The organism is Aquamicrobium sp. NLF2-7 (genome assembly GCF_022359935.1).
GTDB classification, from domain to species: domain Bacteria; phylum Pseudomonadota; class Alphaproteobacteria; order Rhizobiales; family Rhizobiaceae; genus Mesorhizobium; species Mesorhizobium lusatiense.
Genome location: NZ_JAKSED010000003.1, coordinates 173015 through 230685, shown reverse-complemented (window position 1 = coordinate 230685; position 57671 = coordinate 173015). Strand labels below are relative to the sequence as shown.

The window sequence follows — 57671 nt, the reverse complement described above, 5'->3', positions numbered from 1 at the left end:
GATCGGATAGGCGAGCACGACGGAGAAGACCGAAACCAGGCCTGATATGACGAGCGTGGTCTTCAGAGCCTTCATGTAGACGGCGCTGGCCAGAACCTTCTCGTAATTTTCAAAGGTGAAGGCCCCCTTCAGATTGGTAAGGCTGACCGAAAGAAGCTCCAGGACCGGGTAGCCGAAGAAGACGGCCAGAATGATCAGAGCCGGCCACAGGGGGTAGTGGTGGAGAAACCTTCTGAGATGGGTCATGATCCGGGCCTTCCCGCGGCAGGTTTCATTGCTGACGACACTTTGCTGCTTTTGGAAATCAGAGCGGAATGCAGGCGTCCGCCGGCCAGTGAATGGTGACGGAACTGCCGGCCCCGACCGCGGCGTCATGCTGGCGGCGCAGCATCTTGGCCGTGAGCGTCTGGCCGTCCGCGAGGCGCAGGAAGTATTTCACCGCCTCTCCAAGGAAGACCACTTCGCTGACAATGGCCGGAAGACTGCCGACAGCCGCCTCCTTCTGATGGCCGACGATGACGTCTTCGGGCCGCAGTGCCAGGGTCGCGGTTTCCTGCGCGCGTGCCGCCGCCTGCGCGGGAAAGGACAAGCTCATGCCCAGAAGATCGACGGTCAGAGCAGAGGCATCGGATCTGGTCACCCTGGCCTTAAGGAAGTTCGATTCACCGATAAAGTCGGCGACGAACTCGCTGGAAGGGCGCGCATAGATTTCCTCCGGCGTGCCGATCTGGGCGATGCGGCCCTCGCTCATCAGGCAGATGCGGTCGGACAGCAGGAGGGCCTCTTCCTGATCATGCGTGACCCAAAGCAGGGTGATCCCCGTTTCGCGATGAATGCGCTTGATTTCAAACTGCATCTGCTGGCGCAGTTTCTTGTCCAGCGCGCCCAGCGGCTCGTCCATCAGCACGATGGACGGTCGGTAGACGATCGCCCGCGCCAGCGCGATGCGCTGCTGCTGGCCGCCGGAGAGCTGGCCGGGCAACCGGTCGGCGACATGCGGAAGGCGTATCAGGTCGAGAACGCGGCTCACATCCTCGCGGATCTGTCTTTGCGACATCTTTCGCATGCGCAGCGGGAAAGCGATGTTCTCGAACACGCTCATATGAGGAAACAGAGCATAGCTCTGGAACATCATGCCGATATCGCGCAGGTGCGGCGGCATCTGCGTGGCATTCTTACCGCCGATCCAGATCTGCCCGCCATCGGGCATGGAAAGCCCCGCCACCATCATCAGCAGCGTGGTCTTGCCCGAGCCGGAGGGGCCGAGAAGGGTGACGCACTCCCCTTCCCGGACTTCGAGACTGGTCGGGTGCAGCGCCACGAAGTTGCCGAACTTCCTGGTGACGGACTCGATTTTCAGCTTGGCTGTATCAAGGGTCACGATGTCATCCCATCAGCCAGGCTTCAAACCGCTCGTGCGCCTCTTCCTTGTTTGCGGCCCACCATGCAGCGTCTCCCTTGTAGGTGAGATCGACGCGGCCGGGCTCGGTCGGCAGCTTCGCCGCGATCTCCGGCGAGATGAAATCATAGGCTTTCGGGTTGGTCGGGCCATAAGGCAGATAGTCGGTATAGGCGGCCTGACGGTCGGCCCTGGCGCAGAATTTGACGAACTGTCTGGCAAGTTCGGTCTTCGGCCCGCCCTTCGGCACCGACCAGCCATGCTCGATGAGGCTCGCCTGGTTCCAGACGATCCGGACAGGCGCTCCTTCGTCGATGGCCACCTGAGCGCGGCCGTTGTAGCAGCTGCACAGATCAAGCTCGCCGGTTACGAGGAACTGCGAGGTCTGCGCGCCGCTGGTCCACCATGTGGTGATGTGGGGCTTGATCTCGTCGAGCTTGCGCAGGGCGCGGTCCATGTCGAGCGGGAAAAGGTCCGCCGGCAGCACACCGTCGGCAAGCAGCGCCTGCTCCATGACCTCCGCCTCGCGCACGAGACCGCGACGGCCGGGGAATTTTTCCACGTTCCAGAAATCCGCCCATGACGATGGCGCCTCGTTCGGGAACGTATCGGTGCGATAAGCGAAAGCCTGACTGTAGATGTCGATCACCATCCAGCCCGGCATGCGGGTGGCAGAGGGGATCAGCTGGCCGACATCGGGGCCGGAATAGTCGAGCGGCTCGACCATGTCGAGGTCGTGGAGCAGGATGGCGTCCTGCTCGCTCAGCGACACCACGTCCCACTGATAGGTGCCGGCCCTGATCTGGGAGACGACCTGCATTCCGGGCAGATAGGGGTGAACGACCAGATTGACGGCGATGCCGGTTTCCTTCGAGAAGGGATCGGCGAACGCCACCTTGAAGGCCTGCTCATAGGGTCCGCCGGGATGGGCCACCACGATGCTTTCCGATGCCCGCGCCACGCCGGGCGCACCCAGTGCGGCATAGCCCAGCCCCATCAGCCCGCCCTTCAGAAGGTTTCGGCGGCTGACATCGATCGTCTGCAATTTCCCGAAAGTCATGACTTGGTTCTCCTCCCTGTTGACCGGAAAGCACCGGCTTGTTCTTGTCAGTCTTCGTTCTCTTTATCGCCGTCATCGACGAGCAGGCCGAGGGCGGTCTGTTCGAGCGCCTGAAATGCGGAGCGGCTGATCCGCATCCCATGGCGTTGTGCTGCAAAACGCAGAGCGGCCAGTCGTTCCGCGCCGAGAAACCGCGTCGAAGCGATGTCGCCCAGCGCTGAAACAAGTGCCGGGCGCAGGTTGAGATCGGATGAAATCACGGATGTCACCTGAAATCCCGTATTCGCCGAAGCACATGACAACGCAGACATGCCCGGTATGCATTCGGCAGCTTTGGTGAAGATCCGGTGTGCTTCTTCGGCCGATTGTGTTCCGCAGCCAAGAAGCCACGCCTGCCCCTCACCGTCAGGGCCGGCGATAGTCAGCCCATGGCGCCCGGCGCCGCAACCGCTGTCATCATGGGTCCAGGCATGTATGGTCACATGCCCGTTTCGCGCCGCATCCAGCGTCAGGTAATCCAGCATGGCAGCCCCCGATGCGCCCCGCAAAGTCAGCGAGCAGGTTCCCGACAAGGCCGCGGCCCTTGCCATGGTCAGGTCAGCAGCGTCGAGAGCCGGCCCGGCGAGCCAAATGCCGGACAGGTCGTGGCTGCAGCCGTTTCCGATGAAACGCAGACCTGCCGCCTGAACCGGAGGCGCGCGTCGCATGTCGCTGATGCAGGCATCGATGGCGTTGCCGTGCAGCGTTTCGCTGAACAGGACAGCGCTGGCGAGGCGCTCGGACTGTCCGAGAGAATAGCCTTTGGCAAGCAGTGCCTTCGACAAAAGCCTGTGCAGCTCGCGGGGCGAGCACAGGAGCATTTCGGTTTGCGTCGAAACGGGTGCCGGAGCCCCGGCTGTCCCGTCTGCTTCGGAAGCGGGCCGGCGGAGCGCCGGTGCCCCAACCGGAACCGGGGCTGCACCGTCATCTTCGGGAGCCAGCGGAAACGGCCAGTCGCCGGCATGGGTGCGCGCCGCGATTTCCGCCATGGTCGGTGCGCCCTGAAGGAAAGCGCCACGGGCCGATTTCGGCAGGCTGGGGTCGAGTTTCTCCATGCCGTAGAAGGCAAGGCTGAGGCGCATCGCGGCGAAAGGGCGAAAGCGCCAGTCGATGAGGTTGTCGCGAAACTCGGCATAGTCCAGTTCCGCGCAACTCTGCACCCGGGCCGCAATGTCGCGCAATTGCGGATGGTCGCTCACGAGATCGGCGGCCATCGCCCCCGCGTAGCCCGCCGTCATGTCGTAGAGCTGGCGGACTTTCCAGGCGATGTCCATGCGCGATTCCACTTCGGGCCACGGAGCGGTGGCGCGAACCGTGCGGCGGGGATCGAGCGGCGCGGCAACCGACCGGTACCACGCATAATGACTGGCGTCGGGATCGCTGAAATCGATCTCCAGCGCCCAGTCATATGCGGTTTCGATCGCCCTGCGCAGGTCCGCGATAGGCTGGGCCGGTCTGACATGAGGTTCGCCAAGGCAGGTCAGGTCATCGCTGAAGCGTGCGGCCTCATTCCCGGACAGAAGCTCGATGGCGATGGCATGGAAAACCTCGGCAGTTTCGGCGTTGCAGGCCGCCAGCGCCGTGTCGAGGGCGTCCGGAAGCCCGGCAACGGAGCCGGCATCCCTGATCAGCCCGCGCAGACCCGCCAGCTCCCGGGCCGTCTGCGAGGACGGGCAATAGATGCCGTTGCCGCTGCGCTGATCCGCGCTGAACCAGGCGATCGCCTTGTCGAGCAAAGGGGCGACGAATGTGCGCAACAGATGAGGCTCCGCCGCCAGCCGGTCACGCGCCAGAGCCAGCGCTTCCTCGAAGCTGCGGCACCAGCGGTCGATGATCACGGGGTTGTTGACGATAAAGGGCACAAGCCCCGCGCCGGCGGCATTGCCCACGCCGATGAAGCGCTTCAGCGCCGGCGCCAGCGACACAGCCTGCGGATTGCGATGCCGTGCCATGGTTTCCAGAAGATCGAATGTATATTCCCGCAAGAGCAGCGAGGAGACCATCTGCACTTCATAAGGCCGGGCGAAGGGATGGCCAGCCTCCAGTCCGGCGAAGGGGCGCATGCCAAGCGCGCCGTTCGCGATGACGCCGGTGGTGCGCAACGCATAGCCGACCTCTGAAATCAGCGCTGCCGAAGGCTGAGAGCCCTGCGCAAGGCTTTCCACGATGTGGCTGAACAGCCTTGCGCTGCGGTTGCCGCGCAGCGTGCACAACGTGTCATAGTCGAAGCGGCCATGCCTTTGTTTGGGTGTTTCACCCAACAGCATCTGCTCGCGGGCCGGCGACCAGTCGCCCTCGCACAGAACCGCGGAAGCGTCCCAGTTGCGGCCGGCACTGTGATCGGTCTTGGCGGAAGGGTCGAAATTTTCGGAGACCACCAGAAAATGGAACCGCTGGCCGTCGACCACCAGACGGTAGAGGCAGCTGCCGACGCCCTCTGCATCGAGGTCGATCCGCACGCGTTCAAACGAGCATTCCGATTTCAGCAGGCGTTCGACTGCGGTGCGCCCGAAGCTCAGGCGCGAAGGAAAGGCGGCAGCGGCGCGGGCCGGCGACATCACCAGTGCCGCAGGGCGCAACCTGCCGTGCGGGGTGATGCCGGGACGTGAAATCATGGCTGCCGGCCTTTCATCCATGGTCAGCGTCCGGCCACGGGGATCGAGGCGTCACGCACGAAGGTTTCGCGGTAAACCCGCATCCAGTTGCCGGACAGGATCTTGTCCGCTTCCTCCTGAGAGAAACCACGGGCTTTAAGCGCTGGCCCGATCTTTTTGAAGTCGCGGCTTTCGAGGAACCACTCGGGGTCGTCGACATTCCCGGGCTTCTGCGCCGATCCGGCCCCATAATTGACACCGCGCGTCCATCTGCCCCGGCGCATCCAGTCGAGGAATTCCGGGCCGGAGCCGTAACTGCGGTCGGTGCCGATGCCAACGTGATCGATTCCCACGATATCGACGGTTCGCGCCACCATCTCGGTCCATGCCTCGACCGTGCTGCAATAATAATCGCCGGTGATGTTGCGGTATGTGGCCAGACCGATGACGCCGCCATTTTCGGCAAGCGCCTTCAGGACATCATCCGTCTTGTTGCGCACATGGGGAAACAGCGAATGAGGGTTGGCGTGGCTTACCGCCACCGGCTTCATCGAATGTTCGATGGCATCGAGGCTGGTGCGGTTGCCGACATGCGACAGGTCGATGAGGATGCCGCAGCGGTTCATTTCGCGCACCACTTCCCGGCCGAAACGGGCGAGACCGGAATCGTGCTCCTCGTAGCAGCTGGCGCCGAGTTCGTTCTGGTTGTTGTAGGTCAGCTGAATCTGGCGCACGCCAAGATCGGCAAACAGATCGACCAGCCGGATGCGCCCTTCCAGAAGGTTGGAATTCTGAAATCCGAGCACCACGGCGATGCGGTTGCTCTCCTGCGCCGCGATCAGGTCTTCCGCGCAGGTGGCGACAAGCGCCACATCCGCGCTTTCATGCATGAGGTCGCGCCAGCGGCCAAGGGAATCGAGCGACTCCAGCGTTCCCTCCCAGAACCCGCAGGTCACGGTGACGCAGCCCAGTCCCCCATCGCGAAGATCGCGAAGAACTTCGGGCGTGAAGGTGCCGCATTGCAAGGCGTCGATGATCATCCGTTTCTCCTCCCCTCAAGGGGTCCCTGTTTCACTTGTCGCCGTAGGTCGCGCCACGCCATGCCTCCCCGAAGACAAGGGGCGCGTCCGTTATGGCCTGCAAGGCTTCGCACGACAGGCCCGGCAAGCTCTCGATGACCTGGAAACGATCGCCGCGTGGCTCCAGCAGGGCATGGCTGGTGTAGATGCGCGAAACGACGCCCGCCGCCGTGATCGGCATCGAGCAGGCGCGCGCCAGGCGGCTCGTGCCCTTGCGGGTGAGGTGCTCCATCGCAACCCAGATCCGTCGCGCTCCCGCGGCAAGATCCATGGCACCGCCAACGGCCGGCGCGGAACTGGCAAGCGATGTCGTCCAGTTTGCGATGTCGCCATTGGCAGCCACTTCGAAGGCCCCCAGAACGCACAGGTCCAGATGGCCGCCACGAACCACGACAAAACTGTCGGACTGACTGATGAACGCCCCGCCATCCAGCAGCGTGACGAATTCCTTGCCGGCATTGACCAGCCACGGATCGATGCTGTCCTGCGCCGGGGCAGGTCCCATGCCAAGGATGCCATTTTCGCTGTGCAGGACGATTTCGCGATCCTGCGGCAGAACGTTGGCGACGAGGGTGGGAATGCCGATGCCCAGATTGACGCACCACCCCTCCTCGATGTCGCATGCGATGCGGGCTGCGATGGCGGAGCGGGTCAGGGACTGAATGTGTGTGTGCAGGGTCATGATGCTGTCTCAGAAAGTCGGCGGATCGCCGTAGGGAACGTGGATCACGGCGTCGACGAACACCCCCGGCGTGACAATGGCTTCAGGGTCGAGCGCACCAAGCCCGACCATGTGCTGCGTCTGGACGATCGTCCTTTCGGCGGCGGTGGCCATGACTGGGTTGAAGTTGCGACCGCTGCGGCGGTAGGTCAGGTTTCCCCAGCGGTCCGCCTGCCAGGCTTCGACCAGTGCGATGTCGGCCTTCAGGGCATATTCCAGCACATGCTCGCGTCCATCGATGGTGCGCGTCTCCTTGCCCCCGGCAAGGGCGGTGCCCACTGCCGTTGGCGTAAAGAAGGCCGGTATTCCGGCGCCCGCTGCACGCATCCGCTCCGCAAGAGTGCCCTGAGGGACGATCTCCAGCTCCAGCAGACCGGCATTGTAGAGTTCTTCGAACACCACCGGATCTGAACTGCGCGGAAAGCTGCAGATAACCTTGCGGACCCTGCGCAGCTCCAGCAGCCGCGCCAGCCCCTCGCGTCCGACACCGGCATTGTTGGCCACGACGGTGAGGTCGCGGGCGCCGTTTTCGATAAGGCCGTCGATGAGGGCCAGCGGCTGGCCGACGGCCCCGAAACCGCCGATCAGCACGGTCGAACCGTCCTCGACATGGCCGAGCGCATCGGCGGCGGAAGTGTGAAATTTGTCGATCATGCTTTCGTTCAATGTTTGCCGGCCGGCCGGAAGTGGCGGCTGATGACCTCAGACTGAGGCGTGCAAATCCATTTGTCCAATTTGTTGAATTTTAGTTTTAACAATGTTTGTTTATCAATAAGCGGCACCTTTGGGGCCCGTGCGAGTGGAGGAAAGCGGGTATGGACGTGACCATCAGGCAGTTGCGGGTGTTCCAGAAAATCGCGATCTGCCGCAATTTCCGCATTGCTTCCGAGCAGCTGTCGATCTCGCAGCCTGCTCTTTCCATTGCCATAAAGCGGTTCGAGGACGGGCTCGGCGCCACCCTTCTGGACCGGACGACGCGTCGGGTCAGCCTGACGAAGGAGGGCGAGTGGGTCGCGGCGATCGCCGACCGCGTGCTGTCGGATTTCGACCGGACCATCGGGGAGCTGCGCCGGGGACTGAAGGATCGCGGACGGCAGGTGACGATTGCCGTCTCCGTCACCTCCATCATTCCCGTCTTCTTTCCGAGCCTTCTGAAAGAAGTGTCACGCACGCGCCCGGACCTGAAGGTCCGCGTCCTGTCCGGCCTGTCGAGCGAAGTGCGCAAGCGCGTGGAAATCGGCGAGGCGGATCTGGGGATCGTGTCGACATGCGAGCAGGAAGGGATTTTCACGCATCAGGAACTGATGCACGACCCGCTGGTGATGATCGGCCGCAACGACATGGCCATCATGGCTGAACGGAGCCCGGTATCGCCTTCACAAGTGCGCGGGCAATCCATCATTGCCTGGGCGGAGGGCGGCGGCATGCGCCAGATCATCGACCGCGATCCCGAACTGAAAGCCGCCATGCAGCAGGCCAGCTACGAACTCTCGGACTGGCAGGCGATCGAAGGCATGATATGCGAGGGCATGGGCATATCGATCGTGCCGCGGCTCGTGGCGGAACTCGTGCGCAAGGATTCCATCGGCTTCAGGGAAATCGAGGGGCACCGCATCGGCCGTGACGTTTTCCTGATCAGCAAACGCGACACAGCCCTGCCCGCCGCCGCCATAACCCTGAAGGCGCTGCTGGAGAAATATGTCTCGGAAACCAACCTGCGCTAAGCATCGGATAGGCCGCAGCCGGTGACGGGACTGGCTACCCCCGCGAGGACAGCTTCATCGCAGGAAAACATGTTTCCGTCATGCAGGACGGGAGCATGCAGACCTGATCAGATGGCGCAGGTTGGGGGAAACTCCGGAGCGGCGTCCCCAAGGCGGCAGGCGGCATCCCTGCCGCCCGTAAAACCTGCCGCCGGACCATAAAATCCGGCGGAATGGAGAGAGGCGGTTTCAGGCTGCCGCCCAGCAGGAGGCGGTGCGCTTGTGGTACATCTCGCGGAACTGCTCCGTGGATTTCGGCAGAAGCGTCCCCTTGTCCCAGTCGAGGATCACCGCATAGCGCCGCACCGCATCGAGCGCATTGATCTTTCCGGCCTGGAACAGGGCCGCCACCTCTTCAGGCGGGGTTGCGAGCCAGCCGTTGCGTTCCGCCCGGATGCGCTCGCGCTCTTTTTTCGTCGCCTCCGCATCGATCTCGTATTCGCAGATTTCGGGATCGACCGGGGTGATGACCACGCCATAATCCAGCGCGGCGCGCTCCACCGAGACATAATCGTCGATGACGTCCTGCAACACGCGCCGGGGGTCGCGCTCCAGCGGATCGCCGAAGCCGCCGCCGCCGGCGGTCGGGCGGCCGAACTCGTCGTTCTGCCCGATGGCGACGTTGGAGAACACCGATCCCAGCCATTCGGGCTTGTCCGAGCCGTGACGGCGCAGCGTCAGCCCGTGCGGCATGGATGGCAGGCCGCCTTCGATGCCCCACACCACGGCGCGCTCGCGGTCGCAGATGTAGGAGATCACCGTGTTCTCGGCCTCCAGCATGACGGAGGTTTTCTGCACGCCCGCACCGCCGCGCCATTTGCCGGGGCCGGCGGAATCCGTCAGCACCTCGAAGCGCGTGGTCATCATCGGGTTGGCACGCTCCTGGCCTTCCACCGGCTGCGCCATCAGCCCGGTGCCGAAGCAGGCGGTGGTGACGTTGCAGCCGTCGCGGCCATTGCGCCCGCCCCAGCCCCCCGGCAGCCAGTCGTAGAACATGAAGATCGGCTTTTCGGGGCTGCGCGCGTCGCGGCCGCCGGTCAGCAGATATTCGAGGTTGAAGGCGCAGGCGATGGCGCGTTCGGGCAGGATCTTGGACCACATCTCGTAGATGGCGTTCATGATCTTCTCGAACGGCATCAGGAAGCCCGTCACCGCCACCGGCCATCTGGCATCGACGATGGAGCCCTCGGGTGCCGTGATGTCGAACAGGCGGTAGAAGCCGCTGTTCAGCGGCAGGTCGGGGAAGAAGGTCTTCATGCCCGCCGCCACCGCCGAGAAGGTGGAGCCGAAGGCGGAATTGTAGATCGAGCCGATGGTGGCGTGAGAGCCGCTGAAGTCGTAGCTGACGCGGTCGCCTTTGATCGTCAGCTTCACCCTGATCGGGATCAGCCCCTCTTCGCCGGCCGGGTCCTGATCGATGAAGTCCTGTGTTTCCCACTCGCCGTCCGGCAGCGCTTCGATGCGCTGGCGCATGGCGCGCTCGACATAATCCTGCACGGCGGCCATGCCGAGCTTTATGGTGTCGACGCCATATTTGGCGACAAGGCGCAGGATTTCGCGCTCGCACACCTGCGTGGCCTGTGCCTGCGCGTGGATATCGCCGATGATCGAGGCCGGGTCACGGGTGTTGGAAGCGATCATCCGGGCGACGTCCTCGCAGAAGCGGCCCCCGGCGAACAGGCGCACCGGGGTGATGCGCATGCCTTCCCTGAACATGTCGGTGGCGCTGACGTCGAAGGAGCCCGGAACCGAACCGCCGAGGTCGGACCAGTGGCCGTTCGACTGCGAGAAGGCGATGACCTCGCCATCGTGGAAGATCGGCCGGATCAGGCGCACGTCGTTGAAGTGGGTGCCGCCGGCATAGGGGTCGTTGATGGCGTAGACGTCGCCTGGATGCATATCGCCGGCAAAGGCGCGGATCACCTCCTTGCAGGTGAAGTGGAGCGTGCCGACATGCACGGCGATGTCCTGGTTGCCCTGCGCCACGCAGTTGCCTTCCGCATCATGCAGCGCGCTGGAAAAATCGCGGTTGTAGATGACGAAGGAATAGCAGGTGCGCAGGATCTGCTCCGCCATCTGGTCGACGGTGGTGATGAAGGAGTTCTTCAGCACCTCGAAGGTGACGGGATCGAGAGTTGGCTTGGTCAGCATCTTGGTTCCTCTCAGACGCGGATGATGATGTTGAGATACTGGTCGACTTCCGCCTTGGTGCCGGGCGGCACCACCACGGTGGAGTCGAGCTGCTCGACGATGGCCGGTCCTTCGAAGCTGAAGCCCGCCGGCAGGTCGTCGCGGTCATAGACCGGCGTGTCATGCGGCTCGTCGGGCCCGAACCAGACCGGGCGGCGATGAAGCGGCGCGGGTGTGACGCCGGTCGGCTCATGCTTCGGCAGTTCGGCCTTCGGCACGATGCCCGTGGCCTTCAGGTTGAGGCGATAGAGGCTGACCGGGGTTTCGTCGCGGCGGAAATTGTACTCGCGCTTGTGCTCGCGGTGGAAAGCCTCGACCAGATCGGCGATGCTGGTGACAGGGGTCGGCGCATTTACCGCCAGCGAACGCCACTGGCCCTGATACATCATATCGACGCTGCGCTGGAGCACGATGTCGCCGGGCTCGACGCCCTCATGCACCAGCCGCTCCACCGCATCCTTTTCCATGCGGGCGAAATCGGCCTCGATGGTCGCGGCATCCGCTTCGGAAGCCGCCTTGATGTAGCTTTCGGAGAAGTCGTGCTGCATGTCGACGAGCAGGCAGCCGAGCGCCGAGGTGACGCCGGGATTGGGCGGCACGATCACGGCGGGGATCGACAGTTCCTTCGCAATCGCGGCGCCATGCAGCGCGCCCGCACCGCCGAAGGCGACCAGCGCGAAGTCGCGCGGATCATAGCCGCGGCTGATCGAGATCAGCCGCACGGCGTCCGACATATTGGCGTTGGCGACCTTGATGACGGCGTCGGCGGCCGCATGAATGGACAGGCCGAAAGGTTCGGCGACGCCTTCCGTCACCGCCTGCGCGGCCAGTGCCGGATCGAGCGTGATCTTGCCGCCGGCAAGGCTGGTGCCGAGACGGCCGAGCACCACATTGGCGTCGGTGTTGGTCGGCTGCCTGTTGCCGTTGCCGTAGCAGGCCGGTCCCGGATTGGCGCCCGCCGATTGCGGACCGTTGCGCAGCGAGCCGGCCTCGTCGCGCCAGGCCAGCGAGCCGCCACCGGCGCCGATGGTCAGCACCTCGATGGAGGAAAAGCGGATCGGATAGCCATATTCGATGAACCAGTCTTTGGTGACGCGAGACTGCCCGTCATAGGCCAGCGACACGTCGGTGGAGGTGCCGCCCATGTCGAGGCCGATGGAGTTGCGGAAGCCGCACAGCATGGCGATCTGGCGGCTGGCGATGGCGCCCGCCGCAATGCCCGACCCGGCGAGGCGGGCGGCGAAATCCTCGACGCTCTTCGGCGTCATCACGCCGCCGCCGGTGTGCAGCAGAAGCAGGTCGCGGGTGTAGCCGTCCTCCTGCAGGCGCTGGCCGAGCCGTCTGGTGTAGTCCACCACCACAGGGGTCAGGACGGCATTGGCGACGGTGGTGGAAAAGCGCTCATGCTCGAAGATTTCCGGCAGCACTTCGGACGAGGTGGAGACCGGAACGTCCGGCATCGCCTCCTGCAGGATTTCCTTCATGCGCTTTTCATTGGCGCCGTTGACGAAGGCGTTCATGAAGCACACCGCCACGGCGGCAACGTTGCGGCGTTTCAGGATGCGGGCGACTTCGCGGGCCGCCGCCTCATCGAGCGCTTTCACCACCTTGCCTGCGGCATCGACGCGTTCGGGCACCGTCAGCCGGTCGCGGCGCGGAATGTAAGGCGGCACCACGTCCTTGTAGGTGTCCCAAAGGTCTTCCTTGTTGGCGCGGCGGATCTCGATGACGTCGCGAAAGCCTTCGGTGCAGACCATCGCCGCGCGCGGCAGGCGGCGGGTGATCAGCGCGTTGGTGGCAACCGTGGTGCCGTGCGAGAACAGCGCCACATCGGCCATGTCCACGCCCGCCTTGGCCACACCGCCGAGGATGCCGTCGATCGGGTCGGGGGTCGAGGCGGTCTTCTCGATCCGGATGCTTCCGGATTTCTCGTCCATGATACAGACATCGGTGAACGTACCTCCGACGTCGACCGCCACACGCAAGCTGGGCATCGTGTTCTCCTTTTTGGCAATGTAATGGGAAGGGCGCGCCGGCAGCGCTCTCAGCTGGTTATGCCGGCGCTGTCAGTCAGGGCGATGTCATGCGGCTTCGCTCTCTCGTCCCGCTTGGCGTTTCGCCGAACTCGGCGCGATAGAGCCGGCTGAACTGGGCCTGATCGCTGAAGCCCCATTCATAGGCGATCTCCGAAACCTTCTTCCGGCAGGCGGGATCGCACAGCATGTGCCTGCACATCAACAGCCGCTGCAACTTCACCCATTCGCTCACCGAACGGCCAAAGCCGGTGAAAAGCTGGTGCAGATAGCGCACGGAAATGCCGCAGGCGTCGGCAATGGTTTGAGGGCTGAGCGAGGGCGAAGCCAGATTGAGACGGATGAAGTTCTCCACGCGATACAGATGCGCCATCTGCACGGAGGACGCATTGGCGTTGAGCATCTTTTCGTCGGCGGAAACCGCCATGGCCAGCATGTCGACCAGATGGCGGCCGGACATGGTGCGCGCCTGATCGTCCATCTCCTCCAGCCGCGCGGCGACCAGACGCATCATGTCGACGAACAATGCGCCCGCCCCGCAGGTCGCGTCGAAGCTCAGGGACGCCAGCCGCTCCGGCAGCACGACGCGCGAGCGCAGCACGCTGCCCGGCACCTTCAGCACCCACAGCGCATTGGCCTCGGCATAGGAGAAATCATAGGGAAGATGGCTGCGCTCGACCAGGATCTGGCCGGGCTTGCAATGCGCCTCGCGGCCATCCTGCAGGAAATGCACGTCGGCGCGTTCCGGCACGGTGATCAGGTAGCTTTCGTCGCGCTCGTGCAGCAGATGGTGCTTGTGGCGGCGATAGAGCAGGCCGTCCGATGCCAGCCGCGACAGCGACAGCGTACCGAGGTTCCAGTTGTTGAGGGAACCGTCGAAGCGGGGCTCGTTCCTGAAGGTCAGGTCGAGCGAGAAATAGGTCTGCGATACGGCTTCATTCCAGTAACGCTTGCGCGCGGCAGGACTGGCATCGGCGGTGGAATATCTGATGTCCATTCGAACCTCCCATTCCGTGGTCAGGCGCAATATCGCGCCGCCGTCGAACACATTTCCCCGGAACCCCGAGCTATCGTCTCCTGCAATAGTCTCGTCATAGGAATACGCTAGTTTCGCCATGCTGCCGAGTCTTGCATCTGAGTGCACCCAGTCTTGCTTTGGAACGCACCCGCCGGCCTGAACCGGCAGGTGCGGACCATGGTTATCCGGCCGCAAAGAACCAGGAGCGCTTTGCGCTGCGCAGACCCGCCGCGTAGATCGCGAACGCGACGACAGCCGTGGCTGGAGCGGAAAAATCCGCGTAGCTTCCGCCCGAGACATAGAGCAGGATGCCGATGGCGGCCGCCCCGAACCATGCGGTGAGGCCAAGCGGATTGAAGGCCGGCACCTGTTCGGATCGGTATTCCACCGTACCGCCGGAAAGCCGGTCGTAGCGATCGCTGAGAATATGGGCCATGGCGACCGCCACCCATGCGACGACGAATATGCCCTGATAGGCCAGCGCCTGAAGCAGATAGGCGAAGACATCGGCCAGCATCAGCACATAGACGATGGCGCCGACGGCAATCGCCCAGCCGATCCGGCCGAAGGGCATTTTGCCGAAGGCCGCGACCAGCGCCTCCATGTTCACCGCCGCCAAATAATAATTGGCGGTGTTGATGCGGGTCTGGGTGATCCACACGAACGCCAGCCCCCAGATGCCCATCAGCTTGAGAAGCGCCAGCAGCACCGAAACTTCCGTCGCGCCGACATCGGGCACCGTGGCGACCATGAACATGCCGAACAGCCCGCTCACCACGAAGACCATCAGGTAGAAGGGCGTGCCGAAGTTGAACCAGGCGTGATAGTCCGCATCCTCCTGCCGGCCGAAACGGGCATAGTCGAAGGTGAACATCATCAGCACCCACACGCCCATATAGGCGACGAAGCAGGACCACCAGCCGGAAGCGGGCGCGCCACCCTCCGGGCCGAGATTGAGCCATTTGTCGCTGTAGCCATATTCGCCGATGGCGAGCGCCACCGCCACGATCAGGCCAAGAATGTAGAAGGGCAGCAGCACGCCGTTGAACTTGTCGAGCCAGCTCTGGATGCTGCCGAAGATCAGCGGCACGCTGTAGAGCACCACGATCAGCGCCGCCACCGGGTAGGCGACGGACGGAAACACCGTGTTGATGCCGACCGCGATCACCGAGCCCTCGAACACCGCATAGTAGATGGCCGTGGCGCAGAAGATGAGCGTGGCGATGCCCGCGCCGACATTGCCGAACAGCACGCGCGAGAACAGGGCGACCGACAGGCCGGTCCTGATCGCATAGCGGCTCAGCACCGCGTTGACCGCGGAATAGGCGATCACCGACAGCACCATGCCGATGATGGCATTTTTGCTGCCGAAGCCAAGCGCCAGCGCCGCGCCGACGACAATATAGAACAGGGCGCTGCACACGGCCCACCAGGCCATGGTCAGGCCGAATTTCGGCATGCGCGCATTCGGCGGCACAGCCGTCGTCGAGAAGTCGAGCGTGTCGACCTCTTCCATCGAAATCTTTCCGGACATGGGTTTTTCCCCTCGCAGCGCGAAGCCTCGTCGCGATATGTGCGCTTCCGAGACGTTCCCGAGCCTCGTTGACACGGCCCGCTCCTTCTTGCGGAGCGGACTGCCGGTGTCTTTTGCACCGTGCAGCCGGAAAGCTAGGCCCTGCGTAAAAGCTTGTCTTTGCCGGCAGGGAACGATTGTTTGCACGACAGCGCATATGCGGGTTGCCGAAGCCGTCCGCCACGGACCATTGAAATCCAGAAATTCTGACGCTATATTGCGTCATAATAATTGGTATTCCCGAATGGAGGCAAGCAGATGGGTCTGGCTCAATATGCCGATGACGGGCTGTTCTCGCCACGCAAGATCGCCAGCGCCTTGCGCACGACGAGCGAGGAGATCGCGCGCACGGCGGGGCTCGGAAAGGATGCGATCCAGCGCAAGGACCGCATTCGTTCGGACAAGACGCAGCGGCGCCTGCGCGAGATGACCGAGATCGTCAACAAGGTCGAGCCCCGGTTCGGCTCGGCGCTGATGGCCTATGCGTGGTACAGGTCAGAACCGCTGCCGGGCTTCTCCGGCCTCACGGCCATGCAGCTGGTGCGCGACGGTCGGGCCGACGAGGTGCTCGACTATATCGACGCGGTCGACGCCGGCGTGCACGCATAAAGCGCCGATGGAGTATCGCGGATCACTCTACCGGGCGCTGAACCCGATCTATGCGCGCGCGCCGCTGTCGGGCCGCGGCGCCGAGCTTTATGGCGGCCGTTTCAACCGCAAGGGAACGCCGGCCCTCTATGCGTCGCTGTCGATCATGACGGCCTTGCGCGAGGCCAATCAGGTCGGCTCGCTGCAACCGACCACCCTTGTCGCTTATGAGGCCGACATCGGGCGTGTCTTCGACAGCCGGGACGCCACCGCCCTGCGGGCCGAAGGCATGACCCGCGAAGCCCTTGCCGACGCCACCTGGCGCGACCGGATGAAAGCCACCGGCGAAGCCCCGACGCAGGCCTTCGCCGCAAGGCTTCTGGCCGCCGGCTACCATGGATTGCTGGTGCGCAGCTTCGCCCATGGCGCGAGCGATGACGACCTCAATCTGGTCCTCTGGCGCTGGGGCGACGCCGCACCCTGCCGGCTCACCCTGATCGACGACGAAGGCCGCCTGGCGCGGTAGGGGCATTCCTGCAAAATGCGAAGCGGTTCAGCGTCCGCAATTGCGCAAACATCCGTCGGCTCAGCCGCGCAATACGTCGAGAAAGTCCGAGCACCAGCGGGAAATGTCGTGTTCGCTCAACTGCTGCATCATCGGCGTGAAGCGTGCGCGCCGTTCCTCCAGCGGCATCGACAGCGCCTTCGCCACGGCATTGCCGACCGCCTCGATGTCGTAGGGATTGACGAGGATGGCGCCATCAAGTTCCTGCGCGGCGCCGGCGAAGCGTGACAGCACCAGCACGCCGGGATCTTCCGGGTCCTGTGCGGCGACGAACTCCTTGGCCACGAGGTTCATGCCGTCCCGGAGCGGCGTGACCATGCCCACGCGCGCCACCCGGTAGAGCCCGGCCAGCACCTTCTGGTCGATGGCGCGGTTGACGTAGCGGATCGGCACCCAGTCGAGCCGCCCGATCGCCCCGTTCACCCGCCCCGCGCTTTCGGCGACCTCGCGCTGCATGGCGGCATAGCCCGGCACCTCGGTGCGCGATTTCGGCGTCACCTGCAGCATGGTCGTGCGGCCGTGCCAGGCCGGATTGGCGGCGAGGAATTTCTCGTAGCCGTCGATGCGCTGGGTCAGGCCCTTCGAATAGTCGAGGCGGTCGACGCCGATGATCAGGTCGCGCCCTTCGAGGCTGTCGGCGAAGCGGCGCACGGCGGCCGTGCGCACGGCCCGGCGCGCCAGCTCGGCGAATTCGCGCGTGGCGATGCTGATCGGAAAGGTGCCGGCGCGGAAGCGGCGGCCATAGGCCTCCATCCAGCCATCGCCGGCATCGCCGCCGATGCCCTCGCGCTCCAGCCCTGACGCGAAATTTGTCGCGTCGTGCTTCGTCTGGAAGCCCACCACGTCATAGGCGGTCAGCCCTCCGATGATCGCCTCGTGAACGGGCAGCGTGAGGAACACATCGGGCGACGGCCATGGAATGTGCATGAAGAAGCCCATGCGGTTTTCCACGCCGAGCCGGCGCAGCTCCGAGGCCAGCGGGATCAGGTGGTAGTCATGTACCCAGATGATGTCGTCCGGCCGGATCAGCGGCCGCAGCCGTTCCGCGAAGAAGCGGTTGACGCGGAAATAGCCGGCCATGTCCTTGCGGGCATAGTCGGTGAGGTCGAGCCTGTAATGGCACAGCGGCCACAGCACGCTGTTGGCGAAGCCCGCATAATATTCGGACAGGTCGCGCCGCGACAGGTCCGAAAGCGCGAAGGTGATGCCGTCCCGATCCTCCACATGCAGCGGGCCGGGCTCCTTCGATCCGCTCGACTTGCCCGACCAGCCCATCCAGATGCCGCCGCGCTTTTCGAGCGCGGCCTTGAGCGCGACGGCCAGCCCGCCCGGAGGCGGGCCCTTGCCGATGTCGGGCACGCGGTTCGATACGACGATCAGCCGGCTCACAATACATCCTCCCAGCGGCGCGACAGGTGCATCGCCGCATTGATGAGGCCCACCATGGAATAGGTCTGCGGGAAGTTGCCCCACAGTTCCCCGCTCTCGACATGCAGCCCTTCCGAGAGCAGGCCGAGATGGTTCCTGTGCTTCAGCACATCGGCGAAGATGGCGCGCGCGTCCTCCTTGCGCCCGACGCGCGTCAACGCATCGATCAGCCAGAAGGTGCAGGCGGTGAATGCCGTTTCCGGCTCGCCGAAATCGTCCGGCGCGCGATAGCGGTAGAGATGGTTGCCGAAGCGCAGATGCGCCTCGCAGGCGGCGAGCGTGGACAGAAAGCGCGGATCCTGCGCCGGCATGAAACCGATCTCCGGCATCAGCAGCAGGCTGGCGTCGAGGTCGGCGCCGCCGAAGGAGGAGACGAAGCTCTTCATGCCCTCGTTCCAGGCGCGCTCCAGTATGCCGGCGCGGATGATGTCGGCGCGCTGGCGCCAGTGCGCGGCGCGGCTGTCGAGGCCAAGCTTCACGGCGATGCGCGCCAGCCGGTCGCAGGCCGCCCAGCACATCATGGCCGAATGGGTGTGAACACCGTTGCGGGTGCGGAACTCCCAGATGCCGGCGTCCGACTGGTCCCAGCGGGCGAAGGCCTGATCGCCGAGCGGCTCCAGCCGGCCGAACAGCGCTTCGCCGCCCATCACCGGCAGGCGCTCGTCGAAGAAGCACTGCATGATCGACAGGATCACCGAGCCATAACCGTCGTTCTGCACCTGCGTGTAGGCGGCATTGCCGCTGCGCACCGGGCCGTAGCCGCGATAGCCGGGCAGGTCGCCCACGATCCTCTCGTCGAGAAGACGCTCCAGACCGAGGCCGAAAAGCGGCTGCAGATAGCCGTCGGGCGAGTCGGCGGCGATGTTCGACACATAGCCGAGATAGTCCTCCATCGTCTTTGTTGCCCCCAGAAGGTTGAGCGCCTTGACGGTGAAGTAGGAGTCGCGCAGCCAGCAGAAGCGGTAGTCCCATGTGCGCCCGCTCTGGCCGTATTCGGGAATGGAGGTGGTCAGCGCGGCTACGATGCCGCCGGTCTCCTCATGCGAGCACAGCTTGAGGGTGATAGCGGAACGGATCACCACGTCCTGAAAGTCGATCGGCAGCGAGAGATAGCGCACCCACTCACACCAGTAATTTTCCGTCTCTTCAAGAAAAGCGCGGGCGGTATGCAGGGGTGCCTGCGTCAGCCGCTCGTCCGGGCCGAGGATGAAGGCGCAGGGCCGGTCGAGCAGAAACGGCGTTCGGCGCTCGACGAATTCCACCGGCGCGTCCGTGGTCATCCGCAGCACCTGCCCGCCGAGCAGGAAGCGGATATGATTGGTGCCGCGCGTCGTTTCCGGCTCCTGCGCGCCGTAGCCGTGGCGCGGGCGCAGATCCACCTGAATGCGCGGCGCGCCCTCCACCGGCTCCACCAGCCGCACGATCGTCTGCGGGCGGAAGATACGCCCGTTCGCCTTGAAGCGCGGCGCGAAATCGGTGATGCGCAGCCGGTTGCCGTCATGGTCGGTCAGCACCGTTTCCAGAATGGCCGTGTTGCGCAGATAGCGCTGCTCGCTGGTGGCCACGTTCCTCAGGCTTATCGACCAGCGCCCGCCATCGCCGGGGGTCTTGTCCGGCCCCTCCCCCAGCAGGCTGCAGAAGACGGGATCGCCATCCATGCGCGGCACGCACATCCACACGATGGAACCGTTGCGGTCGATGAGCGCGGCGCTGCTCGAATTGCCGATCACGCCGAGATCGAGGGAGGGCGCAAACAGGGGCTGGTTCATGCCGATATCCTCGCAAGCCAGTCGCGGACGTCAGAGGGTGCGCGCACGCGACCCCGCGCGAGGCTTGGCCTGCCGTCGAGGCCCACGCGCACGGACAGGCCGTCCAGCCGGTTGGCGGCGGCAAACATCGCCTCGTCGGTCACGTCGTCGCCGATGGCCACGGGCCGGCGGCCGCGAAAGGGAGTTTCACGCATGAAGGAAACCAGCGCATCGCCCTTGTCGCGCCCGCGGGGGCGCAGCTCAACGACCTGCTTTCCCTCCTGAAGCTCCCATCCATCGGAGATGGGACCGGCAATGGCTTCCATCATCTCGCGCACCTGCGCTTCCCGCTCCGGGGCAAGGCGATAATGGGCGGCGATTGCAGCGCCCTTGTCCTCGAAGATGACGCCGGGCATGTCGGCCGTCTGCCGACGCAGATGCTGACGCGCAAGCTCGAAAGCTTCGGTTGTCGCGATGGTCGCGGTGCGCCCGTCCGCGCCGCGCCATTCGGCGCCATGAAGCCCGCTGACCGCCGTGGCGGGAAGCCTGAAAAGCGCGTCGACGGTGCCGATCGACCTGCCGGTGATCAGCGCCAGCGCACCCTCCAGCCGCTCCGCCAGCCGCTTCAGGCTGTCGGGCAGACCGGGAGGCACCACGACCGCTTCCGGCGTCTGCGCGATGTCGAGAAGCGTGCCGTCTATGTCCAGAAAGAGCGCGAGGCCAGAGGCATCTTCCGGAAGGGAGCAGGACAACCGGCCATGCCCGTGCAACGATAAGGTCTCATCATGCATGGCCTCAAGGATAGGCCCCCCGACGCGATCGGCAACCCCCCGAGCCGGATCGTTGTGCCGAACCCATACGCCGCGAACCGCCATTGGCGGCGGTTCCGCTCTGCACCAGCGGCCCCACTTTCGGCCAGCAGGCGGCACCGGTCTGTCGGGAATCCACGAAGGCGGCGTCGCCCGGCGGCCGGCGGCCGGCGCAAGGCACCTGACACCACGCCAGCCCCATCCCCACGCCCTGCGACGCGATCGGCACCTCCGAGCCGGATTGTTGTGCCGAACCCATGCGCCGCGAACCGCCATTGGCGGTGGTTCCGCCTTGCACCAGCGGCCTGCTCCCGGCCAGCGGGCAGGACCGGCCTGTCGGGGATCCGCGAAAGCCACCATGGCTGCGGCGCCCCCGCTGCCGGCGTAAGGCACCTCACATCACGCCGGCCCTAATCTCCACGCCCGCCAGCGCGACAAGCATCCCGAGGACCGGGGCCGGAAGGGTAGTTTGACCAATCCATGTCCACGCCTGCCGGCGCGGCAAGAACCGTCAGCTCATTTGCCGCGCCGGGCTGCCGATCCGAAACGCCCGGCGCGCCACCTTGGCCATTCAGGCCCCGGCGACATGTTGAAAGTGTCGGCAACAACCTGCCGGAACCGGCCCGCATCGTGTCTTTCCGGCATGAAGACCGCCGTCAGCTGGGAATGCTCGCCTTCATTCCCGCAGCGGATTTCGAGGCGACAGACGCAAATTGCTACCCACCTCACGACGGCAAGGTTCTGATGGCGGGCGCGAACCCGGCAGGCCCGCCTTTCTCCATCAGCGATGGTTTCAGGCAAGATACCGCCCGTCGCGCAAACGGTTTCATGAGTTTATATCGTCATAAACGCACAGCACGTATTTTCTTTATGAAGTCCGATAATGTTGCCTTATCGTTCCTTATACTGCACAGTGCAAAATTGGCGTTCCCGGCTGGCAGAAGCGCGGAAATGCGAGCTTGCCAGCCGCAGCGCGACGCAGGAAACACTGTTGGCGGGACGGATTCGCCTTTTCGCCACGTCATGGAGCTCAAATCGCAATGCCTGACACCGATCTGCCCGACATCGTCGATCTGGTCCGCACCATGGGGTCCAGCGCGGAAAACGCGGCTGAAGAGGGTGCGGCCGCCGAACAGGAGCAGGATATGGCGCGGACTTCTGCTGCCCTGCATGACGACGACGCGGCAGACGGCGTTTCCGGGGAGCACGCGAGCACGGCAGCGGAAAACCGGCAACAGAAGCAGGCGGGCGGCCATTCAGGGGAGGATCGGGCCCGTCCGGGTGGGGACAGTCCAGGCATGGCCAGTCCGGGGCGCGCCGGTCTGGGTGGGCCCGGTCTGGGCGGGGCCGGTCTGGATCACGCCGATCTGGAGCATGATAGCCCCGATCAAGGCGGGCAGGAGCACGCCGGCACGCCTTCCGTGCCGGAAATGCAGGGTGCCGGGACCGCGCTGCCCGCGCATCTGCAAAACCTTGCCGAGCGTGCGCGTCATTATGTCGATGCCGCCGCCTCGCCCAATACGCGCCGGGCGTATGCCGCCGACTGGGCGCATTTTACCAGCTGGTGCCGGCGTCAGGGGCTTGCCTCCATGCCGCCCGATCCGCAGATCGTCGGGCTCTACGTCACCGCCCTCGCCGCCGGAACCGCAGATGACGCGCCCGGCCGTCCGGCCAGACGCACCGCGGCCAAAAAGCCGCATGCCGTTTCCACCATCGAGCGGCGCCTGTCGGCGCTGGCATGGAACTATGCGCAGCGCGGCCTGATCCTCGACCGCAAGGACCGCCACATCGCCACAGTCATGGCCGGCATCCGCAACCGCCACGCCGCCCCTCCCCGCCAGAAGGAAGCGATCCTGCCGGAGGATCTGATCGCCATGCTGGAAACGCTCGATCGCGGCACCCTGCGCGGCCTGCGCGACCGGGCCATGCTGCTGCTTGGTTTTGCGGGCGCCCTGCGCCGTTCCGAAATCGTCGGGCTCGACTGCGGCCGCGACCAGACCGAGGACGGACGCGGCTGGATCGAGGTGTTGGACGGCGGACTGCTCATCACCCTGCGCGGCAAGACCGGCTGGCGCGAGGTCGAGATCGGGCGCGGTTCCGCCGATGCCACCTGCCCCGTCGTTGCCCTGCAGACCTGGCTGAACCTCGCCCGCATCGCCCACGGCCCCCTGTTTCGCCGGGTCACCGGACAGGGCAAGAAGGTCGGCCCCGGCCGTCTCAACGATCAGGAGGTGGCCCGTCTGGTCAAGCGCGCCGCACTTGCCGCCGGGGTCCGCGGCGATCTCTCCGAAAAGGACCGCCCTGCCCTGTTCGCCGGACACTCCCTCCGAGCAGGCCTCGCCTCATCGGCCGAGGCCGAAGAGCGGCATCTGCAAAAGCAGCTCGGCCACGCCTCCGCCGAGATGACCCGCAAATATCAGCGCCGCCGCGACCGTTTCCGCATCAACCTCACCAAAGCCGCGGGGCTTTAAGGCGGTTTCGGCAGAACTTCTTCGCCATTTGCACCGGCAACTGGAAGCACCCGCCGCCATTTGGCAATCCCCGCACAGGCGCGAATGGTGTGGACGGATTTGCAGACTGATGGTTCGCATCCCGCACGGGGATGCCGTTGGCGTCAACGCAGGCGCAGACGAAACCACCTTCCTGAAAGCCCGGTCCTGCAATCAACGGGTTTCCCGCAGGCCCCTCCCCCAGCCGAAGGAGAAAACGCCCTCTTGTCCCGTCGCGACAGATATCCGGCTTCCCGGATGCAAATGCAGTTCCCAGAAACCACGCGGAAAATTCTCACCGCCAGCCGCAGGCACCCTTATGCGGGAACAAGCCGGCACCCGATATGGCGGGCGAACTGCGGGCCGTGAAGCGGCCCTTTTTTGGGGTGGCCTATGCAACGACGGCCGCCGCCTATATGGGCGCGTTCGGCGATAAGCATGTTCCAGTCAGGCGGGATCGCCTGACCGCATGAAGGTGGACCGGAAAACAGCTCCAATAGCTGCGGCAACGCGCGTCAGAGCGCCTGCTGCTCCATGTCGGAGCCGGAAAATTCAGCTCAGCCCGCCGGCGACCTGCGTCAGCAGCCATTCCTGAAACAGCTGGCCCCATGTGCTGTTGCGCTTGCCGTCGGGCAGAACGACATAATAGCTGTTGTCGGTCGGCATCGGGGCGTCGTCCAAAAGCCGCAGCGTGCCGCTCGCAAGCTCGCCCTCGATCAGATATTTCGGCAGCAGCGCAACCCCCATGCCTGCCAGCGCGCCTTCGATGATCATGCTGAACTGATCGAAGCGGCTGCCCCTGTAGGCCATTTCGTCGCTCAACCCGTTGCGCTGGCACCATTCCGACCACAGTTTCGGGCGTGTGGCCAGGTGCAGGAGCGGCTGGCCGATGATATCCCCGACATCGGCAAGGCCGGCCTTGCCGATCAGCGCCGGGCTCGCCACGGGATAGATCATTTCGCTGCACAGATAGGTGCAGCTCGCATGCGCCCAGATCGGCTGGCCGTAATGGATCGCCAGATCGAAACTTTCCGCGGTGAGGTCGAAGGGCTGCGAGCGCGAGGCCACGTCCACGATCACACCGGGGTTCCTGTCCATGAAATCGGGCAGGCGCGGCATCAGCCAGCGGCTTCCGAAGGTGGGCAGGGTGGCGACCGTCAGCACCTTTCCGGCAGAAGCTGCTCTGGCGCGCAGCATCATGTGCTCGGCCTGCTGCAGCAGCTGGCGCACTTCCGGCTGCAACTGGTGGCCCGCCGCCGTCAGCACCACCCGCTTGCGGATCCGCTCGAACAGGGCAACGCCGAGCTGATCTTCCAGCAGCTTGATCTGCCGGCTCACCGCGCTCTGCGTCAGGCTCAGCTCCGCCGCCGCCTTGGTGAAATTTCCATGGCGTGCGGCGGCCTCGAACGACTGCAGCACGATCAGGTCCGGCATCAGTGTACGGCTGGCGTTCATTCCGCTATCGCATCAAAACAGTTCAAACAGTCATTGGAACGGTTGGTTCGGCTGCAATATGATCTGAAAACTGCATGATTGATAGTCTCAGCCTGGATTTTGCACCGCCATGAACGCGCATCTGGTCTCCCCCGACGACATCCGCTCCGCCTTCTCAGCCGCCATGTCGGCCATGTATCGCGACGAGGTGCCGGCCTATGGCACGCTGATGACGCTGGTGGGCAAGGTCAATGAGGAGACGCTTCTCCACGATGCGCAGCTGAAACAGCGGCTGGCGGCGACGGATTCGCTGGAGCGCATTTCCGAAGAGCGCCATGGCGCGATCCGTCTCGGCACTCGCCATGAGCTTGCCATGATGCGCCGCGCCTTCGCGGTCATGGGCATGGTTCCGGTCGGCTATTATGATCTGTCGACGGCGGGCGTTCCGGTGCATTCCACCGCCTTCCGTCCGGTCGAGGATGCCAGCCTGAAGCGCAATCCCTTCCGCGTCTTCACCTCGCTGCTGCGGCTCGATCTCATCGCCGACGAGACGCTGCGCGCCGAGGCGGCCAGGGTGCTCGCCGGCCGCAACATCTTCACCGAGGGCGCGGTGGCGCTGATCGGGAAGGCCGAGCGCAATGGCGGGCTCGACCGCGAGGACGCCGCACGTTTCGTCGCGGAAGTGCTGGAAACCTTCCGCTGGCACGACAAGGCCATCGTCGATGCCGGCATGTACAGGCGCCTGCATGACGCCCACCGGCTTATCGCCGACGTGGTCTCGTTCCGTGGCCCGCACATCAACCACCTCACGCCGCGCACGCTCGACATCGACAGGGTGCAGAAGCTGATGCCCGAGCATGGCATCGCGCCGAAAGCCGTGGTCGAAGGCCCCCCTACCCGCGCCTGCCCGATCCTGCTGCGCCAGACTTCGTTCAAGGCGCTTGAGGAGGCGGTTTCCTTCAGGGGCGCGGATGGCACATGGCAGGCCGGTTCCCACACCGCCCGCTTCGGCGAGATCGAGCAGCGCGGCGTGGCGCTGACGCCAAAAGGCCGCGCGCTCTACGACAAGCTGCTGGGCGACACACGCGCGCGGGTTCGCCCTGCCGCCGATGGCTCCAACGCGGCAGAGTACGAAGCCGCACTTGCCGATGTGTTTACGGCTTTCCCCGACGACTGGGACGGCATCCGCAAGGCCGGGCTCGGCTATTTCCGCTACAGCCTGACCGAAACCGGCAAGGCTGCCGTCATGCGTGTCGATCTGGAAACGGCGATCGCGCAAGGCCTGGTGCAGTTCGATCCCATCGTCTACGAGGATTTCCTGCCCGTCAGCGCGGCCGGCATTTTCCAGTCCAATCTGGGTGACGACGCCGCGCAGGAGTTTACCGCCAGCCCCAACCAGATCATGTTCGAGCGCGATCTCGGTGCTTCCGTGCTGGACGAATTCGCCCATTATGCTGAAATCGAGCGGGCTTCCATCCAAAACTGCCTTGCCGTGGTCACTCCGGCGCAGGCAGCGGAATAAGGTTTTTCATGATCAGTGAAGATCATATCAGCGCACTGCGGAAGATCCTTGGGCCAAAGGGGCTTCTCAGCGGTTGCGATGACATGTCGGCTTATGAGACCGGGGCGCGCTACGATCAGGGGCGCGCCGCTTTCGTTGCCCGCCCGGCCACGACGCAGGAGGTTTCGGCGGTCGTTTCCCATTGCGTGCGCCATGGCCTGCCGCTGATTGCGCAATCGGGCAATACCGGCCTCGTTTCCGGCTCGACGCCCGACGGCAGCGGCACGCAGGGTATTCTCAGCCTCGACCGGCTGACCGGCATCTGTGAGCTCGACCGGGTGAACCGCACCGTTCATGCCGGCGCGGGCCTTCGCCTGTCCGATCTCAACGGCAGGCTGGAAGGCGAGGGGCTGTTCTTTCCCATCGATCTCGGCGCCGATCCGCGCCTTGGCGGCATGATCGCCACCAATACCGGCGGCTCGCGCTTCCTGCGCTATGGCGATGTGCGCCGCAACACGCTGGGCCTCAAGGTGGTGCTGGCCGATGAACAGGGCACGGTGCTCGATCTGTGCAGCGGCCTGCGCAAGAACAACACCGGCATCGACTGGAAGCAGCTTTTCATCGGCACCTCCGGCAGTTTCGGCGTGATCACCGAATGCGTGCTGAACGTGGAGCCGCTGCCGCGCCAGTCGGCAACCGCGCTGCTGGTGCCCGCCTCGCCCGCCCATGTTCCGGCCCTGCTGCTCGCCATGGAAGATGCGCTGGGCTCCAGTCTTTCCGCATTCGAGGGCATGTCGGGCCATGCGGTCGCTGCCGCGCTCGACCATGTGCCGTCGCTGCGCAATCCGTTTCAGGCCGGCGTCGTTCCCGGTTTCGTCATTCTTGCCGAAATCTCACGCAGCAATGCGCCGCGCGAGGGCGAACAGGCGCTCCAATCGGTTCTTGAGGATGTGCTGGGTCTGATCTGGGAAGGCGAAGACGGCTTGCTGGAAGACGCTTTCGTCGGCCCCACCCATGAAATGTGGGCGCTGCGCCATGCGCTTTCGGAAGGCGTGCGCCACGCGGGGCGGTTGATAGCCTTCGATCTGTCGTTCCGCCGCGGTGACGTAATGCGCTTCCTCGCCTATATGAAGCAGGAACTGCCGCAGCACTTTACCGGCATCACCATCTGCGATTTCGGCCATATCGGCGATGGCGGCGTGCATTTCAATCTGGTGGTGGCAAAGGACGATCCGCGCCTTGCCGACCCCGCTTTCGAGCCGGCGCTGCGGGAATTCGTGTTCCGCGTCGCCGTGGAGGAGTTTGACGGCAGTTTCAGCGCCGAACATGCGCTCGGGCGCAAGAACCAGGCGGTTTACGACCGCTATACGCCGGCCGGAGTGCGCAGGCTTGCCGCCGCGCTCAAGGCCAACATTTCGCCGGGTCCCCTCGGGGCCGCAACTTTCTGACCAGTCACGACAACGGAGATCGCATCATGACAGTCGACGTCAAACAGGAAACCGCAACCATTCTCGACAAGCTGGGCGTTGCCCGCGCGGCATGGGAAGGCGGCGACATGGCTTCCTTCAGCCCGGTCAGCGGCGAGCAGATCGGCGCGCTGAAGACCGTTTCGGCCGCTGAAGCAGCCGCTGCCATCGATGCCGCGCATGAAGCCTTCAGGGCATGGCGTCTGGTGCCGGCGCCGCGCCGCGGTGAGCTGGTTCGTCTGCTCGGCGAAGAGCTGCGCGCCGCCAAGGCCGATCTCGGCCGTCTCGTTTCGATCGAGGCCGGCAAGATCACCTCCGAAGGCCTCGGCGAAGTACAGGAAATGATCGACATCTGCGATTTCGCCGTCGGTCTGTCACGCCAGCTCTACGGCCTGACCATCGCCACCGAGCGCCCCGGCCACCGCATGATGGAAACCTGGCACCCGCTGGGCGTCGTCGGCATCATCTCGGCCTTCAACTTCCCCGTCGCCGTGTGGTCATGGAATGCAGCCCTTGCGCTCGTCGCCGGCGATTCCATCGTCTGGAAGCCTTCCGAAAAGACCCCGCTGACCGCACTTGCCTGTCAGGCGATCCTTGAGCGCGCGCTGGCCCGCTTCGGCGATGCCCCCGCTAATCTCAGCACCGTGCTGATCGGCGACCGCACCATCGGCGAAGCGCTGGTCGACAATGCAAAAGTGGCGCTGGTATCGGCCACCGGCTCGACCCGCATGGGCCGTGAAGTCGGCCCGCGCCTTGCCAAGCGTTTCGCCCGCTCGATCCTCGAACTCGGCGGCAACAATGCCGGCATCGTCTGCCCTTCGGCCGATCTCGACATGGCGTTGCGCGCGATTGCCTTCGGCGCCATGGGCACCGCCGGCCAGCGCTGCACCACGCTGCGCCGCCTGTTCGTGCATGAAAGCGTCTATGATCAGCTCGTGCCGCGCCTGAAGAAGGCCTACACCAGCGTTTCCGTCGGCAATCCGCTGGAAACCTCGGCCCTCGTCGGCCCGCTGGTCGACAAGCAGGCCTTTGACGCCATGGAAAAGGCGCTGGCAGCTGCCAAAGCCGAGGGCGGCACCGTCACCGGCGGCGAACGCGTTCCCGAAGCCGGCAAGGACACCGCCTATTACGTGAAGCCCGCAATCGTCGAAATGCCGAAGCAGGCCGGCCCGGTTCTGGAAGAAACTTTCGTGCCGATCCTCTACGTCATGAAATATTCCGACTTCGACGCCGTGCTGGACGATCACAACGCGGTTGCTGCCGGTCTGTCCTCGTCGATCTTCACGCTCAACGTGCAGGAAGCCGAGCGCTTCCTTGCAGCCGATGGCTCCGACTGCGGCATCGCCAACGTCAATATCGGCACCTCCGGCGCTGAAATCGGCGGCGCGTTCGGCGGCGAGAAGGAAACCGGCGGCGGACGCGAAAGCGGTTCCGACGCCTGGAAGGCCTATATGCGCCGCGCCACCAACACGGTGAACTACTCCAAGGCTCTGCCGCTGGCGCAGGGCGTGTCCTTCGACATCGAGTAAGCCACCATGAACGCAAGGTCTGACATTGGGGAGGCGGGCTTCCGGCCCGCCTCGCGGATCGCCTCCGTCGGCGTTTCCAAAATCCTGCAGATCGGCGCCCGCGCCGCTGCCATGAAGCGTGAAGGCCTGCCCGTCATCATTCTGGGTGCCGGCGAGCCCGATTTCGACACGCCAGATAACGTAAAGCAGGCCGCGAAGGCGGCCATCGACCGCGGCGACACGAAATATACCGGCCTTGACGGCACGCCGGAGCTGAAAAAGGCCGTGGCGGAGAAATTCCGCCGCGAAAACGGCGTCGACTACGCGCTCGACGAGGTCACGGTGGCGACGGGGGCCAAGCAGATCCTGTTCAACGCCTTCATGGCCACCATCGATGCCGGCGATGAGGTGATCATCCCGACACCCTACTGGACCTCCTATTCCGACATCGTGGAGATCTGCGGCGGCGTGCCGGTGCTGATCCCCTGCGACGAGGAAAACGGGTTCCGCCTGCGCGCGGACCAGCTCGAACAGGCCATTACCGCCAAAACCCGCTGGGTGCTGCTCAATTCGCCGTCGAACCCCTCGGGCGCGGCCTACAGCGAAGCGGACTATCGCCCGCTGCTCGACGTGCTGCTGAAGCATCGCCATGTGTGGCTGATGGTCGACGACATGTATGAGCACATCGTCTATGACGGTTTTCGTTTCGTCACGCCGGCAGCACTGGAACCGCGCCTGAAGGACCGCACGCTCACCATCAACGGCGTGTCCAAGGCCTATGCCATGACCGGCTGGCGCATCGGCTATGCCGGAGGCCCCAAGGCCCTGATCAAGGCGATGGCGGTGATCCAGAGCCAGGCCACCTCCTGCCCCTCCTCCATCGGGCAGGCCGCGGCGGTCGAGGCGCTGAACGGGCCGCAGGATTTTCTGGCCGGCCGGCAGGAAAGCTTCCGCAAGCGTCGTGACATGGTGGTCGCCGGGCTCAACGCCATCAATGGCCTCACCTGCCGCACGCCCGAAGGCGCATTCTACACCTTCGCCAGCTGCGCCGGCATCCTCGGCAAGCGCACGCCGGCCGGGAAAGCGATCGAAACCGACGCCGACTTCACCGATTACCTGCTCGAACAGGCGCATGTGGCGGTGGTGCCGGGCTCGGCCTTCGGTCTTTCGCCCTATTTCCGCATTTCCTACGCCACCGGCGAGCAGGAACTGGTCACAGCCCTGCAACGCATCGCGGACGCCTGCGGAAAGTTGACCGCCTGACAGGGAAGCGGAGCCTGCAAGGGCTCTGCCCCCGACCCATCTCCCATGACAAGGGCCGTGCATCATGCGCGGCCCTTTTTTTGGCCCGCACCAGACAATGGCCCTGAAACGCCCGCCATTGCCGGGAAGTTGAGCAAGAACAGGCAAAGCCACGTTCCAACAGCCACCTTTCGTCCCTGCCCGCATCACTCTGCTCCTGCATCGGCCCGACGGTTCCCCCAGAGAAGCAAGATCCGGCAATCATCCGCATGATGGCCATGCTGCCTGCCTGCCGCACCCAAATCGGCCTTGCAGGCAGTTGCCAGCTGTCAATTCAGCCCGTCGGCGGCCTTTTCCCCTGCCCTTTCCAGAGCTGTGAGCATCGGCAGCAGCGAGAAACGTCCGCTTTCGGCGCGTTCGGTCAGGGCCCGCAGATAGCCTCCCGGCGAGCGGATCGCTTCGGATCGCTCCAGAATGGCCGCAATGACCACCGCAGCGGTCAGTTTGCCCATCGCCGCGCATGCCTTGTTCCAGGCATCGGGCGAAATGCCCAGCATGGAGCGCACCAGTTGCGCCGTTGCCAGCACATCCCCCCAGTCTCCGATGCCGTCGCGGGCATAGCTGGCCAGCGTCGGGCAGGTTTTCAGCAGATAGTCGAGCGGAACCGGCTGGCTCTTGGTTTCAGGCGCCCGGCCCGCCTCCGATAGCCCTCCTGCTTCCTCTTCCCGCCAAACCTCCCCATCGGGCAGATGCTTGCGGTCTGGCTCGGTTTTCGGCTTCAGCTCTTTTTCTGAGCGATATTCAAATGGATGATCTATATTTGAATTCTGATATTGCCGCTCAGAACCAGCGTCAGTGCCGCTCATATTCTGATTATCGAGAGCATTCAGATAGGCTGTTTCTACCTCGGCCCGAAGCCTGACCAGAGCATCGCGTCGCTCCTCCAGGACATAGCTGGAGACGTTGCGGCCAGGGCGACGGCACAAAGGCATCAGATCCATGGCAAAGCGCTCCCACTGGCTGCCTGCCCCCTCTTCCCGGCCTGCCTCGATGATCTTGGCGACATCGCGCTGGTGGATGGTGATCTCGCCGCGCAGGCGCCTGCACAGCCGCTCATGGGCCCGTGCCGCTTCCGCGGCCTCGTGGATGGCGGGCGCTGCCAGCGCCAGCGGCGACAGATCGAAGCCGAAGGCGCTCTCCACCTCGCCATAGCCGTCACGGCGGCAGTAGCGCTTTCCATTGGGGCTGTCGCGGCGCAGGATCAGCCCCGCCTCGACCAGCGCCGCCAGATGACGGCGCAGCGTCGCATCGGCCATGCCCCGGCTGCGCAGCGAAAGCTCCGCATTGGAAGGAAAGACGATGACCGGCTGCGATCCGTCCAGTTCCCGCTCGGGATGGAAGCTCAGCAGCGCATCAAGCACCACGATGGTGCGATCGGACAGGCCGAACGCGGCGCGCGCCTCGGTCAGCGCCCGGATGAGCTGCCACTTTTCGGTGCGGCCGGTATCGTTGCCGCCTTCGTTCAATTCAGCCCTGCGCCGGTCCACCGCCTCGCGATGCCGGAATTGGGCCGCACTTATCCGAGCGCCGCCGAAAGGCGTCGTCGCAAAACGCTCCGTCATGAGAATCACCTCATCTCCGAGGCATAAAAACACCCGGCCAGGACGCACCACGGCTTGACAATAATGTGCGGAAGTGATTCTTTCAGATTGCTACATCGAAAGGGGCTTCCGGGATGGTGACGTTCTGGGGGCCTTTTTTCTTGCCTGCTTCTCCGCTTCTGGTTTCCGTTTTCGGCTCACATGCCGGGAAGGATGCAACCCTGCCGGCAAATCCCTTTTTCTAAGCGCCTTGCGTCCGTTCGGATCGCTTCCTGCGCCTGCAATTCCCGTCCTGCATGTGCCGCCCGAAACCGGATCCCGTTTCCGGACGACATGCTCTAGTCCGCCTTGCCTTCGCTCTGCGCCGCCAGAAACGCGGCATGCAGGCGCGGCAGCTCGTCGGCGACGAAATCGGCAAAACCGCTGCCGGCGCTGGCCGGAATGGTCAGGCGGGCGGCCTTGCCAGCCACCGCGACCTCGCCCAGCACCCTGCCCTGCGCATCCGCGATCCGGCGGGCCCCGCCCGTTGCACCACCCGCGGCACGCCGCTTCGCGGACGCCTGAAGGCGATCGAACAGCCGCTGGAAGCGCGTGTCGCTGTCCGCCTCACGGAAAGCGCTGAGGGCGATCTCGTCATGCGCCAGCCCGCCCCGGTCAGCGGCCAGCAACTCGCCGAGTTCCATCCAGCGCGGGCGCCCGGCCTTCGGCGCGGGGCCGATCGCCTGGACGATATCCAGCGGCACGTTTTCGGTTACCTGCAGCAGGCGCGTCATCTCCGATTTGTGGACGGAAAGCGCCACCTGCGCCGTCGCCCGGTCAAAGCCATGATCGAGCAGCGCCTTGGCGAAGAACGCCCGCTCGATGAAGGACAGCGCCCGGCGCTCGGCATTTTCCTTGCCCTGCGCCAGCGCCAGCGCGGCATCGTCCAGCGTGCGCACCACGGCGCGCACTGGCAGGCCAAGCTCGCGGGCCGCCTGCGCGCGGCGATGGCCATAGGCGATCTGATAGAGGCCGCGTGCCGCTTTCTCCGGGTCGGGATGCGGGCGCACCAGAACCGGCACCTGCTGGCCGTGCTCGGCCATGCTGGCCTTGAGTGCCGCGAAATCTTCGTCATTGCGCGCACCATCACTCAGGCGGTCGAGGAAGGGCGAGCGCTCCAGCAATTGTGGATCGATCTCGACGACGCGCTCGCCGGCGGCGAGCATTTCGCGCAGCCGGCCGGCCTCCTGCGCCTCCTGCGACAGCGAGCCGAGCGTCAGCCCCATGGCCTTGACGGCGGCCGACGTCGCCCGCTTCGGCGCGGCAGCCGGCTCGGACGCCGGCACCGGCGAAGCGGTTGCACTGGCATCGTCGACCGAAGCGGCGGGCGCTTCCCCGGACAGCAGCGAGCGCAGTCTGTTCTTGCGTGTATTCATGAGCCCTCACCTCCCTGCTGCGCATCATCGCGGAGATTCGCCAGGTGTGGATAGATCGCGGCCGAATTTGAACGGCGCGAGGCTCCGATTCGCACCGCGCGGGACAAGTTGACAGCTGTCAACCGGCTCATGGCTTGCGTCCCCATGATTGGATGAGCAGTGCCTCGATCTCGGCATTCACCGCCGTCAGCGCCTCATAGGCACGATCATAGGTGGCGCGGTTGAAGTTCTCGCGGCCCACTTCGTAAAGCGTCTGCTTGGAAAGCCCCGCATCCGACACCGCCGTCGATTTGAGCATCGGCGCGGTCAGCACCCTGTCCCCGAACTGGGTGCGCAGGAATCCGGAAATCTGCGTCTGCGGCCCGTCATTGGGCTCATAGCGGGTGATGAGATAGCGCAGGAAATCGAAATTCAGCTCCCCACCCGCCTCGCGCACCACGGCCAGAAGATCGGAGGTCATGAACAGGAACTGGCTCATCGAGGCCACGTCGAGCATCTGCGGATGCACGGTGACGATGACTGACGTGGCCGCACACAGCGCGCTCAGCGTCAGATAGCCAAGCTGCGGCGGGCAGTCGATGACCACCACGTCATAGTTGGCCTCGACGGTCGAGATCGCCTGCTGGACGCGGGCGAAGAACAGCTCCTGTCCCGCACCCTGCCCGCGCGCCGCCAGATGCTGCGGCGTGGTGTGCTCGAATTCCTGCAGCTCGAGATTGCCGGGGACCAGATCGAGTCCGTCGAAATAGGTGGGGCGGATGATGCTGGAGAGCTCCACCCGCTCATCATCATAGCGGATCGCGCCATAGAGCGTGTCGTTGCCGCTGAGATCGAGTTCGGGCTGATAGCCGAACAGGGCCGAGAGCGAAGCTTGAGGATCCAGATCGATGGCCAGCGTGCGATAGCCCTGCAAGGCCAGATACTGCGCCAGATGGGCCGAGGTCGTTGTCTTGCCCGAGCCGCCCTTGAAGTTGGTGATCGCCACCACCTGCAAATGCTCGCCCGGCTGGCGGCGGCGCAGATAATGGCGCGCCTTGGCGCCGCCCTGTCCGGCCAGATGGGCGCGCAGCGCGTTCACATCGGCCAGCGAATAGAGCCGGCGCCCGCCGGCGCCGACTTCGGGGGAGGGGCCCTCGCCTGAAATCGACAATTGCCGCAGATAGCCGTCGGTCACGCCGATCAGCCGCGCCGCCTCGCCGCTGGTGAAGGGGCGCAGCGTCTTCATGGCGCTCGGCGGAAACAGCCGGCCGCGCAGCTTGGCAAGCTCGGCCGACAGCCGCTCGGCATCGGCGGCGATCTGGCGATCGGCCGGCCCCTGCACGACAGCGTGCTGCGCGGTCTGCACCTCGAGTGTCATATCTGAACCTGCCTGCACAAAAACACACCCGTCCCCCCTGTCGGGAAACGGCCTTCTCCGACTCACCGGATGGACACAAGTCTACGCGATTACGCTTGAGTTTACAGTGGCCGCCGCAAGTTACGGATAATACCGATATTTACCTGCAATTGCCGTAGATGAGGCTGGGTGAAATACCGATTCCTGTCAAGCAAAAGAGGGTTAACGGAAATTAACCTTTCTGCAACCAATTCCGCATTCCGAATCGGCAAGAGTTGCCAGCTGTCAACTCGATAAAACGCATGTTTTCCGGATGGTTGCGGATTTTCAGGTCTCACAGAAGGCTTTCACGAGACATAAGACGGTCGATGAAAGCGATCCGGGAGGATGTCGGATCGCAATATCAGGCTCGGATCGAGCCGCGAGCAACATGCCTCTTCGAATCGCAAAAGTGTCGGCCCACGATGGAGCGGGCCGTCCCGCGCACCAAGCGGGCGTGCCGAATCTCCAAGGCGGAGCCAGATCGCTTCGGCTTCCGGCCAAGCGGAGAGGGCATTCGGCGTGCCGATCCGGACAAGCCTTCCAGCGATCCGAAATCAGGCACAAGATAACGCCCAAAGCTCCATGACCTTTCCCGGCCAGTTGTCGGCAAAATTCTTTGAAGAGAAAACCGATCGGCGGCGGCGATCGGTGGCGTTGTGGTTACTTCAACAGGGAAGGAGGGACGCCCACGAAAGAAGGGCATAACGGTTCCGGTGTGTTCCCAGACCAGTTTCATCTTATAGAGGCCGAGTTGACACGATGGATGGCCGCGGGGAACCAAAGCATATCGCTCGCAAGTGGGAACCGGTTTCGAGCGACATGCGATAATAGAAAGTCAAAGCGCGGGGTGAAACCGAAAGAATCGCGACACGCTCTAATCGGCAAAAGCCGCCACATCGTAGACAAGCCGGAAGCTGGCATTGCTGGTGGAGGAGTCGATGGTCAGCGCGGAGCGCGCGGCGATGCGATAGCGGTGGCAGTAGGAGGCGTGGCAGAGGAAGGAGCCGCCCTTCAGCACCTTCTCCTGCTCCAGCGCGGCATGCCGGTTGCGGGCCTTCGCCGCTTTGGAGAGGGAACGGACGCGATAGGCGTCCTGCGTCCACTCCCACACATTGCCGGCCATGCCATGGAGCCCGGCCCGGTTGGGCAGGAAGGCGCGGACGGGGCTGGTGCCGAAATAGCCGTCGGCCAGCGTGTTCCGGTGCGGAAAGACGCCCTGCCAGATGTTGCAGAAGATGGTGGTGTCGTCGGGCTCGTCGTCGCCCCACGGATAGCGCACGTCGCCGAGACCGGCGCGGGCCGCATGTTCCCACTCGGCCTCCGTCGGCAGCCGCCCGCCGCTCCATGCCGCGAAGGCGCTTGCATCGTTCCACGACACCTGCACGACCGGATGGTCGCCGCGCCCGGCCAGATCGCTGGCGGGGCCTTCCGGCGTCTTCCACGAGGCGCCTTCCACGCGCACCCACCAGGGCGTTTCGCCCTCATTGGCATAATAGCCGGCCCCATCCGGCAGCAGGCCGATGAACACCGGCGACCAGCCGAAGCGCTCGGCCTCGGTGACATAGCCGGTCGCGGCAACGAAAGCGGCGAAGCGGTCGTTGGTGACGGTCTCCGTCTCGATCTCGAAGGCATCGAGCCGCACCGGGCGGGCAGGGCCCTCGCCATCTGCCGCGATCAGCGGCCTGTCGGTGCCGATGAAGGAGCGGGCGGCCTCGAAGCGGGCGCGGGAAGGGGCGTCCGCATCGTTCCCCGGAGCAGGGGAGGAAGAATTTATCGGAGAGCTGGCCGCAGCGGGCTCTTCCTGCGGCCGCTGCTGCGGGGTGCGGGAGTTCGCGCAGCAGCTCATTCCGGTTCAGCCGCGCCCGAGCTGTCCCCGCACGACGGCGCTGTCATGCTCGGGGCTATCACCGATCTCCGCCATTTTCGCATCGAGCTTTTCAAGCATCGTCACGAAGACATCACGGAAAGTCGGGTCCGCCGCGCGGTTGTGCAACTCGAACGGATCGGCCTCGCAATCGAACAGCTCCCATTCGGGCGGCTCGTCGCCGGGATTGGCGCCGGTCTCGCCCAGAGGATCATTGTACCAGTAGATCAGCTTGTAGCGTTCATCGCGCACGCCGTAATGGGCGAAGGCGTTGTGAAAATCGTCCTTGTGCATCCAGTAGCGATGATAGGCGACGTCCTGCCAGTCCGCATCCGCGCGCTGTTCCAGAAGAGGCCGCAGGCTGGTGCCCTGCATGTAGGAAGGGGTCCGCGCGCCGGCATAGTCGAGGAAGGTGGGGGCGAAATCGACATTCATGGCGATCTGCCGTGACACCGCACCCGGCGCTATGCCCAGCGGATAGCGGATGAGGAACGGCATCTGCAGCGATTCCTCATACATGAAGCGCTTGTCGAACCAGCCATGCTCGCCGAGGAAAAATCCCTGATCGGAGGTGTAGATGACGATGGTGTCGTCGGTCAGCCCTTCCGCGTCGAGATAGTCGAGAAGCCGGCCGACATTCTCGTCGATCGCCGCCACCGTCTGCAGATAGCGCATCATGTAGCGCTGGTATTTGAACAGGGCCAGTTGCTGCGGGTCGGTGAAGACAAAATTCTTCCCCGTCGCGGCATCGATGAGGCGGATTTCCTGACCGGGAGCGATGTCCGGAACCTTGCGGTCCTTGCGGCCTGCAATCAGCAGCTCGCCGGCCTCGGCGCCCGCTTCGGGCTGCACCAGGCCAAGGTCCTTGTAGGTCATGTCGGCGCGGATGCGCATTTTGGCGGCGGCGGCAGCGGCGGCGCGGTTGGCGTAATCGTCGTCGAAGGTTTCAGGCACCGGCAGATCGCCGTCGGCGTAGAGATGACGATGGCGCGGATGCGGCTCGAAGGGGCGGTGAGGGGCCTTGTGATGGCACATCATGAAGAATGGCCGCTCAGGGTCGCGCCGCTCCAGAAAATCGAGGCACTTGTCGGTCAGCACATCGCTGGCGTAGCCCGGCACCGTTTCCGCGCCATTGGGGCCGATCATCACCGGATCGAAATACTCGCCCTGTCCGGGAAACACCGACCATTCGTCGAAGCCGGTCGGCTGGTGCGCCCTGCCTTCGCCGAGATGCCACTTGCCGAACATGCCGGTCTGGTAGCCGGCCTGGCGCAGATGCTTTGCGACATGCGGCAGGCGGTTGTCGATATGGGTGTCGAGCGTGGTGACGCGGTTCACATGATTGTACGTGCCGGTCAGGATCGAGGCGCGGCTCGGCGTGCAGATCGAATTGGTGACGTAGCAGCGGTCGAGGCGCATGCCGTCGCGGGCGATGCGGTCGATATTGGGCGTGCTGTTGAGCCCGGCCCCATAGCAGGAGATCGCGCGCGCGGCATGATCATCCGACATGATGAAAAGGATATTGGGTCGCGTGGTCATGTCACTCTCATATGCGGGCGGCAATGCAGGTGCAAAAGGCGATCAGCGCGATTCGTCGACGCCCCGGACGCGGGTGGAAGCCGGGCCGCTGCCGCGCATGTAGTGCAGCTCGGGGCGGTAGCCATCGGCGCGGATGCCGACCAGCGAAAGCACGCGCGCCGCCGCACTGCCGAGCCCCGCCCGGGCGCGCGCGCCGGGTTCCTGTCCGGCTTTGCGCCCATGCGGAGAACTGCCGCGCCCGGTGCCCGGTTTTTCGGGGGAGGGGAGGCCAGGGGAGGGGAGGGAACCGGAGGGGAGGGAAGCGGAGGGCAGCCCGGAAGAAGCCGGCGCGCCGAGCCGCTGGCCCGTCTTCTCGTCGAAGAAATGCAGCCGGGCCGGGTCGGGCCTGATGCGCACCTTGTCGCCGGGGCCGATGGCGACGCGCTCGCGGCCGAGATAGTTGATGCGCTGGCCATCGATATCGAGGAGCAGATAGGTTTCCGATCCGGTCTGCTCGACCACCGTGACGGTTGCCTCGACACCGGCCGGATCGAGCAGCAGGTGCTCGGGGCGGATGCCCAGCACCACGCCGTCCAGCATGGTGTCGACACCGGCATCCTTAGCCGGCGCAATGATGTTGCCGGGGCCGTGAAACTGTCCGTCCTCGATCCAGCCCTTGATGAAGTTCATGGCCGGCGAGCCGATGAAGCCGGCGACGAACATGTTCTGCGGATGGTCGTAGAGATCGAGCGGGGCGCCGATCTGCTCGACATGCCCGTCGCGCATCACGACGATCTTGTCAGCCATGGTCATGGCCTCGACCTGATCGTGCGTCACATAGACCGTGGTGGTGCGCAGGCGCTGGTGCAGCGCCTTGATCTCAGCGCGCATCTGCACCCGGAGCTTGGCGTCGAGATTGGAAAGCGGCTCGTCGAACAGGAACACCTGCGGGTCGCGCACGATGGCGCGGCCCATGGCCACGCGCTGGCGCTGGCCGCCGGAAAGCTGGCGCGGATAGCGGTCGAGCAGGGCCGACAGGTCGAGGATCGCGGCTGCCGCCGCCACGCGCTCGTCGATCTCCTTCTGCGGCCTGCCGGCCAGCTTCAGCGAAAAGCCCATGTTGCGGGCCACCGTCATGTGCGGATACAGCGCATAGTTCTGGAACACCATGGCCACGTCGCGCTGCTTGGGCGGCACGTTGTTGACCAGCCGGTCATCGATGCGGATCTCGCCCTGCGCGATGTCCTCCAGCCCGGCGATCATGCGCAAAAGCGTGGACTTGCCGCAGCCGGACGGGCCGACCAGCGCCACGAACTCGCCATCGGCGACATCGACATCGATGCCGCGCAGCACCTGCACCGTACCGTAGGCTTTGCGCACGTCGCGCAGATTGACCTCAGCCATGATCGTTTTCCCTGTTCATATGGCGCCAGCCGTTCCAACTTCGACCGACACGGAAAAAGCAGACGTTTCACCGGGCGCCAGCAGCGGCGCATCGGCATTCGAGCCATCCTCGTTGCGCCCCACATTGCAGGGCTCCACCGACAGCACGCCGCTGCGCGGCATCAGGTTGCGCCACAATTGCAGGCAGGGCAGGCGCGCGGCATCCCAGCCAAAGCGCAGTTGCGGGCTGCCCGCGCCGGCATCGACGCTGCACACGGCATGCCCCGCGCCGCGAAGAGGGTGCAGGCTGGCAGGAACGGGGCCTTCCTCCGGCATGGCCAGCGGCCCGATCAGGCGTTCGCCATCCAGCTCGACCACACTTCCCGGCGCGACGGCCGGATAGCCCAGATTGAAATGATAGAGCAGATAAAGCGGCAGCGGCCGGGGGCCGATATTTTCGATGCGGTCGATGATGCGCAGCTTTGTGCCGCCGATCGGCGCTTCGATGCGTCGCTTCAGGCGATAGGCGTCGGCGCCATTGCGCCACTGCACCACCTCGCCCTCGCAAAACAGCACCGGCTCATCCGCCTGCCAGTCCTCGCCATAGGTGGTAAGGCGCGCGGGCGAATAGGGCAGGCGCCCATGCAGCGGGTTTCCGTTGGCCGGCTGGCGGATATGCTCCAGCCCGCAGGTGACGAGAAAACCGCCGAAGGCACGGTCAAACCCGCGGCCGCCATCGGCTTCCGGGCCGGGCGGCGGGCCGAAGCCGGCCGGGCTCTGCCAGCCGAGCTGAACGCCGCGGAAGGAGAACGTGGCGATGTCGAGCGAGCGGTCCACCGCCACCCAGAAATCGAGCCCGCCGCCGGTGGAGAAGGCCAGCATGCGCCCGCCGCGCCCCGGCCCGTCGTCGAGCACGATGCGGCGCACGGAGGCGATCTGCGACAGATCCGCAGTCAGGCTGCGCAGGGAGGCCGCGTCGCCGAATTTGCCGTCCCGGCCGGTCATGTCACACCCGCCGGTATGTCGAGGCCGAGTCGGGTGAAGGCTTCGGGCGGCGCGCCATTGGCCTGCATCAGCCCGCTCATCAGTTCCGTCATCGCCGTTTCCAGCTTCGGATCGTCCAGCGGCGCATCCTGCCCCGGATCGGTGGCGAGATCGTAGAGCCGCGTTTCCGATTCCAGCAGGCTGCCCGGCCCGTAATTGTTGTACATGGGCGAGCGGTCGATCACCGGCACTTTCAGCAGCGATGCGCCCTTGGTGAAGGACAGCGGCGGCGACAGCTCGATGTCGGCCAGCTCGGCCGGCGTGAACGGCGAGAAGATGTGCGTCGGCACCAGCGTGTACTGATAGAGCGCCTGCTTCGACAGGTCCTCGGGAAAGCGGTGATAGGTGTGCTGGCCATCCGTGACGTTCACCGCGCCGCCGAAATAGCCGAACAGCGCGCCCTTGCGCCGCTCGGTGCCATCGGCCATGCCGGACAGCGAAAATCCCTCGTTTTCCGGCGGCGGCTCGGCCCCGAAGAGGTCGAGGAAGGTGGCGGCGATGTCGATCGACTGGGTGAGCGCGCCTGAGCGCGTGCCGGCGCGCTCGGGGAAGCGCGGGTCGTGCAGGAACAGCGGGATATGCGCGACCTCCTCATAGAGGTTCATGCGGTTCTTGGCCCAGAAATCATGCTCGCCGAGCAGGAAGCCGTGGTCGGAGGTGACGACGAGTGCTGTATCCTTCCACAGATCGTGCTCGTCGAAATAATCGAGCAGCTGACCGAGCAGATGATCGCACATGGAAACCACGGCGTAATAATTGGCGCGCAATTCCTCGCATTCCTCCGGCAGCTCATCGACGCGGCCATAGCGCGGCCAGTCGCGGACCGGGCCTTTCCAGCCGGTGTCGAACGGGGCCTTGAAGCGCTCGGGCGCGGTGAAGGGTTCGTGCGGATCAAAAGTTTCGATCTGGAGGAACCAGTTGTCGGCATCGCGGTTGCGGTCGAGGAACTCGAAGCCTTCCGCGAAGCAGCGCACCGAGGGGAAATCCTTTTCCTCGCGGATGAATTCGCGGTTGACCATGTTCTGGCGAAAATAGGAGCGCGGTTCCTCGCTGAACTGGCGCGCATGATAGGTCTCGCGCAGCCGCTCCCAGTGCGGCTGGACCATCGCCTTCCAGCGGTCGCCTTCCTGCCCGCGCACGAATTCGTAGGAATCGTAGCGGTTGTGGTAGGTCGCCCCGCCATCTTCCCAGTAGTGGAAATGGTCAGTGATCAGGTGGCTGTAGGTTTTCTTCTGCCGGCTCAGTATCTCGGGAAAGGCGTTGTCGAAGGGCTCCAGCGGCCCCCAGCTGCGGTGCAGGAAGGTCAGGCGCCCGGTCAGCATGTCCCGCCGTGCCGGCATGCAGGGCAGGGAGCCGACATAATGCCGGTCGAAGGTTGTGGAGCGCGCCGCCAGCCGGTCAAAATTCGGCGTCGGAATGCGCGTGCCGCCATAGGCCCCCAGCATGTGGCGGTTGAGCGAATCGAGCAGGACGAAGACGGCCTTCATGGCAGCTTTCCTATTTCACCGCACCCTGCGTCAGGCCACGCACGATATAGCGCTGGGCGATCAGCAGCACGACAAGGGCAGGCAGCATGGCAAGGGCAGCGCTTGCCGCCATCTGCGTGTACTGGATTTCATAATCCTGGGCGAATTTGGCGATGGCGACCGGCACCGTCGCCGTTTGCTTCATGGTCATGGTGAGCGCCACGGCGAACTCGTTCCACGACGAGATGAAGGTGAGGATCGAGGTGGCGGCAAGGCCGGGCGTGATCAGCGGCAGAACCACATGCCACAGGACGCGCGGCGTGGAAGCTCCGTCCATCACCGCCGCTTCCTCAAGCTCCTTCGGCACCTCGCGGATGAACACCGCCATCAGCCAGATGGCGATCGGCAGGTTGAGCGTGGCATGGGCGAGGATCAGGCCGGTGAAGGTGTTTTCCAGCCCCACGGCGCGCGCCATGGTGAACCACGCGCTGGCCAGCGCCACCGGCGGGATCATGTGGAAGATCATCGTCCAGGCAAGGAAGATGTGCACCACCCAGCCCGGCCATTTCAGCCGGTTCAGCGAAAAGGCCGCGAGCGTCGCCACCACCACGCACAACAGGGTGCTGAGCACTCCGACGATGATGGAATTGCGGTAGTTGAGCAGGAAATCCGAGGTCTTCGACCACAGCACCTCGTTGAAATTGTTCCAGATCGGCGTGAACGTCATGTGGCCCATGAGCAGCGAGATCTGGGTGCGGAAGCCGGCACCCACCGTCCACACGATGGGCGCGATGACGACCAGCGCACACAGCACAAGCGCCAGATGCAGCATGAGCGAGGAAGAGAAAGGGCGTCTCATGACTGTCTTCCCGCGCCGCGACGAGCCGAAATCGCGATCACCAGCAGGATCGAGACGATGAAGATGATGGCCACCGACATGGCCGAGCCATAGCCTGCCTTGTCCTCGGTGAAGAAGCGCTGGTAGAGCGTGAAGCTCAGCACTTCCGTGGACGTGCCGGGGCCGCCGCCGGTGAGCAGATAGACCTCGTCGAACACCTTGAAGGCGACGATCAGGCGGAAAGCGAAAGTGACGATGATGGTCGGCACCATCAGCGGCAGGGTGATGTGGACCAGTTCCTGCCAGGCGCTGGCGCCATCCATTTTGGAGGCCTCGAACACGTCCTGCGGCAGGGATTCAAGTCCCGCGAGGAACAGCAGGAAGCAGAACGGGGTCCAGTGCCAGATATCGACCACGATGACGGAGAACAGCGCCGTCTCGGGGCTGCCCAGCCAGTCATGCGGCATGAAGCCAAACAGGCCAAGCAGCTTGTTGACGAGGCCGAAATCGAAATTCAGCATCAGCTTCCAGATGGCGCCGATGACGATGCCGGGAATGAGCAGCGGCAGGATGAAGATCGCCCGGTAAAGCACCCGGCCGCGCACGATGCGCGACACCATCAGCGCCATGGCGAAGGCCAGCACCATCTGCCCGGCCACGGCGGCCAGCGCGAAGATGACGGTGTTGCGCAGACCCGCCGCGAACAGATTGTCGGAGAACAGCGCCTTGTAGTGGGCAAGGCCGGCAAAGCTGCGCGTCGCCTGCCCGTCAGCCCATGAAATGTCCTGAAAGGACGTGATCACCAGGTTGACGATGGGCAAAACGCTGAGCGCCAGCATCATGGTCAGGGCAGGCGTGAACGAAATCCAGCGCCACAGGCGCTGATCGCCCTGCGCAACGGCGCCGGTGCCTGCGGGAGCGGGGGCGGCGTTGGCCGGGCTCGGCCGCGGCGCGGTCGCTTGGCTCGTCGTCACCGGTGGTACCTCCGGGTTTGGGTCGCTTTCCCGCCGCGGCGGGTCGCGATCCTGCTCATCGTCTGGATACGCAGACGACGGGCCGGTATCGGGCCCGTCGTCTGCGCAATGATCTTACAGCGGGCTGATCTGCCCCGTGCGGTAATTGTAGCCGGCCATGATCTTCTCGATCTCGCCCGCCATGCCGTTGAGCGCCTCGACGCTGCCGATCTCGCCCGCGACCGCGCGGTTGAGGCCAAGCTCCAGAACCGCGATCACCTCGCTGGCCTGCGGGAACTGGTAGGAGTTGACCGCATGCGGCAGGGCCTCGGCAAGCGGCTTCATCCAGCGATACTGCCGTTCCTCGGCAATCGGCTCCTTGTAGACCGCCGCGTTGACGGGAATGCCGCCGGCCTTGGCGGTCTCAAGCTGGGCTGCCTTGGTCTGGAACCAGCGCAGGAACTCGACGGCGGCGCGCTTGCGGTCGTCGGGAACGTTGCGCGAAATGCCGGCGAGCCAGTGGCCAAGCGCAGGCGCCGTGGGCAGGCCGGGCGCCGAGGGCGGCACGGCATATTCGACCTTGTCGACCACGGCCGACTTGTCGGGATCGTCCATCTGCGAGGCGGCCGAGATCACCATCATCACATGGCCAGCCGTGCCGGTGACCATCGCCTGGATGACGTTGGCCTGATCGTTGGCGGCGGTCTTGGGATGGCCGGCTTCCTTCGCGAGGCGGATATAGTAATCCAGCGCCGTGCGGCCTTCCTCCGAGTTCAGCGTGACGGTGAAGTCGCCCTCCGACTGGTTGCGGAAGATGGTGCCGCCGAAGCCGTAGAGATAGGGATAGAAATCGTAGGACACGGTTGCCGGGCCGCGCGCGCCCCGCTGGACGATGCCATACATGGACGGCGGATTGTGCAGCTTCCTGGCGTTGGCTTCCAGCGCGTCGAAGGTCTTCGGCACTTCGAGGCCGGCCTCCTTGTAGAGGTCGCCGCGATAATAGAGCATCGGGATCAGCGGCGAGACCGGGATCGACATCAGCTTGCCGTCGCTGGTCAGCGATTTCTTCTCGGCGTTGTAATAGATGGTGTCGTTGAGCGTGTAGAGATCGGGATCGAGCTGGAAGCCCGGATCGATATCGGTGATGGAATCGACGAAGCCGCCGCCATACATTTCCGTGAACCAGCCCGAATTCATGATGAGAATATCGTACTGGCCCTGGCTGGCGCGCACGGAATTGCGCTGCTTCTCCAGCGAACCGGCGAAGGGATTGACGTCCAGTTCCACCTTGTTGCCGGTTTCGGCCTCGTAGGCCTCGACCGTCTTGCGGAACGAATCGAACCACGGCGACTGGTTGATGACGATGGTGATCGGCGCCACGCTCGCGGCATAGAGCGGGCGTGACGACAGCGGGGCCAGAACGCTGCCGAGGCCGGCCGCGCCTATTCCCTTGAGCAATGTACGTCTTGGAATGCGGATGTTCGTGGTCACTTTAATACTCCCGGTTTGCGCCACCAATTTATGACCCGGTTTCCGGGCCGTCATGCAAAGGGCGATCTGGCTGACCTCTCTTTATTGGATGTCTTTGCCTCTATCGCCCTCATTCGCAGAAAATAGGGCTTGCCCAGTTCCACTGTCCGTTTGCCTGCCGCATGCGGGCATAAATCCATTCGCCGCGCCTGAGCGGCTCGATGCCGACCGTGCCGCGCCACTGCCACTGATGCGGGCGCGGAAGCGGGTGCAGCCGGAACGCGGGGCTGTCGATCGGCCCCAGATTTCCCGACAGCGCGCCCTGCAAAAGACGCTCCGCGCTCGCCTCAAAAACCTGCCCGTCAAGCGTGAGCCGCACCTCAGCCTCCGGCCGGATGCGGATGCGCGCGGCGATCGCCTGCGTGGCAGAGGTGAAATTGTTGGGATTGCCCATCGAGCGCAGCGAAAACGCGATTTGGTTGCCCTCCAGCCCGATGCGGGTGCGGTCCTCTTCGTCGCCATCGCCTTCCAGCGGCGACACCACTTCCGAACCGCGCAGGCGCGGCTCGACCGACAGGATCTCGCCGCCGCTCAGCTCCAGCGTGCCGGTCCAGTCATGGAAGGAACCGCGCGCGCCCCAGCCAAGCTCCAGAACCAGCAGCGTTTCCATGTCGTCACCCTCCGCCTCGATAGGGGAGGGAGAAAGCTCGGGCGTGATGCGCGAGACCAGATCGCCATTGCGGACAATATCGATGCTGTCGATAAAACTGCCGCCGACGGCTTCCAGCTCCAGCTCCGCCGGCCCACCGGCGGCGATCTGCCCGCCCTGCACCGTATCGCCGATGGCGAAGAACAGATGGCTGCAATCGCCGGTCAGCGCATTGGTGCGCCGCCGGTGAATGCCATCCCACAGGCTTTCATGGGAGTTTTGCGCTGCATAGACCGCCGAGCGGCCATGGCCGTAGGAACCCGGATAGCCGCTGTGATGATCGGTATTGCCGAGGAAACCGAAGCGATGGCCAAGCGACAGGCCGTGGCGCGCGGTCGAGAACCCGTCGCTCGGACCCATGGAATGCAGGAAAGGCCGGTCCATCATCGAGGTTTCGGAGCAGCCATGCATGGAGACGATTTCCATGACCGGCGACAGGTCCGGCACCACCGTATCCCAGTTCACGCCGCGTGCGCCCAGCCGATAGCCGATGTGATGCGGGAAGGCGAAAGCCCCGTCGCCAACCTCGGCGCGCAGCTTTGCATGCAGTTCGGCCGGCGTCTCGGCCTCGATCAGCGGCTGGCCGGCAATGTCGCGATAGACGATGGTGTAATCGCCATGGGCGAAGGAATGTATCTCGTAGCCGGGAAATACGGTGAATACGCCCGGCTCGTCGGCCGCCGCGAGCTGGTCGAAGTGACCGGCCCACAAGGTCTGCAGCCGCGCGAACCCTTTGACGTGAAAATCGACGATATGGGCGACGCGCGGATCGTCGACCGGCATGTCGGGCCAGTAGGCGTGGCCGGTGACGGAAACGAAATCGAGCTGCCGGCGCGCGCGGCGCAGCGCCTCTTCCAGCGAGCCATGACCGTAGGAAATGCCGCAATGATTATGGATGTCGCCATACCACGGCCGCAGGCCGAACCGCGTGGCCAGCGGCGACAGTCTTTCCGGCAGGCGTTCACCGATCATGCATTCCTCCGCCTTCACCCCGCAGCCTCCCCCGGCTGTCAGGCCCGGCCCCGGGCAATGCCCCGGCCGGATGAAGTTCAATATGTATTGTAGCGTATCATACATATTGGCGAGCGCAAGCGTGGAATCGCAGGGAGCAGCGTTTGTGCACAGTGGGGAAGGGGAGAAGTTGTATCGGGGAGGGTATTTCGGATCGGTTGCGGGCGGCCAGAACGAAGCTACATAAGCGGAGGCTAGGTGTTCAACCGCATCTTCGCGGAGTTGGCCGGTCAGGCCGGGGAGCCCGATCAGATCATGATCGATGCGCCCCATTTGAAGGCCCACCGGACGGCGGCGAGCCTTCTAAAAAAAGGGGGATGTTCCCCCGACGTTTCGGGCGTACCAAAGGGGGCCTGAACTCCAAGCTGCACGCCGTCTGCGACGGGCAGGGACGTCCCATGCTGATACTGCTCTCTGAAGGGAAAATGAGCGACTACAAGGGCGCCACCCTCATGATCGACGGCTTGCCGGGAGCCAAGTAACTGCTGGCCTACAGAGCCTATGACGCCGACTGGTTCCGACACACCTTGGCCCAGCGAAGCATCGCCGCCTGCATCCCGCTGCGCGCTAATCGCAAGATCAAAATTCCCTACGACAAGGCCCTCTATCGCCAACGACACAAGATCGAGAACCTCTTCGCCCGCCTCAAGGACTGGCGGCGCGTTCACACTCGTTACGCCCGCTGCGCTCACCCGCGCGCCCGTGCTCTCGCGGATCGTCTGGGCGCATTCGAGATAGACGATCTGCGGGGGCGTTTCGGGGTTTCGAGGAGGCGGCGGATGACTTCCACGAGGCGGCGGGCGCTTTAGAGATAGGAGCTTCCGGCGATGCTCATGGTGCCGAAATGCTCGGTCGGCACATCATGGGCGCTTGAACAGGACCAGTATCGTGAACGCAAGCAGGCCCAGGCCGACGCTTGTCGGGACAGCAGGATCGAGATCAGGCTCGCACAAAAGCCGATGGCGAAACGGGCAATGAACCAGATCGGCAAACTGTCAGTCATCGCGAACGCCGCAAGGCCGATAGAGCAGCCGAACAAGGCCGCGACGATCAGGCGGTTTCCCCGAACCCTTGCGGTGAGCCGGTCTATTGTCAGAACAGATACTATCGCGCCGGCGGCGTAAGTGGCGGCGTTCAGACCAATCAGACGTCCGGCCACGCCCCTTGCTTCAAGCGCAAGGGAAATGAGCGGAAAGGTGAGGCCCTGAGCGACTGCAAAGGCGGTCACGCTCAATATGACGATCACGATAGCGGCCCAATCCGGCGCCGCGTTCTGGCGTGTTGTCGTTGCGACCATGGCTGGCACTGCCCTTCGCTGTCCAGATGCACAGCCAGAATAAGGGATAGCGCTCTGTCTTTCTGTCGATGATTGATCTATTTATATCGGGATTTCGTCAAACCGACATTGGGTTCCGCCACGATGCCCGGTGCAATACGGCCCCGATATCTTCGCGACATTGAAAGCCAGGAGGCGGGTCGGGACCTCGGCTGGCATACACACGATTTCGGCCAGTTCTTTTCTGCCATTCGCGGATCGATGTATGTTGGCACGCGCGACCGGGTTCTCCTCCTCAATCCGGCCATGGCCGTGTGGATACCGCCCGATGTCGAACACTGGCTCCGCTATGTGTCGAGCAACGAGATCATCTATGTCGACGTGAACCGCGCAGAGGCAGCGAGGCTCGGAACGGAGCCTCGCATCGTTCACATGACGCCGCTTCTTCAGGCCCTGATGGGCGTTGTCCCGGACAGCGAGTCCTCCGGCCTCGCAAAGCCGCATGAGGCCGCTTTGTACGAGCTGCTCTTTCATGAAATTGTGGCTGCCAGAGACATCCCGCTTTCAGTTGCGATGCCGCGGGACAAGCGCATTTCCGGCCTCGCGCACGCCGCGCTGGATGATCCGGGCTCGATTGCTTCTGTCGACGAATGGCTCGTTGGCGCTTCGGCCAGCCGCAAGACGATCGAGCGGCTTTTCATAACCGAAACAGGAATGCCGCCTTCGCGCTGGTTGCGGCAAATCCGCATTCTTCACGCCGTCTCCCAGCTTGCCGCCGGCAAGAAAATCAGCTCGGTAGCGCTCGATCTGGGCTACCAGTCGCCAAGCGCCTTCACCTACATGTTTCGCAGCGCCATCGGGTTGAGCCCGCGCGCCTTCCGCCGAACAGAGAAAAGCGGCGGCAGATAGGTTGCGCCAGAGACTGCCACTTTCAGGCGTTGGTGAAGTCGTAACGAACGATCGCAATGAGGGGCGGCAGCTGCCATAGGCGGCCCACGAAATGCGGGGCTCGCCACAGGCTCGAAGGCTCACGAAACCCGCTCTGCCACCCGCTCTCCCGTGCTCTCGCGGATCGTCTGGGCGCATTCGAGATAGACGATCTGCGGGGGCGTTTCGGGGGTTTCGAGGCGGCGGCGGATGACTTCCACGAGGCGGCGGGCGCCTTCGAGATAGGAGCTGCCGGCGATGCTCATGGTGCCGAAATGCTCGGTCGGCACGTCGTGATGGCCGAGGATGAAGACGGCCAGATCGCGCGGCCAGTCAATGCCCAGACCATCCAGACAATGCCGGATGCCGAAGGAATCGGAGAGGCCGAGCGTGATCATGGCGCTGAAGGGCAAGCGGCCTTCGCCATCCATCAGCCCCGACAGCGCCCTGCGCAGCGCCTCGCCCACCGAATGGGTTGGATTGTGGACGCCGCCCAGCATGATGGTGCGCATGTCCCGCCACTGGCCGTTCTCGCGCCCGGCGCGATCGAAGGCGCGGCGTACGGTGAGGATCGGCTGGGCCATGGAATCCAGCGACACCAGCGCCACCGAGCGATGCCCGAGGCCGGCCAGATGCGCCATCGCCATGTCCAGCGCATCCTCCCAGTCGGTGCCGACACGATCGATGTCGACGCCGGAAACGGTGTGGCCGTCGACCACCAGCGCGCGCGCCTTGCCCTGCAGGAGGCTCAGCAGCCGGATCGGGATGCTTTCATAATGCGATTGCAGGATGGCCGCGTCGAAATTGGGGATCGAGGTGAGGATCTCCAGCAGATGCCCCGTATTGTGGTAGGAGATCTGCACCACCTTGCTGCCGGTGCGCGACAGCTCTTCCACGATATGGTTCTGCACCAGCATGCAACGCTCGTTGAGGCTGGCGTTGGACAGGATCAGCAGGCTTTCCAGCCGGTCGCCACGCGGGCCGTCGTCCCCGACCACATGGGCGCCGTTCTTCACCACATAGGTGCCGCGACCGACCTGCGAGGTGAGCAGACCCGCCTCGCGCAACTGCCCCAGCGCTTCCTGCACCGTGGCCTGGCTCACGCGATGGGTGCGCATCAGCTCGCGCACGGTAGGCAGCCGCGCGCCGTCATCGAGGCGCGCGATCAGCTCGCGCAGTTCATTCAGGACTACATTTCCGGATGCGGCTCGCAATGCTCGTGCCTCGACCTGTCGATTGCGCCGTCGATTCGCCGATAAAGGCGGCTCAGGGCGGAATACAATTTGAATTCGCGCTGTGCAATCCGGCCAGATTTGACCAAAGACGGCGCCACCACGAACATTCCAGCTGAGCGAGCCTTAGCATATAAAAATACAAATTGAACTTTACAATTTATACGCGGTAGTTATCTTCCCGCCAAAATCAGCTTCATCCGGTCCATTTTCACAAAAACAGGGTAACCGACGCATCATGAACGCACTTGCCTGTGACGTCGGCGGCACCAACACGCGCATGGGGCTGGTGCGCCACGGCCTGCTTCTGGCCGACAGCGTGGCCATCTACCGGAACGACGATTTTTCCGATTTCTACGCGGTCGCGACGGCCTATCTGGCGCGCACCGGTCTGGCTGCGGTGGATACGGTGTGCATCGCGCTGGCCTCGGTGGCGACGGCCGAGGGCGCGACGCTGACCAATCGCGACTGGACCATTTCCCGCAGCCAGGTGCTCGCCACCTGCGGAGCGGCGCGTGTGGGCTTCATCAACGATTTCGAGGCGCTGGGCTTTTCGCTCGGACAGGCCGCACGGCTGGAAACGACCTGCCTGACCGGGGGCCTGACCCGGGGCCTGAACGGGGGCCTGACGAAAGGGGCGGGCGCGAACGAGGGCGCGCCGCGTCTGGTGATGGGGGCCGGCACCGGCTTCAACGCCGCCGCATGGTGCCCGTCGCGCTTCGGCGGTGCGCCGCATGTGGTGGCGGCCGAATGCGGGCACATGACGCTGGCGCTGGCCGGCGAAGACGAGTTCGCGCTGCAACAGGCCCTGTCGCGCATCAATGGCCGCGCCTCGGTGGAGCGCGCCCTTTCCGGCAACGGGCTGGTGGCGATCTACAACTGGGTGTGCGCGCGCCACGGCGCCGAGGCGCGCTTCAGCCATGGTGCCGAGATTTCCAGCCGGGCGGTGGAGCGCAGCGATGCGCTCTGCGGGGAAGCGGCGCAGATGTTCATGCATCTGCTGGGCCGCGTCGCCGGCGATCTGGCGCTGGCTTATCTGCCCTATGACGGCATCTATCTTTCCGGCGGCGTGACGCGGGCGCTCGGCCCCCTGCTCGAAAGCGAGCCGGCATTTCTGCGCGCCTTCACCGCCAAGGGCCGCATGGCCGAGCTGATGGAGCAGTTTTCCATCCATCTGCTCAGCGACGACGCCAGCGCCCTGCATGGCTGCGCCGAATGGGTGCGGCTGTCTTCCGCCGCCTGAGCGGTCAGCACATTTCCCGCCGGGATCGGATCGCTCACGTCTGCGCCTGAAGCACCCGAACCCCTGCCCACATGGGATAGGGGGGATTGCGGGATGCCGGCGGTCCACTCCCCTTGTGGCCCTTTGTGGGGAGGGTAAGGTTCGGGAGCTATCAGGGGTAGCGCTACGTCCTCATTTCAGCCTGCGAAGCCTGCACGCTGGTGACTGCGATCATGTTGTAGGCGTCGTCGGCGCTGCAACCCCTTGAGAGGTCGTTGGCGGGTTTGGCCAGCCCCTGAAGAACGGGCCCAATGGCTTCGGCCCCGCCGATGCGCTGGGCGATCTTGTAGCCGATATTGGCGGCGTCCAGATTGGGAAACACGAAGACGTTGGCCTGCCCGTGCAGGGCGGAGTTTGGGGCCTTGGCGGCGCTGACCGCTTCGACGAAGGCGGCGTCGAACTGCAACTCGCCGTCGATGAGAAGATCGGGTGCTGCGGCGCGGGCAAGCCGCGTCGCCTCCACCACCTTCGACACCCGCTCATGGGCGGCGCTGCCGCCGGTCGAGAAGGACAGCATGGCGACGCGCGCCGTCTCGCCCGTCAGCGCCTCGCAGGAGCGGGCGGAGGCCAGCGCGATGTCGGCAAGGGCGGCGGCATCCGGGTCGACGACCAGCCCGCAATCGGCGAACACGAACGCGCCCTTCTTCTGATGGTGCGGCTGGCACAACATCATCAGGAAGAAGGAGGAGACGATGGCGACGCCCGGCGCGCGGCCGATGGCCTGCAGGGCGGCACGCACCGTATCGGCGGTGGTGGCGACGGCCCCGCCCACCGTGCCGTCGGCCTCGCCCTCGCGCACCATCATCGCGGCGAACAGCAGGGGCGAGCGCAGCGCGTGCAGGGCCGCCTGCGCATCGACGCCCTTGGCCCTGCGCAGGTCATGCCAGCTTGCGGCGAGGGGCTGTGTCAGCGTGGAGGTTTCGGGATCCTCAATGCGGAAGCGGGCGGGGTCGGCCCCGCAGGCGGCGAGTTGCGCCTCGACCTGCGCCCGCGCGCCGATAAGCACGATGTCGGCGATGCCGTCATTCACGGCGCGAACGGCGGCCGCGGCGATGCGCGGGTCCTCGCCCTCGGAGAGCACGATGCGCCTGCGCGCCCGTTTCGCGGCCTCGACGATGCGTTCAAGCGGCTTCATCACACATGTCCCAGATAATAGATGCCGGCGAGGATGAAGAGGCCGATGAACAGGGTCTCGGCGACGATCAGCGCCACCGCGTCACCACCCACCTCCAGCACGCGGCCGAGCGAGGTCTTCATGCCCACAGCGACGATTCCGGCAAGCAGGGCCCAGCGCGACAGATCGGAAGCGGGCCCGGAAACGGCCTCGGGAACGAAGCCGAGAGAGTTGAGCGCCGCCAGCGCCAGAAAGGCCAGCACGAAGCCGGGCAGCAGCGGCGGGCGGACGGGCTTGCCGGAAGCGTTCTGCGTGGCCATGTCCATCCCTTGCCCGACATTGCGGGTGGCGAGCGCGAACACGATCACCACCGGGGCCAGCATGGTGACGCGGATGAGCTTGACCAGCGTCGCCGTGTCGCCCGCTTCCGGCGATACGGAAAAGCCTGCCCCCACCACCTGCGCCACATCGTGGATGGTGCCACCGAAAAAGATGCCGGTGGCGCGCGCGTCGAGGCCGAGCGACTGGGCCAGGATCGGATAGAAGATCATGGCGACCGTGGACAGCACCGTCACCGACAGCACGGTGAAGATCAGGTTACGCTCGGAGAATTCGTTCTTCGGCAGCACGGCGGCAATGGCCATGGCGGCGGACGCGCCGCAGATCGCCACCGCTCCGCTGGTCAGCAGCGCCAGCCGCCAGCCGCGCCCCAGAAGCCGGGCTGCGGCCAACCCGAAGCCGACCGTCGCCGCGATCGCCAGCACCAGAAGCAGGATGGTGCCGGCTCCCAGCCCCAGCAGAAGCTCGACGCTGATGCGCATGCCGAGCAGCGCCACGCCGAGCCGCAGCACGGTGCGCGCGCACAGTTCGATGCCCGGTCCGCAGCGCCCCTCTTCCGACAGAAAGTGGAAGGCGATGCCGAGCAGCAGCGCCATCAGCATGGCCGGCGCGCCGTAGTGATCCGACAGGAACTGGGCCGCGATGGCGACGGCCACGACCACGGCCACGCCGGGCCACACTCTGCCGAACGCCGGGGGCAGGCTCCGGAGGCGTCCTTGCGCCGGCGCGATGCTCATGGTCCTGCCTCCTCCCCGTTCCGCATCACCGATGATGGCCGGCCCCGCCCCTGCGGGCGAGGCGCTGGCCGTATTGCCTCAGACGGGCTGCTGGGCCTGCATGTCGGCCTTGTCGACGCCGGCCACAGACACCGGCTTCTTCATGGCGTCTCGGCGGAAGGGCTCGCCCAGCTCCTGATTGAGCACCACCTCGATGAAGGTGGTGACGCCTTTGGCCTGCGCCTCGCAGGCGGCGCGGATCGCTTCCGTCACCTTCTGCGGCGTATCGGCCATCACGCCTTTGAAGCCGCAGGCCTCCGCCACCTTCGCGTAGCTGAAGTTGCGGTTCAGCTCGGTGCCGACGAAGTTGTTGTCGTACCAGAGCGTGGTGTTGCGCTTTTCGGCACCCCACTGGTAGTTGCGGAACACCACCATGGTGATCGCCGGCCATTCGTCACGGCCGATCGAGGTCATCTCGTTCATGGAGATGCCGAAGGCGCCGTCGCCGGCAAAGCCCACCACCGGCACGTCCGGACAGCCGATCTTGGCCCCGATGATCGACGGGAAGGCATAGCCGCAGGGACCGAACATGCCCGGCGCGAGATATTTGCGCCCCTCGCCGAAGGAGGGATAGGCATTGCCGATGGCGCAGTTGTTGCCGATGTCGGTGGACATGATGGCGTTTGCCGGCATGCCGGCCTGAATGGCCCGCCATGCCTGACGCGGCGACATCAGCCCCGCATCGCGCACCCGCGCTTCCTCGTTCCAGCTGGTGCCCGGATCGTCGTCCTCATGGTCCATGGAGGAGAGCAGCTGGAGCCATGCCGAGCGGGTCTGGTGGATGGACGCCTTGCGCGCCTCGCGGCCATCGTCGCCGGCCGAAGGCGAAAGCTGATCGAGGATCTGGCGCGCCACCTGTCTGGCATCGCCGCAGATGCCGACGCTGATCTTCTTGGTCAGGCCGATGCGATCGGGATTGATGTCGACCTGAATGATCTGCGCCTCCTTCGGCCAGTAGTCGATGCCGTAGCCGGGCAGGGTCGAGAACGGGTTGAGGCGGGTGCCGAGCGCCAGCACCACGTCGGCCTTCGAGATCAGCTCCATCGCCGCCTTCGAGCCGTTATAGCCGAGCGGGCCGACGGCAAGGCGGTGGTCGCCGGGGAAGGCGTCGTTATGCTGGTAGCCGCAGCACACCGGCGCATCGAGGCGCTCGGCAAGGGCGACGGAATCCGCGATCGCCCCGCCGATGACCACGCCGGCCCCGTTGAGGATGACCGGGAATTTCGCCGACGACAGAAGCTTCGCCGCCTCGGCGATCGCTTCCCGGCCGCCCGCCGGACGCTCCAGCCGAACGATCTGCGGCAGGTCCACGTCGATGACATGGGTCCAGTAATCGCGCGGAATGTTGATCTGGGCGGGCGCGGAGCCGCGCCATGCCTTCTCGATCACCCGGTTGAGCACCTCTGGAATGCGGGCGGGATCGCGCACCTCTTCCTGATAGCAGACCATGTCCTCGAACAGCGCCATCTGCGGCACTTCCTGAAAGCCGCCCTGACCCATGGTGCGGTTGGCCGCCTGCGGCGTCACCAGCACCATCGGCGTGTGGTTCCAGTAGGCGGTCTTGACCGCCGTGACGAAACCGGTGACGCCCGGTCCGTTCTGGGCGATGGCCATCGCCATCTTGCCCGTGGCGCGCGCATAGCCGTCAGCGATCAGGCCTGCATTGGTCTCGTGCGCGCAATCCCAGAAGCTGATGCCGGCCTTCGGAAACAGGTCCGAAACCGGCATCATGGCGGAGCCGATGATCCCGAACGCATGTTCGATGCCATGCATCTGCAAAACCTTCACGAAGGCTTCTTCGGTCGTCATCTTCATTGTCGTGTTCCCTTTCATGTCATTGTTGGGCGCGGGAGGCGCCGCTGGCTGAAGCAACGCTCACAGCAATTCGTCGCGCAGGTGATACCAGTGGTAGAGGGCGCGCTGGCCCATGCGCCGGAACGGCGTCAGCAGCCCGTGATGGGGCAGCGCCGAGGTGAAGATAGGCAGGTCCAGCCCTTCCCCCTTGCCGGCGACCATCTGCGCCAGCCGGCGGCCGGCCTGCGCCGAATACATCACCCCGTTGCCGCCATAGCCCATGGCGTAGAACAGGCTTTGCGCCGGATCGGGCTGCGCGATGCGCGGCATCATGTCGTGGCTGACATCGACCCAGCCCCACCATGAATACTCGACCTCGATGCCCTTCAGCGACGGGAATTTTCGCGCCATGCCGGCCAGCAGCAGGTCGAGGTGTTTTTGGTTGGTCGCATCCGCCCCGGTGATGGCGCTGCGCGAGCCGATCTGGAAGCGGTTGTCGGGCATCAGCCGGTAATAGTGGCGCAGCGTGCGCGTGTCGGTGAGCGGGATCTTCGTGCGGAAATTCAGCGCGTCGACTTCCTGCTCGCTGAGCGGCCTTGTGACGATGGAGTTGGACAGGACCGGCATCAGCCGGTGCTTCGTCAGCGGATGCAGGCCGGGCGAGGTGTAGCCGGCGGTGGCGAAGGCGACGGCGCGGGCGCGCACCGTGCCGCCGGGCGTCGCCAGATAATGAAAACCGTCCCGCCGGCTGTAGCCGATGACCGGGCTGTCGGTATGAACCTTCGCGCCCAGCTTACGGGCGAGCTTCAGGTAGCCGAAGGCGAGCTTGCCCGCATGAACGCCCATTCCGTCCGGCTCGTACATCGCGCCCCGCGCTTCCGCGTCGCGCACGAAATCGCGGTGGACCTCGTCGCGGCCGAGAATGCGGGTTGGATAGCCGAACACCTCGTTGAGCAGCTTCGATTCCTTCTCCAGTCCCGGCATCATCTTGTCGCGATGGGCGATGTAGAGATGGCCGCCATCCTGAGGCAGGCAGTCGATCTCCGGCTCGGCGATCAGGGCGCGGAACAGGTCGAAGCCCTCGGCGATCTCCCGGTGCAGTTTCTTCGCGACATCCACGCCCCAGCGCTCGATCCACTGCGAGCGCTTGAGGCGGCCTGCCGAAATCTGCGCCTGCCCGCCATTGCGGGTGGAACAGCCCCACGCCACCCCGTTCGCTTCCAGAACGGTGGCCTTTATGCCGTGCTCGCGGGCCAGATGAATGGCGCAGGAAAGCCCCGTATAGCCCGAGCCCACCACCACGACATCGGCATCGATGTCGGCCCGCACCGGCCCGTCATCGGCCGGCGGCGAGCCCGCCGTGCCGATCCAGTAAGTCGGCGCATAGTCGCGGCCATGGCCGGGATCGGGCGCCACGACCGGGTCGTAGGTGGGATCATAGGGCTTGCGGGCTTGCCCGCTTTCGATTGCCTGATGCTGCATGGCTGAAAATCCTGCGCCCGGACGGGCTTGCTTTCACGCGGCGATGAGCGGCCGCTGCTTGCGGAAGGCCTGCTTCCTCACGATCCTGCCGTCGCGCAGCGTGAACAGGTCGCAGCCCTCAGCCTCGACGCGGCTGCCGTCTTCGTTGGTGCCGCTGAAGGTCCATTCCGAAACGGCGCGGTCGCCATGGACGAAGTGGCTGTGATGGTCCCAGCGCGCATCCTTCATCGCCGCCCATACGCCCGAAAACGCCGCCGCGATGGCCGGCGCGCCCTCGATGCGCGTGCCCCAGGCCTCAGCGCCGCCGATGGTGTCGAACACGCAGTCGGGCGCGAACCAGGCCATGATCCCGTCGATGTCGTGCCGGTTGAAGGCATCGAACAGCGCCGCGAGATCGGCTGCGGTGAGTTGCGGGGTGGTCATGTCGGTTCCTCCCGGCCGGGCAGTGCTTTTCCTGCCGCAGCCCATGCGTCATCGTGCGGGCGCGGAACGCCCGTCATTGCTGTTGGCGGAAGCTGCCGGAACCATCCGTCCGGGACGGAAATGATCGCA

General features: G+C 64.8%; 44 protein-coding genes and 1 pseudogene (1 of these 45 cut by a window edge). 11 read left to right on the top strand and 34 right to left on the bottom strand.

Translation table 11 applies throughout. The features are described from left to right. The 7 genes in view from MIC97_RS19550 to MIC97_RS19520 are tightly spaced (at most 58 nt apart) and all read right to left on the bottom strand, a layout consistent with a single transcriptional unit that may run on beyond the window. Nucleotides 1-246, bottom strand: the 5' end (the start) of a protein-coding gene (locus MIC97_RS19550) for an ABC transporter permease subunit (RefSeq protein WP_239801651.1). It extends 1509 nt beyond the left edge of the window; the window shows 246 of its 1755 coding nt (coding positions 1-246); the start codon lies at nt 244-246; the stop codon falls past the left edge of the window. Between the two features lie 58 nt (nt 247-304). Continuing rightward, complete coding sequence (locus MIC97_RS19545) at nt 305-1381, bottom strand: ABC transporter ATP-binding protein (protein WP_239801650.1); 1077 nt, start codon at nt 1379-1381, stop codon at nt 305-307. A 4-nt stretch (nt 1382-1385) separates the two neighbouring features. Continuing rightward, on the bottom strand, nt 1386-2459 hold the full coding sequence (locus tag MIC97_RS19540) for an ABC transporter substrate-binding protein (protein ID WP_239801649.1): 1074 nt from the start codon (nt 2457-2459) through the stop codon (nt 1386-1388). Between the two features lie 47 nt (nt 2460-2506). After that, a complete protein-coding gene (locus tag MIC97_RS19535; RefSeq protein ID WP_239801648.1) occupies nt 2507-5134 on the bottom strand; it encodes a hypothetical protein in 2628 nt (875 codons plus the stop codon). Nucleotides 5135-5136: 2 nt separating this feature from the next. After that, nucleotides 5137-6132, bottom strand: a complete 996-nt coding sequence (locus tag MIC97_RS19530) for a membrane dipeptidase (protein WP_239801647.1) — start codon at nt 6130-6132, stop codon at nt 5137-5139. A 31-nt stretch (nt 6133-6163) separates the two neighbouring features. Continuing rightward, a complete protein-coding gene (locus MIC97_RS19525) occupies nt 6164-6853 on the bottom strand; it encodes a 3-oxoacid CoA-transferase subunit B (protein ID WP_239801646.1) in 690 nt (229 codons plus the stop codon). 9 nt (nt 6854-6862) lie between these two features. After that, nucleotides 6863-7546 carry a 3-oxoacid CoA-transferase subunit A gene (locus tag MIC97_RS19520; protein WP_239801645.1) on the bottom strand — a complete coding sequence of 228 codons (684 nt, stop codon included), beginning with the start codon at nt 7544-7546 and terminating at the stop codon, nt 6863-6865. Nucleotides 7547-7707: 161 nt separating this feature from the next. Between MIC97_RS19520 and MIC97_RS19515 the strand changes: the two genes are divergently transcribed. Beyond that, nucleotides 7708-8616: a LysR family transcriptional regulator gene (locus MIC97_RS19515; protein WP_239801644.1), complete on the top strand. Its 909-nt coding sequence runs from the start codon at nt 7708-7710 to the stop codon at nt 8614-8616. 228 nt (nt 8617-8844) lie between these two features. Here the strand turns inward: MIC97_RS19515 and MIC97_RS19510 are convergent, their stop codons facing one another. The 4 genes from MIC97_RS19510 to MIC97_RS19495 form a co-directional block, all read right to left on the bottom strand. After that, nucleotides 8845-10806: a hydantoinase B/oxoprolinase family protein gene (locus MIC97_RS19510; RefSeq protein WP_239801643.1), complete on the bottom strand. Its 1962-nt coding sequence runs from the start codon at nt 10804-10806 to the stop codon at nt 8845-8847. Between the two features lie 11 nt (nt 10807-10817). Then, on the bottom strand, nt 10818-12839 hold the full coding sequence (locus MIC97_RS19505) for a hydantoinase/oxoprolinase family protein (protein ID WP_239801642.1): 2022 nt from the start codon (nt 12837-12839) through the stop codon (nt 10818-10820). A gap of 76 nt (nt 12840-12915) precedes the next feature. Next, the gene (locus tag MIC97_RS19500) at nt 12916-13875 is read right to left on the bottom strand and encodes a helix-turn-helix domain-containing protein (protein WP_239801641.1); all 960 of its coding nucleotides are present in this window, start codon (nt 13873-13875) and stop codon (nt 12916-12918) included. Nucleotides 13876-14077: 202 nt separating this feature from the next. Beyond that, nucleotides 14078-15430 carry an allantoin permease gene (locus MIC97_RS19495; protein ID WP_239801640.1) on the bottom strand — a complete coding sequence of 451 codons (1353 nt, stop codon included), beginning with the start codon at nt 15428-15430 and terminating at the stop codon, nt 14078-14080. 297 nt (nt 15431-15727) lie between these two features. On the opposite strand from MIC97_RS19495, the gene MIC97_RS19490 reads away from it, so the two are divergent. Both MIC97_RS19490 and MIC97_RS19485 read left to right on the top strand, forming a co-directional pair. Beyond that, nucleotides 15728-16078, top strand: coding sequence for an antitoxin Xre/MbcA/ParS toxin-binding domain-containing protein (locus tag MIC97_RS19490; RefSeq protein WP_151654462.1), 351 nt, complete (start codon nt 15728-15730; stop codon nt 16076-16078). A gap of 7 nt (nt 16079-16085) precedes the next feature. Then, complete coding sequence (locus MIC97_RS19485; protein WP_239801639.1) at nt 16086-16583, top strand: RES family NAD+ phosphorylase; 498 nt, start codon at nt 16086-16088, stop codon at nt 16581-16583. A gap of 60 nt (nt 16584-16643) precedes the next feature. Here MIC97_RS19485 and otsA read toward each other — a convergent pair whose 3' ends face one another. Genes otsA through otsB form a run of 3 tightly spaced genes read right to left on the bottom strand, consistent with a single transcriptional unit; the run spans nt 16644 to nt 20550 of the window. Then, a complete protein-coding gene (gene otsA / locus MIC97_RS19480; protein ID WP_239801638.1) occupies nt 16644-18011 on the bottom strand; it encodes an alpha,alpha-trehalose-phosphate synthase (UDP-forming) in 1368 nt (455 codons plus the stop codon). Then, nucleotides 18008-19819, bottom strand: coding sequence for a glycoside hydrolase family 15 protein (locus MIC97_RS19475; protein ID WP_239801637.1), 1812 nt, complete (start codon nt 19817-19819; stop codon nt 18008-18010). Before MIC97_RS19475 ends, otsA begins: the two co-directional genes overlap by 4 nt. Continuing rightward, nucleotides 19816-20550 carry a trehalose-phosphatase gene (otsB, locus tag MIC97_RS19470; protein WP_239801636.1) on the bottom strand — a complete coding sequence of 245 codons (735 nt, stop codon included), beginning with the start codon at nt 20548-20550 and terminating at the stop codon, nt 19816-19818. The genes MIC97_RS19475 and otsB overlap by 4 nt, the downstream gene beginning before the upstream one ends. 1394 nt (nt 20551-21944) lie before the next feature. Here otsB and MIC97_RS19465 point away from each other — a divergent pair. Further along, a complete protein-coding gene (locus tag MIC97_RS19465) occupies nt 21945-23078 on the top strand; it encodes a site-specific integrase (protein ID WP_239801758.1) in 1134 nt (377 codons plus the stop codon). A gap of 570 nt (nt 23079-23648) precedes the next feature. Here MIC97_RS19465 and MIC97_RS19460 read toward each other — a convergent pair. Beyond that, nucleotides 23649-24551 carry a LysR family transcriptional regulator gene (locus MIC97_RS19460; protein WP_239801635.1) on the bottom strand — a complete coding sequence of 301 codons (903 nt, stop codon included), beginning with the start codon at nt 24549-24551 and terminating at the stop codon, nt 23649-23651. A gap of 109 nt (nt 24552-24660) precedes the next feature. Here MIC97_RS19460 and MIC97_RS19455 point away from each other — a divergent pair, with 109 nt between their 5' ends. Genes MIC97_RS19455 through MIC97_RS19440 form a run of 4 tightly spaced genes read left to right on the top strand, consistent with a single transcriptional unit; the run spans nt 24661 to nt 30268 of the window. Further along, on the top strand, nt 24661-26052 hold the full coding sequence (locus MIC97_RS19455; RefSeq protein WP_239801634.1) for a VOC family protein: 1392 nt from the start codon (nt 24661-24663) through the stop codon (nt 26050-26052). Between the two features lie 8 nt (nt 26053-26060). After that, nucleotides 26061-27479: an FAD-binding oxidoreductase gene (locus MIC97_RS19450; RefSeq protein ID WP_239801633.1), complete on the top strand. Its 1419-nt coding sequence runs from the start codon at nt 26061-26063 to the stop codon at nt 27477-27479. Between the two features lie 26 nt (nt 27480-27505). Beyond that, the gene (locus MIC97_RS19445) at nt 27506-29026 is read left to right on the top strand and encodes an aldehyde dehydrogenase family protein (RefSeq protein WP_239801632.1); all 1521 of its coding nucleotides are present in this window, start codon (nt 27506-27508) and stop codon (nt 29024-29026) included. A 6-nt stretch (nt 29027-29032) separates the two neighbouring features. Further along, nucleotides 29033-30268, top strand: coding sequence for a pyridoxal phosphate-dependent aminotransferase (locus tag MIC97_RS19440; protein WP_239801631.1), 1236 nt, complete (start codon nt 29033-29035; stop codon nt 30266-30268). 308 nt (nt 30269-30576) lie between these two features. Here MIC97_RS19440 and repC read toward each other — a convergent pair whose 3' ends face one another. The 12 genes and pseudogenes from repC to MIC97_RS19380 form a co-directional block, all read right to left on the bottom strand. Then, nucleotides 30577-31869 (bottom strand): plasmid replication protein RepC, encoded by a 1293-nt coding sequence (repC, locus tag MIC97_RS19435; RefSeq protein ID WP_239801630.1) that lies wholly within the window; start codon nt 31867-31869, stop codon nt 30577-30579. 317 nt (nt 31870-32186) lie between these two features. After that, nucleotides 32187-33263, bottom strand: coding sequence for a plasmid partitioning protein RepB (gene repB / locus MIC97_RS19430; protein WP_239801629.1), 1077 nt, complete (start codon nt 33261-33263; stop codon nt 32187-32189). 127 nt (nt 33264-33390) lie between these two features. Continuing rightward, complete coding sequence (repA, locus tag MIC97_RS19425) at nt 33391-34620, bottom strand: plasmid partitioning protein RepA (RefSeq protein ID WP_239801628.1); 1230 nt, start codon at nt 34618-34620, stop codon at nt 33391-33393. An 895-nt stretch (nt 34621-35515) separates the two neighbouring features. Next, complete coding sequence (locus MIC97_RS19420) at nt 35516-36487, bottom strand: formylglycine-generating enzyme family protein (RefSeq protein WP_239801627.1); 972 nt, start codon at nt 36485-36487, stop codon at nt 35516-35518. Between the two features lie 6 nt (nt 36488-36493). After that, nucleotides 36494-38044, bottom strand: coding sequence for a sulfatase (locus MIC97_RS19415; protein ID WP_239801626.1), 1551 nt, complete (start codon nt 38042-38044; stop codon nt 36494-36496). Between the two features lie 333 nt (nt 38045-38377). Then, a pseudogene (ugpC, locus tag MIC97_RS19410) lies at nt 38378-39427 on the bottom strand (sn-glycerol-3-phosphate ABC transporter ATP-binding protein UgpC); the annotation flags it as partial. Between the two features lie 15 nt (nt 39428-39442). Then, nucleotides 39443-40411: a DUF4432 family protein gene (locus MIC97_RS19405; RefSeq protein WP_239801625.1), complete on the bottom strand. Its 969-nt coding sequence runs from the start codon at nt 40409-40411 to the stop codon at nt 39443-39445. After that, nucleotides 40408-41937 carry a sulfatase gene (locus tag MIC97_RS19400; RefSeq protein ID WP_239801624.1) on the bottom strand — a complete coding sequence of 510 codons (1530 nt, stop codon included), beginning with the start codon at nt 41935-41937 and terminating at the stop codon, nt 40408-40410. The genes MIC97_RS19405 and MIC97_RS19400 overlap by 4 nt, the downstream gene beginning before the upstream one ends. Nucleotides 41938-41947: 10 nt before the next feature. Beyond that, on the bottom strand, nt 41948-42775 hold the full coding sequence (locus tag MIC97_RS19395) for a carbohydrate ABC transporter permease (RefSeq protein ID WP_183832225.1): 828 nt from the start codon (nt 42773-42775) through the stop codon (nt 41948-41950). Further along, on the bottom strand, nt 42772-43728 hold the full coding sequence (locus MIC97_RS19390; RefSeq protein WP_239801623.1) for a sugar ABC transporter permease: 957 nt from the start codon (nt 43726-43728) through the stop codon (nt 42772-42774). Before MIC97_RS19390 ends, MIC97_RS19395 begins: the two co-directional genes overlap by 4 nt. A gap of 114 nt (nt 43729-43842) precedes the next feature. Then, nucleotides 43843-45198, bottom strand: coding sequence for an extracellular solute-binding protein (locus tag MIC97_RS19385; RefSeq protein WP_239801622.1), 1356 nt, complete (start codon nt 45196-45198; stop codon nt 43843-43845). Between the two features lie 109 nt (nt 45199-45307). Beyond that, entirely contained in the window at nt 45308-46858 is a 1551-nt protein-coding gene (locus MIC97_RS19380) for a hypothetical protein (protein WP_239801621.1), read from the bottom strand. A 356-nt stretch (nt 46859-47214) separates the two neighbouring features. On the opposite strand from MIC97_RS19380, the gene MIC97_RS19375 reads away from it, so the two are divergent. Continuing rightward, entirely contained in the window at nt 47215-47379 is a 165-nt protein-coding gene (locus tag MIC97_RS19375; RefSeq protein ID WP_239801620.1) for a hypothetical protein, read from the top strand. A gap of 323 nt (nt 47380-47702) precedes the next feature. Here the strand turns inward: MIC97_RS19375 and MIC97_RS19370 are convergent, their stop codons facing one another. Then, nucleotides 47703-48194: a hypothetical protein gene (locus tag MIC97_RS19370; RefSeq protein ID WP_239801619.1), complete on the bottom strand. Its 492-nt coding sequence runs from the start codon at nt 48192-48194 to the stop codon at nt 47703-47705. Between the two features lie 123 nt (nt 48195-48317). Between MIC97_RS19370 and MIC97_RS19365 the strand changes: the two genes are divergently transcribed. Continuing rightward, the gene (locus tag MIC97_RS19365) at nt 48318-49082 is read left to right on the top strand and encodes a helix-turn-helix transcriptional regulator (RefSeq protein WP_239801618.1); all 765 of its coding nucleotides are present in this window, start codon (nt 48318-48320) and stop codon (nt 49080-49082) included. 119 nt (nt 49083-49201) lie between these two features. Here MIC97_RS19365 and MIC97_RS19360 read toward each other — a convergent pair whose 3' ends face one another. Continuing rightward, nucleotides 49202-50314 (bottom strand): GntR family transcriptional regulator, encoded by a 1113-nt coding sequence (locus tag MIC97_RS19360; protein WP_239801617.1) that lies wholly within the window; start codon nt 50312-50314, stop codon nt 49202-49204. 256 nt (nt 50315-50570) lie between these two features. Here MIC97_RS19360 and MIC97_RS19355 point away from each other — a divergent pair, with 256 nt between their 5' ends. Next, nucleotides 50571-51575, top strand: coding sequence for a glucokinase (locus tag MIC97_RS19355; RefSeq protein ID WP_239801616.1), 1005 nt, complete (start codon nt 50571-50573; stop codon nt 51573-51575). Nucleotides 51576-51738: 163 nt separating this feature from the next. Here MIC97_RS19355 and pta read toward each other — a convergent pair whose 3' ends face one another. From pta to MIC97_RS19330, 5 genes are all read right to left on the bottom strand, one after another. Next, nucleotides 51739-52749: a phosphate acetyltransferase gene (pta, locus tag MIC97_RS19350; RefSeq protein ID WP_239801615.1), complete on the bottom strand. Its 1011-nt coding sequence runs from the start codon at nt 52747-52749 to the stop codon at nt 51739-51741. Beyond that, nucleotides 52749-53804: a YeiH family protein gene (locus MIC97_RS19345; RefSeq protein WP_239801614.1), complete on the bottom strand. Its 1056-nt coding sequence runs from the start codon at nt 53802-53804 to the stop codon at nt 52749-52751. The genes pta and MIC97_RS19345 overlap by 1 nt, the downstream gene beginning before the upstream one ends. Nucleotides 53805-53882: 78 nt before the next feature. Next, nucleotides 53883-55658, bottom strand: a complete 1776-nt coding sequence (gene xsc, locus MIC97_RS19340; RefSeq protein ID WP_239801613.1) for a sulfoacetaldehyde acetyltransferase — start codon at nt 55656-55658, stop codon at nt 53883-53885. A gap of 60 nt (nt 55659-55718) precedes the next feature. Continuing rightward, nucleotides 55719-57119, bottom strand: coding sequence for an FAD-binding oxidoreductase (locus tag MIC97_RS19335; RefSeq protein ID WP_239801612.1), 1401 nt, complete (start codon nt 57117-57119; stop codon nt 55719-55721). 33 nt (nt 57120-57152) lie between these two features. After that, nucleotides 57153-57542 (bottom strand): nuclear transport factor 2 family protein, encoded by a 390-nt coding sequence (locus MIC97_RS19330; RefSeq protein ID WP_239801611.1) that lies wholly within the window; start codon nt 57540-57542, stop codon nt 57153-57155. Nucleotides 57543-57671 lie beyond the last annotated feature (129 nt).

What these genes read in the sequence shown, in the direction of transcription:
- MIC97_RS19540 (WP_239801649.1), bottom strand. Translation starts at nt 2,459, where the DNA reads ATGACTTTCGGGAAATTGCAGACGATCGATGTCAGCCGCCGAAACCTT.
- MIC97_RS19535 (WP_239801648.1), bottom strand. Translation starts at nt 5,134, where the DNA reads ATGGATGAAAGGCCGGCAGCCATGATTTCACGTCCCGGCATCACCCCG.
- MIC97_RS19530 (WP_239801647.1), bottom strand. Translation starts at nt 6,132, where the DNA reads ATGATCATCGACGCCTTGCAATGCGGCACCTTCACGCCCGAAGTTCTT.
- MIC97_RS19525 (WP_239801646.1), bottom strand. Translation starts at nt 6,853, where the DNA reads ATGACCCTGCACACACACATTCAGTCCCTGACCCGCTCCGCCATCGCA.
- MIC97_RS19520 (WP_239801645.1), bottom strand. Translation starts at nt 7,546, where the DNA reads ATGATCGACAAATTTCACACTTCCGCCGCCGATGCGCTCGGCCATGTC.
- MIC97_RS19515 (WP_239801644.1), top strand. Translation starts at nt 7,708, where the DNA reads ATGGACGTGACCATCAGGCAGTTGCGGGTGTTCCAGAAAATCGCGATC.
- MIC97_RS19510 (WP_239801643.1), bottom strand. Translation starts at nt 10,806, where the DNA reads ATGCTGACCAAGCCAACTCTCGATCCCGTCACCTTCGAGGTGCTGAAG.
- MIC97_RS19505 (WP_239801642.1), bottom strand. Translation starts at nt 12,839, where the DNA reads ATGCCCAGCTTGCGTGTGGCGGTCGACGTCGGAGGTACGTTCACCGAT.
- MIC97_RS19500 (WP_239801641.1), bottom strand. Translation starts at nt 13,875, where the DNA reads ATGGACATCAGATATTCCACCGCCGATGCCAGTCCTGCCGCGCGCAAG.
- MIC97_RS19495 (WP_239801640.1), bottom strand. Translation starts at nt 15,430, where the DNA reads ATGTCCGGAAAGATTTCGATGGAAGAGGTCGACACGCTCGACTTCTCG.
- MIC97_RS19490 (WP_151654462.1), top strand. Translation starts at nt 15,728, where the DNA reads ATGGGTCTGGCTCAATATGCCGATGACGGGCTGTTCTCGCCACGCAAG.
- MIC97_RS19485 (WP_239801639.1), top strand. Translation starts at nt 16,086, where the DNA reads ATGGAGTATCGCGGATCACTCTACCGGGCGCTGAACCCGATCTATGCG.
- MIC97_RS19475 (WP_239801637.1), bottom strand. Translation starts at nt 19,819, where the DNA reads ATGAACCAGCCCCTGTTTGCGCCCTCCCTCGATCTCGGCGTGATCGGC.
- MIC97_RS19460 (WP_239801635.1), bottom strand. Translation starts at nt 24,551, where the DNA reads ATGAACGCCAGCCGTACACTGATGCCGGACCTGATCGTGCTGCAGTCG.
- MIC97_RS19455 (WP_239801634.1), top strand. Translation starts at nt 24,661, where the DNA reads ATGAACGCGCATCTGGTCTCCCCCGACGACATCCGCTCCGCCTTCTCA.
- MIC97_RS19450 (WP_239801633.1), top strand. Translation starts at nt 26,061, where the DNA reads ATGATCAGTGAAGATCATATCAGCGCACTGCGGAAGATCCTTGGGCCA.
- MIC97_RS19445 (WP_239801632.1), top strand. Translation starts at nt 27,506, where the DNA reads ATGACAGTCGACGTCAAACAGGAAACCGCAACCATTCTCGACAAGCTG.
- MIC97_RS19440 (WP_239801631.1), top strand. Translation starts at nt 29,033, where the DNA reads ATGAACGCAAGGTCTGACATTGGGGAGGCGGGCTTCCGGCCCGCCTCG.
- repC (WP_239801630.1), bottom strand. Translation starts at nt 31,869, where the DNA reads ATGACGGAGCGTTTTGCGACGACGCCTTTCGGCGGCGCTCGGATAAGT.
- repB (WP_239801629.1), bottom strand. Translation starts at nt 33,263, where the DNA reads ATGAATACACGCAAGAACAGACTGCGCTCGCTGCTGTCCGGGGAAGCG.
- repA (WP_239801628.1), bottom strand. Translation starts at nt 34,620, where the DNA reads ATGACACTCGAGGTGCAGACCGCGCAGCACGCTGTCGTGCAGGGGCCG.
- MIC97_RS19420 (WP_239801627.1), bottom strand. Translation starts at nt 36,487, where the DNA reads ATGAGCTGCTGCGCGAACTCCCGCACCCCGCAGCAGCGGCCGCAGGAA.
- MIC97_RS19415 (WP_239801626.1), bottom strand. Translation starts at nt 38,044, where the DNA reads ATGACCACGCGACCCAATATCCTTTTCATCATGTCGGATGATCATGCC.
- MIC97_RS19405 (WP_239801625.1), bottom strand. Translation starts at nt 40,411, where the DNA reads ATGACCGGCCGGGACGGCAAATTCGGCGACGCGGCCTCCCTGCGCAGC.
- MIC97_RS19400 (WP_239801624.1), bottom strand. Translation starts at nt 41,937, where the DNA reads ATGAAGGCCGTCTTCGTCCTGCTCGATTCGCTCAACCGCCACATGCTG.
- MIC97_RS19395 (WP_183832225.1), bottom strand. Translation starts at nt 42,775, where the DNA reads ATGAGACGCCCTTTCTCTTCCTCGCTCATGCTGCATCTGGCGCTTGTG.
- MIC97_RS19380 (WP_239801621.1), bottom strand. Translation starts at nt 46,858, where the DNA reads ATGATCGGTGAACGCCTGCCGGAAAGACTGTCGCCGCTGGCCACGCGG.
- MIC97_RS19375 (WP_239801620.1), top strand. Translation starts at nt 47,215, where the DNA reads ATGTTCCCCCGACGTTTCGGGCGTACCAAAGGGGGCCTGAACTCCAAG.
- MIC97_RS19370 (WP_239801619.1), bottom strand. Translation starts at nt 48,194, where the DNA reads ATGGTCGCAACGACAACACGCCAGAACGCGGCGCCGGATTGGGCCGCT.
- MIC97_RS19365 (WP_239801618.1), top strand. Translation starts at nt 48,318, where the DNA reads ATGCCCGGTGCAATACGGCCCCGATATCTTCGCGACATTGAAAGCCAG.
- MIC97_RS19355 (WP_239801616.1), top strand. Translation starts at nt 50,571, where the DNA reads ATGAACGCACTTGCCTGTGACGTCGGCGGCACCAACACGCGCATGGGG.
- pta (WP_239801615.1), bottom strand. Translation starts at nt 52,749, where the DNA reads ATGAAGCCGCTTGAACGCATCGTCGAGGCCGCGAAACGGGCGCGCAGG.
- MIC97_RS19345 (WP_239801614.1), bottom strand. Translation starts at nt 53,804, where the DNA reads ATGAGCATCGCGCCGGCGCAAGGACGCCTCCGGAGCCTGCCCCCGGCG.
- xsc (WP_239801613.1), bottom strand. Translation starts at nt 55,658, where the DNA reads ATGAAGATGACGACCGAAGAAGCCTTCGTGAAGGTTTTGCAGATGCAT.
- MIC97_RS19335 (WP_239801612.1), bottom strand. Translation starts at nt 57,119, where the DNA reads ATGCAGCATCAGGCAATCGAAAGCGGGCAAGCCCGCAAGCCCTATGAT.
- MIC97_RS19330 (WP_239801611.1), bottom strand. Translation starts at nt 57,542, where the DNA reads ATGACCACCCCGCAACTCACCGCAGCCGATCTCGCGGCGCTGTTCGAT.